Below are 55,767 nucleotides of genomic sequence, written 5' to 3' on the forward strand. Positions count from 1 at the left end.
GCTCCACTCCCGGGGCTTCGCGCAGCTGACCTTGGGTCATTTCGCAGGCTCCACTCCCGGGGCTTCGCGCAGCTGACCTCGGGTCTCCGCAGGCTCCACTCCCGTCAGATCCAGACGCCCTTGCCGACGGAGACGACGCCGCCTGCGGAGACGTTGAAGCGTTCGTTGTCGCGTTCCATGTCGACGCCGATGATTTCGCCGGGCCCGACGACGACGTTCTTGTCCAGGATCGCCCGGCGAACCACTGCGCCCTTGCCGATGCGTACACCTGGCATGAGGACGCTGCCTTCGACGGTGGCACCGTCGTCGATCATCACGTTGGAACTGAGCACCGAATTGCGGACGGTCGCGGCGGAGAGAATGCATCCGGCGCCGACGACGGATTCCTGCGCGAGCCCGCCCTGCACGAACTTGGCGGGTGGGAGGTTCTCGGCGGCGCCGCGGATGGGCCAGCGGCGGTTGTAGAGGTTGAAGATCGGGTGCACGGACACCAGGTCCATGTGTGCGTCGTAGAAGGCGTCGATGGTTCCGACGTCGCGCCAGTATCCGCGGTCGCGTTCGGTGGCGCCGGGTACGACGTTGTCGTTGAAGTCGTAGACCGAGGCGACACCGGCTTCGACGAGTGCGGGAATGATGTCGCCGCCCATGTCGTGGTCGGAGTCGGAGTTCTCCGAGTCCGCTTTGATGGCGTCGATCAGCACTTTCGTCGTGAAGACGTAGTTGCCCATCGATGCGTAGGTGACGTTGGGGTCGTCGGGTGTGCCCGGAGGCTGAGCGGGCTTTTCCAGGAACTGGGTTATCTTGCCGTTCTCGTCGCTGTCGATGCATCCGAACGCGAAGGCCTCGCTGCGCGGCACCCTGATCCCGGCGACGGTGACGCCTGCACCGGAGTCGATGTGCTGCTGGACCATCTGCTCGGGGTCCATGCGGTAGACGTGGTCGGCACCGAAAACGACTATGTACTCGGGGTCTTCGTCGTAGACGAGGTTGAGCGACTGGAAGATGGCGTCGGCGCTGCCGGTGTACCAGCGTGGGCCGAGGCGTTGCTGCGCCGGCACCGGGGTGATGTACTCGCCGGCGAATCCGGACAGCCTCCAGGTCTGGGAGATGTGGCGGTCCAGTGAATGGGACTTGTACTGGGTCAGCACGCACAGCCGGAGGTATCCGGCGTTGACGAGATTGCTCAGAACGAAGTCGATCAGTCGGTAGGCGCCGCCGAACGGTACGGCTGGCTTTGCTCTGTCCGCGGTCATGGGGTAGAGCCGCTTACCCTCACCGCCGGCAAGCACGATCCCTAGAACATGCGGTTGTGTCCTCACAGAGCCAACCTATCCGCACTGGGTGAAGCTTGCTAGCAGTACACGCGTTTCACCGCGGGAATGTAGGTTTACAGATGTGCGCGTGGCGATGATGACTAGGGAATACCCGCCGGAGGTCTACGGAGGCGCCGGGGTGCATGTCACCGAACTCGCGGCGCAGCTGAAAGCGCTGTGCGAGGTCGACATCCACTGCATGGGTGCGCCGCGGGACACCGCGCACGTCCATGATCCCGATCCGGCACTGAAAGGCGCCAATGCGGCGCTGACGACCCTGTCGGCGGAGCTGCGAATGGCGAACGCCGCGGCGGACGCGGACGTGGTGCACTCGCACACCTGGTACACCGGTCTCGCCGGCCACCTGGCCGCGGAGTTGTACGACGTTCCGCACATCCTCACCGCGCATTCGCTCGAGCCTCGCCGTCCGTGGAAGGCCGAGCAGCTGGGCGGCGGCTACCGCATCTCGTCGTGGTCCGAGCGCAATGCCGTCGAGTACGCCGACGCGGTCATCGCCGTCAGCGAGGGCATGGCCAAGGACGTCCTCGATGCCTACCCGCGCCTGGACCCGCAGCGTGTTCATGTGGTGCGCAACGGAATAGACACCGAGAACTGGCACGCCGGACCCGCCGCGGATCCGTCGGATTCCGCGTTGGACGCCATCGGTGTCGACCTGGATCGGCCGATCGTCGCGTTCGTCGGGCGGATCACGCGCCAGAAGGGCGTCGGGCATCTGATCGCGGCCGCGCACCATTTCGATCCGTCGATTCAGCTGGTGCTCTGCGCGGGCGCTCCCGATACTCCGGAGATCGCCGCGGAGACCGAACGTGCGGTTGCCGAGCTGTCCGCTGCGCGCGACGGCGTCCACTGGGTGCGCGAAATGCTTCCCACCGAAAAGATCCGCGAAATACTTTCTGCGTCACAGGTTTTCGTCTGCCCGTCGGTGTACGAGCCACTGGGCATCGTCAACCTCGAGGCCATGGCAGCGGAAACCGCGGTGGTCGCGTCCGACGTCGGCGGCATCCCGGAGGTCGTCGACGACGGTGTCACCGGTCGCCTCGTGCACTACAACGCATACGAACCGCAGGCGTTCGAGCAGGCTCTGGCCCGGACGGTCAACGAGGTCGCGCTGGATCCGACGCTCGCGGCTTCGATGGGCAAGGCCGGTCGTGCCCGTGCCGTCGCAGAATTCTCGTGGGCGGCCATCGCTCAGCAGACGCTGGACGTCTACTCCGCGGCGCTCGCCCGTCGCTCGTAGGTTCCGACGACGACCGACGCGGTCACGGCCACCGGCTCGGACAAGGATTCGATTGCGGCACGCCTGTCCGCTTCGGTGGTGTGCCGAACGGACGGACCCATCCCGACGAGGCTGCCCACCTCGGCGTGGGTGAGCTCCATGCGGTATTCGACGGCTGTCCGGTCCACCTGGTCGAACCCTCCGGACAGGGAATCACCGAGCCGCCTGGCCTTGTCCTCGTCCACGCCGATGAGGCCGAGTTCGCCGATCAGTTCCTGTTGATGCCGGACGGTGGGGGTGACGACGACGAGCCTGCCTCCCGGTGCGAGGACCCGCCTGGATTCTGCGGCGTTGCGCGGCGAGAAGACACAGGTGATCGCGTCGAGCGAGCCGGAACGGACGGGTAGACCGTTCCAGACGTCGGCGACCACGGACCCGATCGCGGGATGAGCCTGCGCCGCACGACGAGCCGCGGCCTTGGACACGTCGATGCCGATTCCGCGTCCACCGGTGCGATCGAGGACGGCCGCCAGATAATGACCGCTGCCGACGCCGATCTCGAGCACGGTGCGAGACGCACCGACCGCGTCGACGAGGGCCGCCGTCACCCGGTCGAAGTGGCCGGCGCTCAGGAACGCGGTGCGGGCCGCGATCATGTCCGGTGAGTCGCCGGTGATCTTGCCTGCGCTGCCCGGTTGGAGACTGACGTATCCCTGACGTGCGACGTCGAACGAATGCCCTCGATCGCACAGAAGAGTGCGGTCCTCCACGTCGAGGTCGGAGCCGCAGTGCGGGCAGACGAGCAGGTCGATCACGTCGGCGAGCACGACACACCCCGCCTACCGCGCACCCCGACCACCACTAAGCCCCACCTGCCGGAATCGGCAAGCGGGGCTGGGCACAGAAACGAAAAACAGTTAACCGGTGACGCCTTTCAGCTCTTCACCGAGGGCGGCTGCCTCGTCAGGGGTGAGCTCGACGACCAGGCGTCCTCCGCCTTCGAGCGGCACCCTCATCACGATCCCTCGTCCCTCTTTGGTTGCTTCGAGGGGACCGTCCCCGGTCCGGGGCTTCATCGCCGCCATCCTCTGCTCCCTCCAGATCTGCGCCACCCAGCTCTGCGCTTCGGCCAAAAAAGTGTTCTCGCCGTGAGCGAGAATGGTTCTTGCGCTCCATTCTTCCCTATCGGGACCGATACCGGGAACTGGAGTCGGTATTCGGGGACTTCACCCAACATCCCGTCAGGTGATCGTCGACCATTCCGGTGGCCTGCATCAATGCGTAAGCCGTGGTCGGACCGAAGAACCGCAGCCCACGACGCTTGAGATCCTTGGCCATCGCGGTGGATTCGGTGGTCACCGCAGGTACGTCCGATATCGAATCGAGACGCTGTCCTCGCGGGGCCGGAGCGAACGACCAGAGCAGCGAATCGAGGTCGGGGTCCAGGTCGAGGATCACCCTCGCGTTGCCGATGGCTGCGTCGATCTTGGCGCGGTTGCGCACGATCGAACTGTCCTGCATCAGCCGCTCGGTGTCCGCGGCGCCGAATGCCGCGACCTTCTCCGGATCGAATCCGGCGAAGGCGCGACGGAAGTTCTCGCGCTTGCGCAGGATCGTGATCCACGCCAATCCGGACTGGAACGCTTCGAGACACAATCGTTCGTACAGGGCGTCTCGGCCGTGGAGTTCACGACCCCATTCGGTGTCGTGATAGGTCCGGTACAGCTCGTCGTCGGTTGCTCGCCACGGGCACCGCAGCTTACCGTCGGGGCCGGGTACGGCCGTCACTTGTCCACGTTCGTCGTATCGTCCAGGCGCGACCGGAGCAGGTCGATCTCCGCGGCGAGTCGTTCCAGGGCCCAGTCGACTTCGCTGGGCTTGTAGCCACGCAACGTCTGCTGGAACTTGAGGTCTTTCACGTCGTCGCCGGTCACGCCCTCGGCAGGTAGGACGGTGGCCGTCGTCCCCTCGGGCAATGGTTCGAGCTCTTCACCGCGACCGAACACGGCACTTGCGACGAAGAAGAGCAGGGCTGCGATGACCGCGATGACGACGACGTACAGCAGAAGCGTCAGCATCGCAGAATCTTCTCACAGCCCTGCTCTCGAACGGTTCTGCGCGTTACACGTGCAAGGTGTTGATGGCGGGTCGATCGGCCAGCGACACCTCGGTGGAGAACGGCACGAAGGAATCTCCGTCGACGCGGAACTGCATCAGTCCGGCCCCCGAGTCCACCATTCCGCAGCGGTTCAACATGGTGCCCACGATCTGACGGCTCATCGCGCCCAGTTCCACCAGCGGGCGGTTGCGGTGTTTGCGGACACCGAGATTGACCTGACCGATCGCGCCGAGTCCCAGTTTGTCGTAGGTGTCGAGCAGCAGCCCGATCTCCACGCCGTAGCCGGGCGCGAACGGCACCGCGGAGAGGAGTTCTCTCGTTCCCGCGTACTCCCCGCCCAGCGGTTGGATCACGCCGGTGAGCTCCGGGCGCATGGCGGCGAGCATCGGCCGGGCAACCAGTTCGGTGACCCTGCCACCGCCGTTGGCGTCCTCGGTGCCGCTGGTGCGCAACGGACGTCGGTAGTAGCCCTTCACCAAATGGATACCGTCGCCCATCAGCAGGGGGCCGAGGAGCTTGGGTACGAACGCCGGGTCCGGGTTGATCAGATCGGAGTCGACGAACGCGATCAGATCACCCGTCGAGGCAGCGATCGCTCGCCACAGCACTTCACCTTTGCCCTTGACCGGGTCGAGTCCGGGAATTGCTTCCTCGCGACTGATCACTCGTGCGCCGGCGGCGGTGGCACGTTCGGCGGTGGCGTCGGTCGACCCGGAGTCCAGGACGATCAGTTCGTCGACGAGACCACCGAGCAACGGGTGGATGGTATCCACTACTGCCGCGACGGTGTCTTCCTCGTCGAGCGCAGGCAGTACGACGGAAACGGTGCGGCCCGCCTTCGCTGCCTCGAGTTCGGCGATGGACCACGACGGGGTGTCCCACGTATTCGTGTCCGCCCATGAATCCAGGACGGTGGTTCGGTCCGCAAGCGTCATGCCAGCCCCCTGACGGTCCGCACCGGAGCCCTGTTTCCCTGTATCGCCGCAACCATGTCTACGACTCTTCTGGTCGACGCAACCTCGTGCACCCGGAACATTCGGGCGCCGCCTGCTGCGGCCAATGCTGTCGCTGCCAATGTTCCCTCCAACCGGTCGGCGAGTTCTACACCTAGAGTCTCCCCGATAAAATCCTTGTTGCTCAGCGCCATGAGCACTGGCCATCCGGTGTTTACAAGAACGTCCACGCGACGCAACAACTCGAGCCCGTGGAAGGTGTTTTTGCCGAAATCATGGGTCGGATCGACGAGAATCGAGTCGCGACGCACACCCGCGGCAACAGCTTTCTCGGCCGCGGCTGTCACTTCCTCGACGACATCGGCAACGACATCGGTATAGCGAACACGGTGTGGTCGGGTACGCGGTGTGGCACCTCCGGTGTGCGAGCAGACAATGCCGACGCCTTCCTCGGCGGCCACCCCGACGAGGCCAGGGTCCGCCCCGGCCCACGTGTCGTTGATGAGATCGGCACCGACACCGCACGCAAGCCTCGCCACGTCGCTACGCCAGGTATCGACACTGATCAGCAGATCCGGGTACTCACCGCGGATCGCCTCGACGAACGGAACGACGCGACGGATCTCCTCGGCAGCGTCGACGAGCACACCCGGGCCCGCCTTGACGCCGCCGATGTCGACCATGTCGGCACCCTCGGCGACGGCGCGATGGACCGACGCCATCGCCGCCTCGTCGGTGAAGTTCGCACCCTTGTCGTAGAAGGAATCAGGAGTGCGGTTGACGATCGCCATGACGAGCGCGCGATCGTCGGCCACCGGCTTGCCGCAGAGAGTGCTCATGCTTTCAATACTGGCACGGGCATTATTTGCTGCTGGGCGCCTTACCTGCCGCGACCTCGTCGACGTAACCGTCGTACGCCTTGTCGTAACCGCCGGACTTGCCGCGCAGCACGTAGAGCTCGCTCTCGCCGTCCTCCTCGTAGCCGAGCTTGCGGAGGGCGACCTTCTGGCTCTTGAACGTGGACGTCTGTTCGAGGCTGTCGACGACGCGCACGAACAACGGCACGGCGTACGTCGGAAGCTTGTCGTACAGATGCGCTGCGACGGCTTTGCCGTCGAACGACTCACCGTCGCGCAACGTCACCGCAGCCATGCCTGCCTTGCCGTCGGCACCGTCGATGTCGACGCCGTAGACGACGGCACCGTCGATGGCGGAATGGCCGCCGAGGGCACCTTCCACCTGCGTGGTCGCGACGTTCTCACCCTTCCAGCGGAACGTGTCGCCGAGGCGGTCGACGAAAGCGACGTGCAGGAAACCCTGCTTACGCACGAGGTCGCCGGTGTCGAACCATGCGTCGCCGTCCTTGAACCCGTCGCGGACGAGCTTCTTCTCGGTGGCCTCGTCGTCGGAGTAGCCGTCGAACGGGGCGCGATCGGTGACCTTGGAGAGCAGCAGACCGACCTCACCGGTCCCGACCTTCCGCAGCTTGCCGTTCTGACCGCGCTTGGCCTTGCCGGACTCCTCGTCGTACTCGACCACCGCGTACGGCAGCGGGCAGATGCCCGCGGTCTTCTTCATGTTCAGCGCATTGATGAAGGCGATGTTGCACTCGCTGGCGCCGTAGAACTCGGCGACGCGTTGGATGCCGAACCGTTCGGTGAACTCCTCCCAGATCTCCGGGCGAAGGCCGTTGCCGACGACGAGCTTGATCGTGTTGTCCCGGTCGGTCGCCTTCTTCGGCTGGGTGAGCAGGTACCGGCACAGCTCACCGATGTAGGTGAACGCCGTGGCCTTGTTGACCTTGATGTCTTCCCAGAAATTGCTGACCGAGAACTGCTTGCCGATCGCCATCGTCGCACCACCGGCGAGCACCGAGGACAGCGTCACCGTCAGAGCATTGTTGTGATAGAGCGGCAGGCAGCAGTAGATGACGTCGTCGCTACGCAGACGCACACCCATGTTGCCCAGACCGGACATCGACTTGAGCCACCGGAAATGGCTCATCAGGCTCGCCTTCGGCATTCCCGTCGTGCCCGAGGTGAAGATGTAGAACGCCTTCTCCTTCGCCAGGATCTCCGCGGTGACCGAAGGATTCTTCGGCGACGCCTTCTGCGACAGCTCGTCCAGTTCCTTCAGCGGCAGCACCGAACCGGCCTGCGGAGCAGCCTCGAGCGAATCGAGTGCCTCCTGCGTGTTCTCGTCGAATACCAGGACCTTCGCATCGAGAATTCCCAGGCTGTGCTCGAGCACGTCACCACGCTGGTTGTAGTTCAGCATTCCAGCCGTCGCACCGAGCTTCACCGCAGCCAACGCCGCGAACAGAGCCTCCGGGCGGTTCTTGCTCAACACCCCGACGACATCCCCGCGCGTCACACCCCGGTCCGCGAAGACGGCAGCGTAACGATTGACGATCGCGTTGGCGTCCGCGTAGGACGTGGACTCCCCTTCGAACCGCACGAACGGCCTGTCACCGTTCTTCGCCGCAGCATACTGGAACACGAGGCCGATCGACGCCTTGTGATGGGGTTTGCGGGTGAACCCGGCGACACCCCGAAGCAGGCTGGGCACCTCCGTCACCATTTTCGGCAACGCGACGGCGACGTCGGTCACCTTGATCTTCTGACGGGCATCGACAGCCATGAACTCCCCTTAGTCCGATGTGACCTTGCTAACCTTACTCCAGAGTAACGTCCGAATTCGAGGTCACTCCGCAGGCTCCGCTCCCGGCCGTTTTCGAGGTCACTCCGCAGGCTCCGCGCATGCATCCAGTGCACCCCGGACGGTGTCGGTTCTGACCAGCGCGTCCAGGGCCCGCTGTTGCACGAATCCCGTCGAGGACAGGCTGTCGATCCACTGCAGGAGTCCGTCGTAGTGACCGACCGGGTCCAGCAGAACGATCGGTTTGGCGTGCATTCCCAGGTAACCCGCTGTCCAGGTCTCGAACAGTTCCTCGAGCGTCCCGATCCCTCCCGGCAACGTGATGAACGCGTCGGCGCGGTCCTCCATGATCTTCTTTCGCTCGCGCATGGTGTCGGTGACGATCAGTTCGTCGGCGTCGACGTCGGCGACTTCACGGTGGACGAGCGCCTTCGGGATCACGCCGACGGTGTTCGCGCCTGCCGCGCGAGCTGCCTCCGCGACGGCGCCCATCATCGACACGTTGCCGCCGCCGGACACCAGCCCCCACCCTCGGCGTCCGATCTCCGTTCCCAGCTCGCGCGCCAAGTCGATGAACGACCGATCGACGGGCCCCGACGCGCAGTACACGCACACATTCCAACTCATGACTGCTCCCCCGTTGTGCTTTCGATGATCCGCACGGCTTCCTCGACGCTGTCCGTGCAGTGGATGAGTTCCAGGTCGGACGGCGAGACCTTGCCTTCGGCGACGAGGGTGTTCTTGATCCACTCGATCAGACCGGACCAGAAGTCGGTGCCCAGCAGGATGATCGGGAACCTGGTGACTTTCCGGGTCTGAACGAGGGTGAGTGCCTCGAACAGTTCGTCGAGGGTGCCGAATCCGCCGGGTAGGCACACGAATGCCTGGGAGTACTTGACGAACATCGTCTTTCGGACGAAGAAGTAGCGGAAGTTTACGCCGAGATCGACCCAGTCGTTGAGTCCCTGCTCGAACGGCAGCTCGATTCCGAGGCCGATGGAGAAGCCGTCGGCGTCGGATGCGCCGCGGTTGGCTCCTTCCATGACGCCGGGCCCGCCACCGGTGATGACGGCGAATCCGGCCTCGGCGAGGCTTTGTCCGAGCTGCCGGCTGCGCTCGTACTCCGGGTGATCCTGCGGGGTGCGGGCGGAGCCGAATACCGTGACGGCCCTTGGCACCTCGGCGAGCGCACCGAACCCTTCGACAAATTCACTCTGGATGCGGAGCACCCGCCACGTGTCGGTGTGGATCCAGTTGCCGGGGCCGCGTTGATCCAGCAGGCGCTGATCCGAAGTGGACGTCTCGGAGTTGCGTCCGCGCCGCAACACCACCGAACCCTTGTGCCTAGCTGCCTTGTCGTCGTCCATGCGGACAGGCTATCCGGCGGCCCTTCACGACTTCGAGAGATAGGCACGAAGGACTGCTGCGACGTCGGTGATCTGTGCTGTCGGCACCCGCTCGTCACGCTTGTGCGCCAGATTCGGGTCGCCCGGCCCGTAGTTCACGGCGGGGATACCGAGAGCGGAGAACCTGGAGACGTCGGTCCACCCGTACTTGGCGCGGAATTGGCCACCTGCGGCCTCGATCAGCGCAGCCGCGGCAGGAGCTCCGAGGCCGGGCAGTGCACCGGGCGACGAGTCGGTGACCTCGACGCCGACATCGAGCCCGGCGAACACGTCGCGAACATGACCGACGGCCTGCTCGACGCTGCGGTCGGGGGCGAATCGGAAGTTGACGTCGAGCTCGGCGGCGTCGGGGACGACGTTTCCCGCGACGCCTCCGGAGATGCGCACCGCTTGCAGTCCTTCGCGGTAGACACAGCCGTCGATGTCGACCTGCCGGGCTTCGTATGCCGTCAGCCGGTCCAGCACTGCACCGAGTTTGTGAACGGCGTTGTCTCCCAGCCATGATCGGGCACTGTGCGCACGGGTGCCACTCGCCGTCAGGCGCACCCGCAGAGTGCCCTGGCAGCCGGCCTCGATGAACCCTCCCGACGGCTCACCCAGAACGGCGACGTCCGCCTGCAACCACTCCGGCAGTTCACGTTCGATGCGGCCGAGCCCGTTCTTGGACGCCGCGATTTCCTCGCAGTCGTAGAAGACCAAGGTCAGGTCGTGGGCAGCGTCGACGGTGGCCGCCAGGTGCAGAAAGACTGCGTCCCCGGATTTCATGTCGACCGTGCCGCAACCGTGGATCACGTCGCCGTCGGCGTGGTCGCGTTCACGACGGCTCGGCACGTTGTCCGCGATCGGAACGGTGTCGAGGTGCCCGGCGAGCATCACGCGAGTGGGCAGGCCGCGGTGTGTCCGCGCGAGTACAGCGTTGCCGTTCCTGACGATCTCGAACCCGGTTGTCTGCTCGCGCAGTGCGGCTTCGACGGCGTCGGCGATCACCGACTCGTCCTCGGAGACGCTGGGGATGTCGACGAGTGCGGCTGTCAGGTCGATCGGGTCGGCGTGCAAGTCCAGGCGGGGAACACTCATCGGACGATTTTAAGCTCTAGCCGAGGTCGCGGCCGCCGGGGATCTCGTACACCGACCCGTCGAAGCCCGCCCGGAACAGCCGTCCGCTGGAGAAGCCCTGCTCGCCCCGTCCGTAGATCACGACGCTCGAGGTGGGGATTCCGCTGCCGAGGACGCAGTACTGCCCGGGCGCATCGATTCGGACGATCTGGCCTCGGGTGTTCAGCGGCACGACCGGACGGCCGGCGGAATCGAGGGTGAGCCCGTCCGGTGCGCTGAGCGAGTCGAGTCCGTTCAGGTCGAGAATGCTCTCCGGTGCGGACGGGTTCGCGATGGGAATTCTGCTGACGCCCGAGTTCACGAACGTTCTGGAGACGTACAGGTACCGACCAGCGTCGTCGAGCACCGCGCCGTTGGCACTGGGTAGCCGCGCCCACGCGGGGTTCACCGTTCCGTCCGGCGCGACCTGGCCGACCAGGCTACCGAAATCGTTTGTCGCGTACACAGTTTCGTCGTCGGCCACGGCAAGACCGTTGGCTGCGCTGAGGCCGGTGGCGAACGTGCTGGTCTCGAGCGTGTCGATATTCAACCGCACGATCCCGGCTGCCTTGACGATGTCGCCGACGATGACGGTCGGGTTGGCTCCGTAGCCGACGAGCAGGGTGCCGTCGGGCATCCAGGCGAGCGCGCCACCGCCGCCGGGGACACGCGCGATCTCGTAGGCGGGAAGCCCAGGTGCGTCGATCCGGAAGACGCCTCCGGTGATGATGTCCGTCGTGTAGAGCCTGCCCGCCGAGTCGACGGCGAGTCCTTCGAGCGCCGCGCCGCCGACCGAACCGACTCGGACCGGTGCCGCAGCGGCCGCGCAGTCCGGTGCCGCGGACGCGGCCGGTGTCCCGACGAGCACCGCGCCGGTGGCGGCAACCGCCGCCACGGTCACTGCTGTCACTGCTGTCCGAATTCGTTTCGCTACGCGCACGTTCGTCCCCCACACGTCGATGGCTCCCCGCTACCTACGTTCATGTCTACACCCCGGCGGTGACATCCATCGGCCGTGTCCACACCCTGCGCACCCACACCGTATTCTCGATACCTGTGAGCGCACAGGGAGCATCTGCAATCGGTCTTGCCAACATCACCACCGGCGGAGTCGTACTCGACACCTGGTACCCGAGCCCTGAGCTCGGGGACTACACCGATTCCGGCACCACCCGACTCGACGGTGCGGACATCCCCGCCGAGCTCGCGGCACTCGTCGGCCCGGACGAGGCTCGCGGCGTCGACGTCGTGGCCGTGCGCACCACCATTGCGTCCGTCGACGATGCACCTGTCGATGCGCACGACGTCTACCTTCGCCTACACCTGCTCTCTCACCGGCTCGTGCAGCCGCACGGTGTCAACCTCGACGGCCAGTTCGGATTCCTCGCCAACGTCGTGTGGACCAACTTCGGCCCGGCTGCGGTGGAGGGCTTCGAGACCGTTCGCGCTCGCCTTCGTGCCCGCGGCCAGGTCACCGTGTACTCGATCGACAAGTTCCCCCGCCTCGTCGACTACGTCGCCCCCTCCGGCGTGCGGATCGCCGACGCCGACCGTGTGCGCCTCGGTGCACACCTGGCCAGCGGTACCACCGTCATGCACGAGGGCTTCGTGAACTTCAACGCCGGGACGCTCGGCAACTCGATGGTCGAGGGTCGTATCTCGGCCGGAGTCGTCGTCGGCGACGGTTCCGACGTCGGCGGCGGCGCGTCCATCATGGGTACGTTGTCCGGCGGCGGAAAGAACGTCATCTCGGTGGGTAAGAGCTGCCTGCTCGGCGCCAACTCCGGTCTGGGTATCTCGCTCGGTGACGACTGCGTGGTGGAGGCCGGTCTCTACATCACCGCGGGCACCAAGGTGTCCGGTCCCGACGGCACCGTGGTCAAGGCTGCGACGCTCAGCGGAAAGAGCAATCTGCTCTTCCGTCGGAACTCCGTGTCCGGTGCGGTGGAGGTCGTTCCGTGGAAGGGCACCGGCGTCGAGTTGAACGCTGCTCTGCACGCGAACGACTGATTTGCCGGTTGTATACTGACCCCCGCGCTTCCGCTTGGGAGCTTCCCGCGGCTTGACGCTCGGCCCGGACGTTGCACCGAATCTGTCGAGAAGGCGCTCCATGAGTGTGACGTTGGTACTCGGGGCGTGCGGCGGGGCCGGGACCACGACGACGTCGGTCGGTCTTGCCAATGCTCTTTCGCTGCACGGGAAGTCCGTGGTGGTCGTCGACGCGACCGTCGGCGGCGGTGATCTCGTCGAACGCGCCGCCGACAACACTGTCACCGCAGCGACCGTCGAATCGGGGTATGTCGGCGTCGAGTTGTCGACCACCAGTACCGGGGCACAAGTGCTGGGTCGGGCGTGGCCGGACTCGATCGACCCCGACTTCGGCCGTCTCGATTGGCATCTGACCTGCACGACCGACGCGGCGATCTACGATTTCGGGCACGGAAGTGTGGAACGCGACAGCGCGAACCCACTGCGGAGCGGGCCGTCGGCAGCTGTGGTGCTCGTGGTCCCTGCGAGGCCCGATGCCGTTCGACGATCGAGGGCTGCGCTCCACACGATCGGGTTGGCTGCCGGTGAGAAAGCACTGCGCCGCACCACTGTTGTGGTCGCGCACTGCACTCCAGGACCGAACACCTCGGCGGTCGACGACGTGCGGCGCGACCTCGACCGAGTCTTCGACGTTCTCGAAGTGCCCTACGATCCGCACCTCTCGTCCGGATCCACTGTCACCGCAGCTGATCTGTCGCCTTCCACGACACAGGCTTACGAGCGCATTCTCACATCGAACATCCGCTCGGTATGGGGCACACTGTCGGCGTGACAATTCCCAAACCTCGATTCCGCCTCCCGATAGTGGGTGACATCCTCAGCATCGATGCGGCAAAACCGACCCAGCGTGAACTGAAGATGGCGTCGGAATTGGGACCGATATTCGAACGGAAGATCCTGTCGCACCGCCTTGTCGTGGTCAGCGGTGCTGATCTGGTCGCCGAGCTGAACGACGAGACACGGTTCGCCAAGTTTCTCGCACTCCCGCATCGCAAGCTGCGCGCACTGGGTGGCGACGGCTTGTTCACCGCGTTCAACTCCGAGCCCAACTGGGGTGCGGCACATCGAGTTCTGATGCCAGGATTCAGCCGGGATGCAATGCAACGTCATCACCACGTCATGCAGGACGTGGCGAACGAGCTCACCTCGCACTGGCGGACACGCTCCGATCAGTCGATCGACGTGGCGGCCGATCTGAACAAGCTGACACTGGAGAACATGGCCCGCGCCGGGTTCGGCTACAGCTTCGACTCGTTCCGACGAGACGACGACGCATTCGTCTCCGCGATAGTCCGCGTGCTCGGTCACGTGAACCGGACGTCGAACGACCTGCCGTTCATGCGGTTGTTCGACAGGAAAGCTCGGGTCCGGAACGAGCGCGACATCGAGTACGTGCACGGCGTGGTCGACGACGTCATTCGGAAAAGGATGCTGGACACAGAGACTCGTCACGACGACCTGCTCGACCTCATGCTGCACACCCCCGATCCCGAGACCGGGGAACTGCTCGACAAGGTGAACATTCGCCACCAGGTTCTGACGTTCCTCGTCGCGGGAAACGAAACCACCGCGGGTACCTTGGCGTTCGCGTTGTACTTCCTCGCGACACATCCCCATGTCGCCGCCCGAGTCCGCCAAGAGGCGGACAACGCATCCGACGTGGTGAGCTACGCGGACGTCTCCAAGTTGCGCTACACCCGCAGCGTCGTCGACGAGACGCTACGTCTCTGGCCGTCGGCTCCCGGTTACTTCCGCAAGGCGCGTCAGGACACGTCGTTGGCGGACGGCAGATATCCGATGAAGGCCGGTGAGTGGGCATTCGTCCTGACACTCGGGTTGCACCGCGACCCGATCTGGGGCCCGGATTCTCACGTCTTCGATCCTGATCGTTTCTCGTCGGCCCGCTCGAAATCTCGCCCGGCCCAGGCGTACAAGCCGTTCGGAACCGGAATGCGCGGCTGCATCGGGCGTCAGTTCGCGCTACACGAATCGGTGCTGACGCTCGCGCACTTGGTGCGGTCCTTCGACTTCGACCTCGAAGACGGCTACGAACTGGACATCCAGGAATCGTTGACGCTGAAGCCGCAGAACATGCGCATGAAGGTTCGGCAGCGCTCGATCACCCCGAGCGCCGGCGATGCCAGGTGCGCGCTCTAGCCGATCGAGTTCAGCGATTCCAGGGTTCGTGTGACTGCCCGTGCCGCCTCGACGCCTTTCTTCTCGAGGTGGTCGGCGAAGAAGTCGGTGTGATCGGCGTGTTCGTGGAAGTGGTGCGGAGTCAGTACCACCGAGAAGACGGGAACGTCGGTGTCCAGTTGGACCCGCATGAGGCCGTCGATGACGGCGGTTTCCACGAATTCGTGTCGGTAGATTCCGCCGTCGACCACCAGGGCTGCGGCGACGATGGCCGCGTAGCGGCCGGTCCGTGCGAGCCGCTGGGCGTGCAGCGGAATTTCGAACGCGCCCGGTACCTCGAAAATCTCGACGTCGGCACCGAATTCGGCGACGAAACCCTCGCGTGCTCGATCGACGAGTTCCTTGTGCCAGGTGGCTTGCACGAATGCGACGGTTCGGGGCTGCTCGGTCATGGTCATAATGCTAGACGCCTCCGTGAGTCGATGACGCCGGTATCGAAACCGGCAAGGTGAAGTCCGCCGTGGAACCGTGCGTGCTCGATCTTCAGGCACTTGTCCATCACCACGGACAGTCCAGCGCGTTCGGCGTCGCGCGCGACCTCGTCGTGTACGAGTCCGAGTTGCAGCCAGATCGTTTTCGCTTGGACGGCAATTGTTTCCGCCAACACGGACGGCAGGTCGTCGTGTTTGCGAAAGACGTCGACGAGGTCCGGTCTCACCGGAAGGTCGGCAAGTGTGGGATACACCGGCGTGCCCTCGATCTCGGTGATCGTGGGGTTGACGAGGTAGATGTCGTACGCGCTCGTCGACGACAGATACTTGTTCACGAAATAGCTTGCACGCGATGGGTTTTTCGATGCGCCGACGATCGCGACCGACGTGGTCTGCTGCAGGATCTGCCTGATGGTCATGACCGCTCCCGTCCCGTTGCCGCCGTGAGCGCCTGGTCGAGGTCCCACTCGATGTCGTCGATGTCCTCGAGCCCGACGCTGATGCGGACGGCCTCGGGCCGGACACCGGCCTCGTGTAGTTGATCGTCGGTCAACTGGCGGTGTGTCGTACTGGCCGGGTGAATGACGAGTGTGCGCACATCGCCGATGTTCGCTACGTGGCTCGCGATTCGGACGTTCTCGACGAATGCTCGGCCGGCGTCCCTGCCGCCGTCGACCCCGAAGGTGAACACTGCACCAGGTCCCGACGGAAGGTATTTCGCGGCACGCTCGTGGTGGGGATGGCTCGGCAGACCCGAGAACGCGACGTAGTCCACTCGCGGATCGGCGTCGAGCCAGGCTGCCACGTCGCGGGCGTTCTGCACGTGTGCCTCCATCCGCTGCGGCAAGGTCTCCACGCCCTGTATCAGGGTGAACGCCGACTGCGCGGCCAGGGACCCACCGATGTCGCGTAGTTGTTCACTGCGAAGTTTCGTCAGGAAGCCGTACTCGCCGAAGTTCCCCCACCAGGACAGGCCTCCGTACGACGCGACAGGTTCGGTCATCTGCGGGAATCGACCCGAGCCCCAGTCGAATCTGCCGGATTCGACGACCACTCCTCCGAGCGTCGACCCGTGACCACCGAGGAATTTGGTCGCCGAGTGGACGACGATGTCGGCGCCGAACTCGATCGGGCGGCACAACACCGGCGTTGCCATGGTGGCGTCCACGACGAGCGGGATTCCGTGCTCGTGGGCGACGACGGCGAGGCCTTCCAGATCGGCAATGTCACCCGACGGGTTGCCGATGACCTCCACGTAGATCAGCTTCGTCCGGTCGGTCACCGCTGCTGCGTAGTCCGCCGGGTCGGTTCCCGGAACGAACGTGGTGTCCACACCGAACCGTCGCAGCGTGACGTCGAGTTGTGTGATGGTGCCGCCGTACAACCCCGCTGCCGCGACGATGTGGTCACCGGTGCCGGCGAGCGCGGCGAACACTGCGAACTCCGCAGCCAGGCCGCTGGCGAATGCGACCGCTCCGATGCCGCCTTCGAGGCTGGCGATGCGCTCCTCGAAGGCGGCGACGGTGGGATTGGCGATCCGGCTGTAGACGTTTCCGTACTTCTGCAGAGCGAAGAGGTCGCCGGCGTCCGCCGAGTCCTCGAACACGTAGCTCGCGGTCGAGTAGATCGGTACCGCCCGCGCGCCGGTCTCGGAATCGGGTCTGGCACCTGCATGTATCGCGCGCGTTCGGAGACCGAACGACCTCTCGCTCATCCGTCAGGCCGTTTCGAGGGTCGTGTGCACCGGCGTCCGGTTGCGTGTGAGATCGAGGACCGGGCAGTGCGCGTCCACCGCTTCCTGCAGTTCCTCGTAGCGCTCACGCGATTCCGGCCCGGTGACCTTGACGATCACTCGGACCTCGCCGAACCCGGCCCGAACCGAGTCGTCGAAGCCGAAGAAGCCCCGAACGTCGAGGTCACCCTCGGCACGCGCGGTGATGTCGTCGACCGCGATACCGAGCTTGTCCGCCCAGACCCGGTAGGTCACGACCTGGCAGGACAGCAGAGACGCGAGGTAGTACTCGACGGGGTTGGCCGCGGTGTTCTCGCCGCCGAGGGCGGGCGGTTCGTCCACCTCGACACTGAACTTGCCGAGCGTGACCGTGCTGGCGACGGCATCGTGCGCGGCTGCGGATGCACGGAAGACGACGAGGGCGTTGTGTGGATCGGCGTCGACTGCGTTCTTGGTTGCGCTGGTGACGGATCCGAGGTGCGACAGAGCTGTGGACATGACTGTCCCCTTCGTGAGGTGTGTTGGGTGCTGACCTGATTGGTTGGATCAGGACGCGCAACAACGCGAAGAGCAGACCAGTCCGAAATCGACGGTGCGACGCCTCACCAGCACATCGGCTGTCACGTGGGTCGCGGTCACGAACGCGACAGTAGCAGCTTCCGGTCGACGGGCATCGCGAGAGTGGTGAGGTCGCCGCTGTCCGCGGAGCGAATCACCACCGGGTACTCCGGACCCGACACGTCGATCATGACGTCGGGGCCGAGCGCTGCCACGACGGCCGGGTACAGGGTGGTCACGGCGAACGCCATGTCCACGTCGGGTCCGGACACGGTTGCATCCATGTCGGACGTGGTGAAATCGATGTACTCGTTCTCGGTGTCGAGCATCGACAGCAACGTCGACTTGGCGACGACCATTCGGGTGGTGACGTCCGGTAGCGCGCCGAGCATTGCGCGGTAGTCCGGAAACTCGGCCGCAAGGATGCGGGCACGGTCGTCGCCCGGCCGGAAGGTCACCGCCGAGGGGGTGCGATCCACCTGCACTCGATGGTGCTGTCTGATGGATTGGACCGCGGACCGCAGATCGTCCCCGTCGACCACTGCGGTCCATTCGGTCTCGGTTGCAACCGCTTTCGCGACCAGCGACCGGGACACCAGCCTGAATCGATCGGTCGCGGTCATGGTCAGCGTGTCGTCCCGCCATTCCAGGTACACCCCGGCGAGGACGGGATGCTCGGGGTGATGCGACGTCGCGGTGAGGGTCTGATCGAGTGCGGCGGCGAGAACCGGGCCGTTGACAGTGAACATTGGCTTCCTGCTTTCGGTGTCGAGTGTTGCGTGTACGGCGGTGGCGGAACGGGCCGCCAGCCGCGCCTGATCGGTCAGGGTGCCAACGTGCCGATCGATCGGTGAGGCGTCGCCGGCGAGGACCGACTCGATCATGTCCAACGGCATGTCGATCTGCCGCAGGCTCCGGATCACCTCGGCCTGCTCGAGCTGCCCCGGCGCGTAGTAGCGGTAGCCGGTGGTCTCGTCGATCCTGGCGGGCTCCAGGAGAGACGAGTCCGCGTAGAAGCGCAGGGCACCGGGGGTCAACCCTGTTGCGCGGGCGAATGCGCCGATTGTCATCAATTCCGATGTGGTCACGAGCCCATCCTGGGGTCTCCGGTCGGTCGAAGGTCAAGCGTGGTTCTTCACCGTCGGCTCGAACGGACCTGCCGGTACATTCGAAGGATGAGCATCGAGGTCCCCACCGCCCCGCAACGCGGTCGCCGACGCGTCGGCCGCTGGTTCGTGGCGTTCGTCGCGGTCGTCGTGGTGGTGGCGGGCGCCGTGCTGTGGTTGGCCCCGAGCCGGTACCTGCCGTGGGACACGACGCCGTTTCCCGACGTCGACACGTCCGCGCTCACTGCCGAGCAGGCGGCCGTCGTCGACCTCACTCGGGCGGAGCACGAACGGCAACGCCCCGGCACCTTCTACTCCGAGGGCGTCGAGGAGGCCTGGTGCGCGAACTTCGTCAGCTGGATCATGCGTGAAGCGGGCCGCCCGCTGAGCAACCCGCATTCCGGCAGTTGGCGCATCCCCGGGGTGTACACGTTGACCGAGTACTACCAGCAGCAGGGCACGTTCGAGCCCAAGGGTTACGTTCCCTCCGTCGGCGACGTCGTGCTGTACGACAACAGCAGCTGGGTCGGCCAGCACACCAACATCGTCGTGGCGGTCGACGGAGACACCGCAACGACGGTGGGAGGCAACGAACTCGGAAAGATTCGCGTGCACTCCGTCGACGTTCTGTCCGATTCCGCGATAGTCGGTTTCGGCCGGCTTTCCTAGCTGAGCTGCTTCTTCTGCACTTTCCCCATCGCGTTCCGCGGTAGCGAATCCACGACACGAATTTCCCTGGGCCGCTTGTGGTTCGACAATTCGGACGCCACCAGGTCGATCAACACCGTCGGCTCCACACCCGTCCCGACGACGAATGCAACGATTCTCTGCCCCAGGTCTTCGTCCGGAAGCCCCACCACGGCCACCTCGTCGACCGTCGCGTGACCGAGCAGTACCGTCTCGATCTCCCCTGCCCCGACGCGATAACCGCCGGACTTGATCAGATCCGTCGACGCGCGGCCGACGATTCGGTGGAAGCCGTCGGGCTCGATCACCGCGACATCCCCGGTGTCGAACCAGCCGTCGGCAGTGAAGGACTCGGCCGTTGCCTCGGGGTTGTTCAGGTAGCCGTCGAACACCATCGGTCCGCGGACCTGGAGCGCACCGATGGAGTCACCGTCGTGCGGCAGCACCGCGCCGTCCTCGCCCACCAACCGGGTATCGACGCCGGCAACGGGAAGACCCACCGATCCCGGCCTGCGTTCTCCGTCGGCACGCGTCGACAGTGTGATCAGCGTTTCGCTCATGCCGTACCGCTCGACCGGTGCCTGACCGGTCAACTCGCGCAGTTTCTCGAACACGGGTACCGGCAACGGCGCGCTCCCCGATACCAGCAGACGAGCACCGGACAGTGCGCGAGCGGAGTCGGCGTCCGCGGCGACCCTCGACCAGACAGTCGGAACTCCGAAGTAGAGCGAGCCGCCCGCGGCGGCGTACAGCTCCGGCGTCGGCTTGCCGGTGTGGATCACGGGGCTTCCCACCCGGAGCGGTCCCAGCAGACCGAGAATCAGTCCGTGTACGTGGAACAGCGGAAGGCCGTGCACCAGTGTGTCTTTCCACGTCCACTGCCAGGCCTCGGCGAGGGCGTCGATTCCCGCTGCGATGGCCTCACGCGAGAGGAGCACGCCTTTCGGTGGGCCGGTGGTACCCGAGGTGTAGAGAACGAACGCCGTCGACGACGGGTGCGGGTCCGGGTAGCTGTGCCACGACCGAGCGTGTTGACGCACGGGCAGCACCTGTAACCCGGCGGTGTCGTCGGGAGCGGCTCCGAGCCACGCCTGGGCACCGGAGTCTCGAAGAATGTGAGCCCGTTCCGCCGGCCCCGCGTCCGGGGGCACGGGAACGATCGTCACGCCTGCGATCAGACACCCGACCACTGCCAGCACCGTCTTCACCGACGGCGTCGCCAGCACGGCAAGCCGGTCCGCCTGGGCGACACGCTCCGCCACCGACGTCGCCGCCCCGAGAATGTCTCCTCGTGACAGCGAGACTCCGTCGATGGTGACGGCGTCGGGAATATCGTCTCCGCGCGCAACGGCGAGTGGGTTCAGTGAACGAAGCAGCACATGGTTACCGTACATACATGGACGCCGATGGAATCGACTCCGGCGACTACGCCGAGTATTTGACGGTCCCGGCCGGCAGCTTGCAACCCGGGGTGTACCTCATCGGCACCGACGCCGAACAGGACGTCGATACCGACGAGGAGTCGGACGAACTGGCGGACGACATCGCCGACGACGACGATCTCGACTTCGACCATGTCACCGACAGTGCGCCGCGGCTTGTGTATTCGGTGCAGTCCGACGATTTCTGGACACGCGTCGAACTTGCCGACCTTCGGGCCGGGCAACTCTACGAGGAGCAGTTCGCCCGCAACCCGTCCACGAACACCGAACCGAAGAGGTTCACGACGGTCGAGGCGTTCGGCAGCACCGAGCTGGTGTACATCCTGCGTATCAGGCGCGGCGGCTGGGATGTCGGTTAGCGGCCAGAACCGCGGTCAACTCCTCGGCGTACGCCAGCTTCTTCCGCAGGTTCGCGCACGCTGCCTCGGCCCTGGCATGGCATTCGTCGACGAAAGCGCCTGCCTCCTGGGCGTCGTCGCCGCCCGACTCGATGGTGTCCAGCGAGGCCAGTAGTCTGCTCATCTCGTCGAGCGTGAATTCGAGTGGTTTCATGCGCCGGATCACCAGCAGTCGCTCGACGTCCGTGTCGGTGTACAACCTGAACCCGCCGGCACTGCGCTCCGACGGCGGCACCAAGCCCACCTCGTCGTAGTGGCGGAGCGTTCTGATGGACAAGCCGGTACGTTCGGCGACTTCACCGATCTGCATGTGCGCAGCCATGATTCAGCCTTCTCCGCCGAGGCGTCCGGTCAGTCGATCATGCCTTTCCTTGCTTGCCCCGGCCAGTCCGACGATGGAGACGTGCGTGCCGTACTTGGCGTATTTCGTCGTCACGGCATCGAGGGTAGCAACGGTCGACGCATCCCAGATGTGCGCGTCGGACAGGTCGATGACGACGTTGGCCGGGTCTGTCGCGTAGTCGAACTGGTGGATCAGGTCGTTGCTCGACGCGAAGAACAGTTCGCCGCGTACGCCGTAGACCCGAGTGTCGTCGTCGGGATGCGCGATCTCGACGACCTCCGTGACGTGCGCGACGCGACGTGCGAACAGGATCATCGCGACGACGACACCGACGATGACGCCGTAGGCCAGATTGTCGGTGGCGACCGTGACCGCCACCGTCGCCACCATCACGGCGGTTTCGCTGAGCGGCATGCGGCGCAGGGTTTTCGGCGCGATCGAGTGCCAGTCGAACGTCGCGAAGCAGACCATGATCATGACGGCTCCGAGAACGGCCATCGGTATGCGCGCGACGACGTCGCCGAAGACCACCACGAGGACGAGCAGGAACGCTCCCGCGAGGAACGTCGAAATCCTCGTCCGGGCTCCGGAGATCTTCACGTTGATCATCGTCTGGCCGATCAATGCGCACCCGCCCATGCCTCCGAACGTGCCGGTCACGATGTTCGCGACACCGAGCCCGGCGCCTTCCCTCGTCTTGTTCGACGGTGTGTCGGTCACGTCGTCGACGAGTTTCGCGGTCAACAGGGATTCGAGCAGTCCCACGAGCGCCATGGCGAAAGCGAAGGGCGCGATGATCTTCAGCGTCTCGAGGTTCATCGGAAGGTCCGGGAAGAACAGCGACGGCAGCGACGACGGCAACTCCCCTTCGTCGCCGACGTTCGGGACCTGAACTCCGAACACGATGGTGACGACGGTCAGAGCCGCGACGGCAACCAGCGGCGCCGGAATCGCGGTGGTGAGTCGGGGCAGAACCACCATGATGACGATCGCGGCCGCGGCGATCGGAAACACCAGCCACGACACGTCGACGAAGTATCGGATCTGGGCGATGAAGATCAGGATCGCCAGCGCGTTGACGAATCCGACCATGACGCTGCGGGGAATGAACCTCATCAGCTTCACTGCCCCGAACGCGGTGAGGACGATCTGCATCAGTCCACCGAGCAAGACCGTCGCGACCAGATAGTCGAGACCGTACTTCGGGACGATCGGGGCGATGACCAGTGCGACGGAACCCGTCGCGGCGGAGATCATTGCGGTTCTGCCGCCGACGATCGCGATGGTGACGGCCATCGTGAAGGCGGAGAACAGACCGACTCGTGGATCGACACCGGCGATGATCGAGAACGAAATCGCCTCGGGAATCAACGCCAAGGCAACGACGAGTCCGGCGAGAATCTCGGTTTTGAGGATCTTGGGTGAACGCAGCGCGCTCAGTACGTCGGTCGGCACGTAGCGCTACTCTACCCTCACGTGAGGGTAGAGTTCGACGTCAGGAGAGCAACCGCTCCGCTGCCGCGTGGATTCTCTCGTCGGTGGCCGTCAGCGCAATGCGCACATGCTGGGTCCCGTCCGGGCCGTAGAACTCCCCCGGCGCAGCAAGGATGCCCCGTGCGGCGAGCCAGTCGACCGTGTCACGGCAGTACTCGCCGCGCGTCGCCCACAGGTACAGACCGGCCTCGGAGTGGTCGACGGTGAATCCGGCCTTCTCGACGGCAGACTTCAGTTCGGTACGGCGTGCACGGTATCGCTCACGCTGCTCGTTCTCGTGCGCGTCGTCGTTCAAGGCCGCGGTCATGGCCGCCTGCACCGGAAGAGGCACCATCATGCCTGCGTGCTTACGCACTTCGAGCAGATCCTTCACCAGCACCGGGTCACCGGTCACGAACCCGGCACGGTAGCTGGCCAGGTTCGACGTCTTGGACAACGAATGCACCGCCAGCAAGTTGGTGTGGTCTCCGTCGGACACACGCGGGTCGAGGACGGACACGGCGTCCGCCTCCCACGTCAGACCGAGGTAGCACTCGTCGGACACGACGACGGCACCCCGCTCCCGCGCCCACGCGACCACCTTCCGCAGGTGATCGACCGGCAGCACTTTGCCGGTGGGGTTGGACGGCGAGTTCACGAAGACCAGGGACGCGTTCTCGGGCCCGAGACGGTTGAGCCCGTCGGCCCGGGTGACGCGCGCGCCGGCGAGCAGAGCGCCGACCTCGTACGTCGGGTAGGCGAGTTCCGGGATCACCACGAGATCGTCGGCGCCGAGGCCGAGCAGCTTCGGCAACCAGGCGATCATTTCCTTGGTACCGATGGCCGGGAGCACCGCGGACGGGTCGATACCGGTGACTCCGTAGCGGCGAGCCAACGACTCGGCTGCTGCGCTCCGCAGCGCATCCGTTCCCAGGGTCGTCGGGTAGCCGGGCTGGTCCGAGACCGAGTTCAAAGCGTCACGGATGATCGGAGCGACGGGGTCGACCGGAGTGCCCACCGACAGATTGACGATGCCGTCCGGGTGCGCCGACGCCTTGTCCTTGGCCGCGGTCAGCGAATCCCACGGAAAATCCGGGAGTCCAGCGGCAACGGAGATGCGCGCCAACGTCAGTTCTCGGCCATGGGGGGAAGTGCCTTGACGAACGGCGAGTCGTGGTCGACCCGGCCGAGCTTGGCCGCGCCGCCGGGCGAACCGAGTTCGTCGAAGAAGTCGACGTTGGCGCTGATGTAGCCGTTCCACTGATCCGGAACGTCGTCCTCGTAGAAGATGGCTTCGACCGGGCAGACCGGCTCACAGGCACCGCAGTCGACGCACTCGTCGGGGTGGATGTACAGCATTCGGTTGCCCTCGTAGATGCAGTCCACCGGGCATTCTTCGATGCATGCCTTGTCCATCACATCCACGCACGGTTCCGCAATCGTGTAGGGCACTGCTGCTCTCCCTCCCTTTCCGCAAAGTCGGCGCCACGATCCGATCGAACCTGGCGCCCTGAAGATCCTAGTATCGCGCCGGAGAATTCCGACAACCAGCGCAGGGTGTCCTCACTTACGCACAGTCACTTTCGAGCCTACGTGGCTCGCGTCGTTCCGGTGCGCACGGATCCACTGCCTCCCCTGTTCCGCAGCCCGGGACAGGGCACCACGTTCTCCCAGGTATCCGGCGACGCCCCCGACGACCGGGATGGCGGAGAGCACCCGGAGCACACCCCGGCTACGTGGGCGTTTCGCCAGCTCGCCCGACACATCGCGCAGCACGTTCGCCACGTCCCACATTCCGCGCAACAACGCGAAAGGACCGCGACCTCTCGGTGTGGCAGGACGCTCGGGTTCGGGGGCGGAGAGATCGATCTCACGTTCGCACAGCACCGACGCGAGCATCCGGACGTGATCCGCTCGGTCGGTGACGCCGCTCTCGCGCGCCACCGCGACCAGGACCATCGCCTGGTTGGCGAAACCGAGCAGGTCCTGCAGCGGAAGCCGGTTGACGAGAACGCCGAACACTCCGGGGAACGCGACCGCGACGGTGTTCAACGCGCCGATGCGCGCCACCCACCACTGCGATCGCGCGTCCTCGTCGAGAGCCTCCCACCCCTTGGTCCCCGGAAAGTCGGTCGCATCGAGCGCCGACGCCAGTGTGTCCAGAACCTTGTCGAGCGCCGTGTCGGTGTCCGTCGATGTCCTGAACGTTCTGCCTTTGAGTCCCACCGGGTCCCGTTGGGCCAGCAGGTCGAGTACGGGGTCGATGATGGCGACGGCGCGCCCCAGAGCCGCCGCTACGGTGCGATCCTCCATGTCAGACCAGCTCCACGGCAGGGACACGGTCGACGAGTTCGTAGGTCGTCGTGCGCTCGCGTGCCTGGCGCCCGATGCCGTTAGCGATCTCGTGCAACTCGGCGACGGTCTTCTCCGACCCGTTCTGGCTGCCCGCCATCCGCGAGATGGTCTCCTCCATCAGCGTTCCGCCGAGGTCGTTCGCTCCGCCGTTCAGCATCACCTGAGTTCCCGTGATACCGAGCTTGACCCAGGACGTCTGGATGGAGTCGATCCGTCCGTGCAGCATGATGCGCGCCAACGCATGAACAGCGCGGTTGTCCCGATTTGTCGGGCCGGGACGCGACGCACCCGCCAAGTACAACGGCGAGGACTGGTGCACGAACGGCAGCGGCACGAATTCCGTGAATCCCCCGGTCTTGTCTTGAATCTTCTTGAGCACGTTCATGTGTCCGACCCAGTGCGACGGGTTGTCCACGTGCCCGTACATCATCGTCGAGCTCGAGCGCAGTCCCACTTCGTGGGCGGTGGTGACGACCTCGATCCACTCGGCTGCAGGCAACTTGCCCTTGGTCAACACCCAGCGGACCTCGTCGTCGAGAATCTCGGCGGCGGTGCCGGGGATGGTGTCCAGGCCTGCCGCCCGGAGTTCCGTCAGCCACTCACGGATCGATTGACCGCCGCGCGAGGCCCCGTTGACGATTTCCATCGGAGAGAACGCGTGCACATGCATCGACGGCACCCGCTCCTTCACCGCACGCACCAGATCCGCGTAGCCGGTGACCGGCAACTCCGGATCGATGCCGCCCTGCATGCACACCTCGCTCGCCCCCGCGACGTGCGCCTCCCATGCACGATCGGCGACTTCGGACGTCGACAGCGTGAAGGCGTCGGCGTCGCCCTTACGTTGCGCGAACGCGCAGAATCGGCAACCGGTGTAGCAGATGTTGGTGAAGTTGATGTTCCGGTTGACGACGTAGGTGACGGTGTCTCCGTTGACCTGCTTGCGCAGATCGTCGGCCAACGCCGCAACGGCATCCATGCCAGGGCCCTCGGCCGTCGCCAACGCGAGATACTGCTCGTCCGACAGCCCTGCCGGGTCTTTCTCCGCCGCATTCAACGCCGACACCAGGTCTCGGTCGACCCGCTCGAGGCCCGCCAGGTCACGAACCTGCTCACGGATCGACTCCCAGTCACCGAACGCGTTCGCGAGATCGCTTCGAGTGTCGGTGTTTCGGCCTTCGGTGTCGATCTCGGTGTTCAGGTCGACACGTCCCGACGATTCCCACTCCTCGTCCGGCTCCTGCCACGGCTGCCCTTCCGGGATGACGCCTTCGCGCGCCATCCCGGTCTCGGGGTCGGCCAGCGCCTTGACGTGCGCGGAGATCCTCGGATCGATCCAGGGCGCGCCGGCGAGGATGTACTGCGGCTGCGCCGCGGTCCGCTCGACGAGGGTGTATCCCGCGGCCTGGCTCAGCTCGGCGAGGGTGTCCAGATTCGGCCACGGCCGCTCGGGATTGACGTGGTCCGGCGTCAACGGTGACACACCGCCCCAGTCGTCGACGCCCGCGCCCAGCAACGCAGCCGTCTCCGCTGCCTCGACGAGGTTGGGCGGAGCCTGAATTCGCATGGCCGGCCCCAGCAGGATCCGGGTCACCGCGATGGTCGCGAGGAACTCTTCCATGCCGGCATTCGGCGCCTGGCGCATCGCGGTGTCCGGCTTGGCGAGGAAGTTCTGCACGATGATTTCCTGCACATGCCCGAACGCCTTGTGCACCTTACGGATTGCCATGATCGACTCCGCGCGGTCACGGATGGTCTCGCCGATACCCACGAGGATTCCCGTGGTGAACGGAATGTTCAACCGGCCCGCGTCGGTCAGCGTGCGCAAGCGCACCTCGGGATCCTTGTCAGGGCTGCCGTAATGCGCCTGCCCCTTCTCCTCGAACAACCGACGGGACGTGGTCTCGAGCATCATGCCCATCGACGGCGCGACAGGCTTGAGACGCGAGAGTTCCTGCCACGACATCACACCCGGATTCAGGTGCGGCAGAAGACCGGTCTCCTCGAGCACCTTGATCGCCATGGCACGCACGTAATCCAACGTCGAGTCGTAGCCACGCGAATCGAGCCATTCCTTCGCCTCCGGCCACCGCTCCTCGGGACGATCACCGAGCGTGAACAACGCCTCCTTGCAGCCCAATGCCGCACCCTGCCGAGCGACCTCGACGATCTCGTCGGGATCCATGAACAGCCCGTGGCCTTCTGCCTTCAGCTTTCCCGGGACCGTCACGAACGTGCAGTAATGGCACTTGTCCCGGCACAACCGCGTGATCGGCACGAACACCTTGCGCGAATAACTGACGGTGGCTTCCCGCCCGGCCGCAAGAAGACCGGCGTCGCGAACCCGAGACGCCGACGCCATCAGGTCCACCAAGTCGTCACCGCGAGCATGCAGCAGCACAGTGGCTTCGTCGACGTTCAGGCTGACACCGTCACGCGCGCGCCGGAGCACCCGACGCATAGCGGACGGTGCAGGAGCTTTCTCGGCTGCGGAAGCTTTCTCTGTTGCGGACGGCACGGAAACGGGATCGGGCAACATGGTCACCAGTCGATCATGCTCCTCCGACACACGGACGTGCCACCGGGACCGCTTCGCGGGTGAATCGTCACGACAACGACCGGATCACCCTGCAGGGGTTTCCCGCTGCAAACGTGCTCGGCGCAACATCCCTCGTCACCGCACTCCCCGCGCACGTTCCGTTCCACCGCGCAGGTTGCAACCCGCGCTCCCGCTACAACCCGCGCGGCCAGGGTGTGCGGATAGGGTCTGTAGGCATGATCACGATGACCGACCCGGCGTGGCGTCCGAGTCCCCGTGCCAAGCAGTTGTGGGCGATCAATGCGACGTTGATCTGGATTCCGGTGTTCGTCGCACAGGTCGTGTGGGCGGTGGTCGTTGATACGTGGACGACGTGGCCGCACGTCACGGTGTTCGGGGTGTCGGTTGTGCTCGCGGTACTGGACATCGTGGTGACGCCGATCTGGCGGTATCGAGTGCACCGCTGGGAGATCAGCGACACCGCGGTCTACACCCGCACGGGGTGGTTCAACCAGGAGCGACGTGTCGCCCCGATCAGCCGGGTGCAGACAGTGGACACCGAGCGTGGTCCGATCGATCGCCTGCTCGGGTTGTCCACGGTGACGGTGACGACGGCGTCCTCCGCGGGTGCTGTCAAGATCACGGCCCTCGACAAGGAGGTTGCAGACAAGACCGTCGCACAGCTGACCGACATCGCGGGACGGACGTTGGGCGACGCCACATGAGCAACGAACTTCTCGCCGAGGAAGAGCAGCAACCGTGGTTGCGGCTCGACAAGCGGATGCTGCTGGTGCATCCGGTCAACGAGGCAGTGAAGGTTCTGCCGGTCCTGCTGGTGTCGTTCATCGTCGGTAGTCAGAGCGGCAATCATCTGTGGGGCTTGATCATCGTCGCGGTGGTCGTCGTGTTCGCGATTCTGCGCTGGTTCACCACGAGTTACCGAATCGGCCCGGTGCACGTGCAGCTGCGTACCGGCGTTTTTCAGAAGAAGCTCCTGTCGGTGCCGCGCAGCCGCATTCGGTCCGTGGACATCGAGGCCGGTGTGCTCCACCGCGTGCTCGGTCTGTCGATCCTGCGCATCGGCACGGGTCAGCAGGCGGGCAAGGGTGAGAAGTTCGAGCTGAACGCACTCGACTCGAAGGTCGTACCTGCCCTGCGCGAAGAGCTGCTCGAGCGAGTCACGAGACGACCGGACTCTCCGAACGAAGCGCCACCGGCAGAGAACGAGATCGCGCACTGGCGGACGTCGTGGGTGCGCTATGCACCGTTCTCGTTCACCGGCGTCGTCACCATCGCCGCAGCGATCGGTGTCCTGTTCCAGTACGGATTCGCGGAAACGATCACCGAGTCCTCGGTCGTCACCGACAGCATCGACTCCGCCGAGCGATTCGGGATCGCAGTGGTGATCGTGGTCGGACTCCTCGTCCTGCTGGCGATAGCGAGCGTGTTCGCCTGCGTCCGCTACCTGATCGCGTACGGCAACCTGACGGTCACCGACGACGGCACTCGACTGCACGTCGCACACGGACTGCTGAGGACCCGGTCGACGACACTGGACCGTAAACGTCTGCGCGGGACGTCACTGTCCGAGCCGCTGCTGCTGCGGGTCGCGAAAGGCGCGAAGCTCGACGCCATCATGACCGGTGTCAGTGCGGAGAAGAAGGAGTCGTCACTGCTGCTCCCCCAGGCTCCCGCTGTCGAAGCCAGACGAATGATGACCGTCGTCCTCGGTGACGCGGGACTTCACGGGGACGCCAGAAAACCTTTGGTGGTGCACGGCCCGGCTGCACAGCGTCGGCGTTACACACGGGCGGTGCTACCTGTCGCCGTCGTCGCAGCAGGCGTCGGCGTCGCGGAGTACGCAGGTGCACCGATCCCCATCCTCGTCTGGGCCGCACTGGCCGTTCTGTTCGTCGGCGCACTCCTGGTTGCCTGGGACCGCTGTCGGGGTCTCGGCCACGCCGTTCTACCGGGTTGGCTGATCACGCAGCACGGTTCGCTGGATCGCAAGCGCCACAGCCTCGAGGCTGCAGGAATCATCGGGTGGACCGTGCGCCAGAGCTTCTTCCAGCGCCGCGCCGGGGTCGCGACCATCGTCGCCGCGACTCCCGCAGGTGTCGGGCACTACGAAATCCTCGACGTACCCGTCGACCAGGCGTGGTCACTCGTCGAGGCGGTGACTCCGGGAGCCGGTGACAAGTGGGCTCGATGACCCCACGAGACATTCCTCAGCTCGACGCGGCGGTATCGCAGTGCAGGGCCTGCCGACGCCTGGTGAACTGGCGTGAAAAGGTGGCCGTCGAGAAGCGGGCGGCGTTCCGCGACGAAACCTACTGGGGCAGAGCGGTCCCTGGATTCGGGCCGGCGGATGCACGCGTTCTGATAGTCGGGCTCGCGCCCGCAGCTCACGGAGCCAATCGCACCGGGCGCATGTTCACCGGCGACCGAAGCGGAGATTTTCTCTATGCGGCGCTGCACGCCGTCGGGCTGGCCAACCAGCCCACGTCGACCCATATCGGTGACGGCCTCGAGCTACGAGGTGTACGGATCACGGCTCCCGTGCACTGTGCTCCCCCGGACAACAAGCCGACGGTCACCGAGCGTGACCGGTGCCAGAAGTGGCTCGATATCGAACTGCGCCTGCTGAAGCCGACACTGCGATCGATCGTCGTCCTCGGCGGCTTCGGCTGGCAATCACTGTTGCCGATGCTCGAACGAAACGGGTGGGAAGTCCCGCGACCGCGGCCGAAGTTCGGGCACGGCGTGCACGTCCAACTCGACGGCGTCCGCTTGTTCGGCAGCTACCACGTCAGCCAGCAGAACACGTTCACCGGGAGGCTGACCCCGACGATGATCGAGAATGTGCTCCGGGATGCGGGTGAGCATGCGGGGCTGCTGTGAGGCGTTGCAGCCTCCAGCTGAACAGCAGGACACCCGGTGGAACGAGTCCGCCGAGAAGCAGTACCGCCGTGCGCCAGTCCGCCAGGAGCAGGACGTCTCCGCCGGGGCCACCGAACATGCACAGCAGGACGGCCACGAACCACGCGATCAGCGGCGACGCGACGGCAACCGGTTCCTCGGCGACCTTGCGGGCCGCGAACAGCAACGCAACGTTCGCAGCCCCGGCAAGGAGCGCACTCACCGGGAACGGCACCGAGCCGAGGTAGGTGGGAAGAAACAGGATCGACAGAACGCCGCACAGAAAACCGTCGAAGATCAGTACTGCGAGAGTTGCCCTCGACACGAGGACGACAGCATTGGATGCGGCCTTCGAGATCATGCGTCCAATACTGACGTATCGAGATCGATCAGGAGACCGGCGGGTATCCCAACGAGGTCAGTAGGTTGCTCAGCGCCGACGCGATATCGGTCAGTCCCTGCTGGTAGAGCATTTCCTGCCGCGGAAAGTCCGGCATGAGCGAGTTGACGAACGCGACTATGGCGTCCTGCACGATCCAGTTGTACATGTGTGACCCACCCCAGATGCAATCAAATTAGTGATTCACGCCATATCCTAGTACGCCGGCGAACAGATCCGTTTCCCTACCCGACGAATCGAGGTCCGCCGGCTCGCCGCGGACCAGCACGTACTGCTCGTCGGCGAGGATGGGTTGCACGATGTTGTTGGACAGCGCGTACTCGACACCCGACGGCGCCACGGTCACCTGAGTGGCGTGGGCACGCAGGGCATCACGCTTGAGGTCGAAGACCTCACGCACATCGATCGACGTCGTCACGACACTCTCCGGAACCGAGGGGAGTTCACCGTCCTCCGGCATCCTCCAACCGTCGGGCACCTCGCCGATCGCGTCGATACCGTCGTGCAGCTGCTTCTCGCCGGTGACGGTCCAGTAGAACTTCCTCGGCGTGCAGGGCGCACCCGCGTCCGGATAGTGGTCCGTTCCCGCCAGGTCGAACGCTTCCGTCACCAGAGAATGCACCTGCTGGTGATCCGGGTGACCGTAGCCGCCCTCCGGGTCGTAGCCGACGATCACGTCCGGCTGCACACTGCGTACCACCGACAGCATCGCTTCGAGCGCCTCGTCTCGATTCGCGTTGACGAACGCCCGCGGATTGGCCGCCGCCGCCGTTCCGGCCATTCCCGAGTCGCGGTACTTCCCTGCTCCACCGAGGAATCTCGGAGGCTGTGCACCGAGAACTGCCAGCGCCCTGTCCAATTCGAGGATGCGGTATCCACCGAGCTGGTTCGCTTCGTCGACCACGAGGTGTGCCCACGTGTCTCCGATGACCTCGCCCTCCTCGCCGAGCGAGCACGTCAGGACCGTCACTTCCACGCCTGCTCGCGCGTAACGCGCGATGGTGCCTCCGGTGGTGATGGTCTCGTCGTCCGGATGTGCGTGAACGAGTAGCAGTTTCACTTGGTCGGTGTCCTCACCCATTTCGATGCGTCGCCGAAGATCCCCGTTTCGATGGGACCGGTCAACGACGCACCTTCCACGCCGGTGCCCGCTGCGACGACGGAAGAATCCTGCATGATCGGGAGCACCGCGGCCAACTCCCAGAGCTTCGGCTCGGCTTCGGCGACGAGGCGGTCGACCGGTAGTTCCCCTCGAAGCGCGCGGTCCACCGAGCCTTCGAGCTCCGGCACACACAGCCCGGACAGATTGCTCGGTGACGGCAGAGGCGCGTCGTCGCCCTCGGTCTCCACTTGCGCGGGCGCGTCGGTCTGCGTTGCCGGGCAACCGAATCGAGACGCCATGACGGTTGCCGGATCCACTCCGGCCGCGGACCACCCGACGATCGCGTCGACCTCGCTGTCGGTCAGAGCGGTGCTGTACAACTCCTCCGCGGGCAGCGCAGTGACCGTTGCCTTGATTCCTGCGCCGGACAGCTGGTCCGCCGCGGTGTTCGCGACGGCGATCGACACCGTGTCGTTCTCCACGGCACCGATCACGAAATCGAGAGGCACACCGGCTTTTCCGAGAGACCCGTCGGCCAAGGGAACGTACCCGGCCTGTTCCAGCAGCGTCACCGCGGCCTCGCGAGAGATCGGAGCCGGCGCGGTGGCGTCGTAGCGCGTGTCCGACGGAGAGGTCAGATGCGCACGGGCAGGATGATCGGCAGATCCGGATCCTGCTGCGACGGTGGACAACAGCGAGGAGTCGAGCAGACCCAGCATCCCTCGCCGCACGACCGGGTCGGCCAGCACGGGCGTGCGCCCGTTCAGCGTCAGATCCAGAACGCGGGGTTGGAACCGAATGCCGGTGCGAATACCGGGGATTGCCGACAGTTGCGCTTCCGTAGCCGTTCCTGCTCGGACCTGCGCAGCCTGTGCGTCGCCCGAACGCAGCGAATCCGCGAGCTGAGCTGGAGTTCCGCCCCGGCGAAGCAGAATCTGGAACGGCAGGGCGGGCTCACCCCAATAGCGGTCGTTGCGCTCGAGCAGGATTTCGTCGCGCCCACGGTCGATGGACTTGATGTTGAACTGACTGCCGGAGACGGGAACGTTGTCGCTGAGGCCGGTCTCGAAGCCGCCGGGCGAGTCCTTGAGCAGATGACTCGGCAGCAGGTCGGTGAACAGTCGCTGCCAGTTCGGGTACGGCTGAGACAGGGTGACGTCGACGGTCTTGCCTCCACCGGACGAGGCGACGTCCTCGATCAGCGCGTATCCAGCGGGATCGACGACGCCTGGCTGCGAGATCATCTGCTGCCACAGGTATCTGAAGTCCTCGGCGGCGATCGGCGCACTGTCGGACCACTGTGCGTCGTTGCGCAGCTGGTATCTGACCGTGAACGGGTTCTGCGACGTCACCTCGGCCGACACGAGGACAGTCGAATCCAGAGCCCAGACGGTGCTCGCCGGATCGTTCGGATCGGCGATCGGACGAAAGGGGCTCGGTAGGACGAGGGAACTGACAGCAGAATTGGCCGGCGACTGATCCGAGAGCAGGTGGGGATTGAAACCGATCCCCACGTCGTCGATGGCCACGACCACCCGATCGCCGGTTTCGGTCGGCGCCGGAGTGGTCGTCGTGGTCTCGGGAGTGGGTTCGCTCTCGACGGGAGGCGGCGGATTGGCCGTGCAGGCTGCCAACGCCAGTGCAATGGCTGCGACTGCAATGCCACTCTTCGTCCGCCGCACTATGGCCGCTCCTTCGTCGTCACAGCACCTGTCCACTCCTCGAGCTCCACTCCTGTCACGAGCGTGGTGGCCCTCTGCAGGGTCACCACGCTCGAACCTGAGACATCAGCCCAGAATTTACCGAAACAGGCTGATTACAGAGCAGCCTTGTCGCGGGACTTGCTACGCGAACGCTCGCGAGCGCGCTCGTTGGAGTCGAGGTGCACCTTGCGGACGCGAACGACCTCGGGGGTCACCTCGACGCACTCGTCGCCTGCACAGAACTCCATGGCCATTTCCAGGTCCAGCTTCTTCGGCTTGGCCAGGGTCTCCATGACGTCGGCGGAGGACTGACGCATGTTGGTCAGCTTCTTCTCGCGGGTCACGTTGATGTCGAGGTCTTCCTGACGCGGGTTGATACCCACGACCATGCCCTCGTAGGTGTCCGCGCCGGGCTCGACGAAGAACGTTCCGCGGTCGGCCAGCTGAATCATGGCGAACGGGGTGACGCTTCCGCTGCGGTCCGAGACGAGCGAGCCGGTGTGGCGTGCACGGATCTCGCCTGCCCACGGTGCGTAGCCGTGGAAGACGGCGTTGGCGATACCGGTGCCGCGGGTGTCGGTGAGGAAGTCGGTGCGGAAACCGATCAGGCCTCGCGACGGGACGATGAACTCCATCCGAACCCAGCCTGCGCCGTGGTTCGTCATCTGCACCATCTTGCCCTTGCGTGCCGCGAGGAGCTGGGTGACGCTGCCGAGGAATTCCTCGGGGGTGTCGATGGTGAGCTCCTCGAAGGGCTCGTGGATCTTGCCGTCGACCTGGCGGGTGACCACCTGGGGCTTGCCGACGGTCAGTTCGAAGCCTTCGCGGCGCATCTGCTCGACGAGGATGGCGAGGGCGAGCTCACCACGACCCTGCACCTCCCAGGCGTCGGGACGACCGATGTCGAGGACCTTGAGCGAGACGTTGCCGACGAGCTCGGAATCCAGACGGCTCTTGACCATGCGAGCGGTGAGCTTGTGGCCGCTGACGCGTCCCACGAGCGGGCTCGTGTTGGTGCCGATGGTGACCGAGATGGCCGGCTGGTCGACAGTGATGCGGGGCAGGGCGACCGGGTTTTCCAGGTCGGCCAGGGTGTCACCGATCATGATGTCCGGGAAACCGGCCACAGCGACGATGTCGCCCGCGACACCCTTCTCGCCGGGGACGCGCTCGACACCGATGGTGTTGAGCAGCTCGGTGACCTTGGTCTTCTGGACGACGGGCTCGCCGTCGACTTCACGCATCCAGCTGACGGTCTGGCCCTTGCTGAGCGTGCCGTTGTGGATACGGACGAGCGCGAGGCGGCCGAGGAAGGCCGACGCGTCGAGGTTGGTGACGTGCGCCTGGAGCGGCGCGTCGACGTTGCCCTTGGGCGCGGGAACGTAGTTGAGGAGGACGTCGAACAGTTCGTCGAGGTTCTCGGCGTCCGGTGCGCTGCCGTTCTCGGGCTGCACCTTCGATGCCTTGCCCTCACGGCCGGAGGCGTACAGAACGGGAAGGTCGAGGGCGAGCTCGGCTGCCTCGGACGCTTCGTCGTCGAGGTCCGACGCCAGATCCAGCAGCAGGTCGTGGCTCTCGGAGACGACCTCTTCGATGCGCGCGTCGGGACGGTCGGTCTTGTTCACGACCAGGATGACGGGCAGCGACGCGGCGAGCGCCTTGCGGAGCACGAAGCGCGTCTGCGGCAATGGGCCTTCGGACGCGTCGACGAGCAGGACGACGCCGTCGACCATCGAGAGGCCGCGTTCGACCTCTCCACCGAAGTCGGCGTGGCCGGGGGTGTCGATGACGTTGATGACGGTGATGGTGCCGTCCGGGTTGTGGCGGTGAACGGCGGTGTTCTTCGCCAGGATGGTGATGCCTTTTTCCTTCTCGAGGTCACCGGAGTCCATGACTCGGTCCACGAGTTCGGCGCGTTCCTCGAACGCTCCCGACTGCCGCAGCATGGCGTCGACCAGCGTGGTCTTGCCGTGGTCGACGTGTGCAACGATGGCTACGTTGCGGAAGGTTGTGGTGCTGTCGATGTTGTCTGCACTGCTTGGGGCGCTCACGCGAAAAATTCTCCTGGGTCGAATGCGGGCTCTTGTTCGCTAGCGGGCTTATGTCGCTAGAGAAGCGCGCTGCACCGCGAGGTTCTCGCGACCGATCGAGTTTACCCGCTCGCACAGGGTGACCTGCACCACGCAGTACTGTTGGGTAGGAATTCACCTTCGAGTCGAGCAAAGCGGAGCCACCAAAATGGGCAAGGTCAAGGCCAAGGACATCTCGGGTCTGAAGCCCAAGAAGAAGTGTTGCCGCAAGAAAACACGGTGCTTGAAGTGCCCCGTCGTCATCATGCGTATGAAGAAACTCGAAGATGCTGGCGCCACCGGCAAGGACTTGAAGAAGGGCCTCAAGAAGGCCCGGGCTGCCTGAGAAAGGCACTCAATTCGGGGACCCAGGCGCGATCGGCGTCGACGAGGTCCATTGTGGACAGCGCCGACGCATCCACCCAGCGAAGCGCGGAGTGATCGAGCGGTACCGGGTTACCGGAGATCAACTCGACGCGGTAGGCGCGGAGCACACGGCCTTCGGCCAGACCGACATCACCGGTCAACGCATCGCCTACGGCGGTCTCGACGCCCAGTTCCTCACGCAGCTCGCGCGCCAACGCCGCCTCGGGGGTTTCGCCCGGCTCCACTTTCCCGCCGGGAAGCTCCCACAGGCCGGCGAGTTCGGCGGGCCGCGAGCGCTGCGCGAGCAGCAACAATCCGTCGGAGACGATCGCTCCTGCCACCACGAGACGCTTCTTCGTGCCACCATCGTCAGTCATGGACGACCTACTCTCCGATTCCGATGTCGACGACGCCCTTCGCGCCCTCCCCCAGTGGCGACGGGTGGACTCGTCGATCGTCCGCACCGTCGAACTTCCGACCTTCCCGTCCGCGATCGAGTTCGTCTCCAGTGTGGCGGCTGCCGCGGAGGCCGCCGACCATCACCCGGACATCGACATTCGATGGCGCAAGCTGACGTTCGCTCTGTCGACGCATTCGGCGGGCGGGCTCACGCAGAAGGATGTGGATCTGGCGCATCGGATCGACGCCTTGCTGCCCGAAGACTGAGCAACTGCTCGCGCAGGCGATCTCGACCGAGGTAGACGACCCAGCCGTAGACAAGCACGATTCCGACGATGTCGACGGCACCGAACCAGGCGAGCACTCCGGGCCGGGAGACCAGCCAGATCGATTCCTGAAAGAAGCTGAGTATCCACGGCACTCCGACGAGCGTCGTGAGCAGCCAGTATCCGGCGACGATGCGGGTTCCGATTCGTCGGCGGTCGGGGCCGTGCAGCAACCACACGAGCATCGGCATGACCCAGACCCAGTGATGGGACCAGGAGATGGGCGAGACGGCGAGCCCGAGCAGTTGGACGATGATCAGCGTGCCGAGGAGGTCACCGGGGGGCAGCGCCCGCCACGCAGCGACCGCGAGGGCAGCGATCACCAGTACGCCGGCGATCCAGGCGACGGACGATTCGACGTCGTATCCCGCGATGCGGCTCATCGCCCCTCGGAGCGACTGGTTCCACACCGATCCGACGGGACCGATGCGGTCGGCGTCGCCCAGCAGAGTCGTGAAGTACGTGCCCGCCTGGTGTCCGAGGACCGCGTAACTGACGGCGACAGTCGCCCCGAACGCGACGGCCGAGAATGCAGCGGCCTTCCATCGTCGGGTTGCGAGGAAGAACAGTCCGGTGATCGCGGGCGTCAGCTTGATGCCGGCGACGAAACCGACGATGCCGCCTGCGACCCACCATCTGGAGCTGCGTACCGCGAGCACGGCCCCCAGGGCGAGGAAGACGTTGACCTGCCCGTAGTCGAGCGTGGTGCGTACCGGTTCGGTCCACAGAGCCAGCGCGGTCCACGCCATGGCGGGTCGCACGGTTGCCGCGTCGTCGCCGAGGATCATCTCGAGTGCGAGCTTGATCAGCAGGCACAGTGCGGCCATCGTCGCGAGCTGCCAGCACACGCCGACGAACGTGAAGGGCAGGTAGTGCAGCGGGAAGAACACGAGTGCCGCGAACGGCGGATACGTGAACGGAAGCGGAAAGTCCGGAGTCTCTTCGGAATACGTGAAGTCGTAGAGGTCGTCCCGCAGCAGCGCCGCGGATCCGTCGACGTAGACGTGCAGGTCGACGAGGTTCATGCCGTTCTCGGTTGCGAACGCCCAGACGAGACGCGCGATCACCGACACAGCCAGCAGGAGAGGTGCGAGCCGGAGGAGCGACAGACGGGGCGGGGGGTTCACTGAAGTAACTGCTCCCGTTCGATTCGACCGCGATTGACGCCTGAGCCTATAGGCCGCCGGATCCGGTTCCGAAACAGCCGTTCACAACAATTCCGCGGCCTCGTGTTGGGTTGTCACAAATAACAGTTTCATCACCAGTAACACTATTCACTTCTGTAACAGGCTAATCTACGGTGGCAGTCTGGCATCGGCATCGGCTGTACAACGATGGGCCGTATACATAGAGTGACCCCTCGAGCCAGCAACAGTTCCACGGCCCGCTTTCGATGAGGATGGGGAAATCAAGTGCTTCGTAACGGGGTAACGCGCAGGACCGTCACCGCAGTGGCTGTGACAATCGCTGCCGCGCTGGCAGTGCCGGCCACCGCATCGGCCGAACCTGCACTGCAGGCCCCCACCGCTCCCGAGTCCCCGACTCCCGGGACGCAGGTACCTCCCTTCTTCCTCCCTACTCCGGATCAGCCGCTTCCCGATTACGCACAGATCGAAGCTCTCGCCTCGTTCGCGCCGGCCATTCTCGGCGCTGCAGCCGGTCCGACGGATGTCGCCGCCGCACCTCAGGCGGATCTTCTCGCCCAGGCGCGCGCGCTCCTCGAGAACTCGGCTCTGCCGGATCAGGTCAAGTCCACCCTCGAGCGGGTCATCACGTTCCTCGACGGTTCCGGCGGCGGTGGCCCGGAGCTTCCTCCCGCGGACGGTCCGGTCATCGCGCAGTTCCTGTACCCCACCATCGGTAAGGGATGCATCTCCGACAGCGCGGACTCGGTCGGCACAGCACTCGCAGTACCCGGCCCGGCAACGCTGCCCCCTCCCGGTCCGCCCGCCGGCCAGGCAGGTTTCGTCTTCACCGCGCTCGGCACCGCGCCCATCGCGCAGGTCCAGGAAGCTCCGCTGACGGTCACGTGGCTCAACCTCGACAACCGTCGAACAGGCACCACGGAACTCACCGGGGCATCGAACATCAACCCGGACGGACCGGCCACCGTCTCGGCTATCGCCGACACCGGCCCCGGCCGCGTGCTCGCCGTCGTCTCGGGTTCCATCACGACGCAGTCCAAGGAAGATCCGGCCGCTCCGGCACGCACGTGCGGATTCCTGCCGACCATCGGGACCGTGTTCGTTCCCTGATCGACCGAGCCTGGTCGTTCCCTGGCCGGCATTGCCCACTAAGGTTTGCTGGTGAGCAAACCTGTTGCATTCGTAGCGATCACCTACGCGTTCACGATCGCGATGATGGGCACGACGATGCCCACCCCGGTGTACTCGCTGTACCAGGCCGAGTTCGGGTTCTCGGTGTTCGTCGTGACCGTGATCTTCGCGGCGTACGCGCTCGGCGTCCTCGCCGCCCTCCTGGCGTTCGGACGTTGGTCCGATTCGCTGGGTAGGCGCCCGCTCCTGCTTGCAGGCATTGCGCTCGGCATCGCCAGCGCACTGGTGTTCGTCTTCGCCGGGTCCCTCGCTGCCCTTCTCGTCGGACGTGTCCTGTCCGGCCTGTCCGCGGGCATCTTCGTCGGCACGGCCACGGTCACCCTGGTGGAACTGGCTCCCGATCCACGTCCGAGGCCTGCAGGTTCGAGCGCCTCGACGTGGAAGTCCCGGGCTCCCGCGATAGCCACGGCAGCGAACATCGGCGGACTCGGGCTCGGACCGCTCGTGGCGGGACTGCTGGTCGAGTACCTCCCCGAGCCGACGCAGCTGACGTTCGTCGTGAACCTCGTCCTGCTGGCGGTCGCAGGCGTCGCCGTGTTCCTGACTCCGGAGCCGGTGACCGTGCTGCCCGGAGCGCGTCCGCACATGCAGAGGTTGTCCGTGCCCGGCCCGGTCCGGGCCACGTTCGTCCGGGCATCGATCGGTGGGTTCGCCGGCTTCGCCGTTCTCGGGCTGTTCACGGGCGTCTCCCCCGGCTTCGTCACGCAGATTCTGGGAGTGCAGAACCACGCCGTCGTCGGCGCCGTCGTCTTCGTGACGTTCGCGTCCTCGGCGGCCGCGCAGATCGCCCTGCGCGGTCTCGACACCACCGTCGCACTACGCGGTGGGTGCGTCACGCTGATCGTCGGCGTCGGCGCTCTGTGCCTGGCTCTGGCCACCGCATCCCTGCCCGTACTGTTGGTCGCCGCGGTGGTGTGCGGCATCGGTCAGGGCATCACGTTCAGCAAGGGATTGGCGTCGGTGACCGAGGAACTACCCCCGGACCGCCGCGCCGAGGTGACGTCGACGCTGTTCGTCGTCCTCTACATCGCCATTTCTGTCCCCGTCATCGGCGCAGGTGCTGCAGCGACGGCGTGGGGTCTGGTCACCGCAGGTGTCGTGTTCTCTGCGGCGGTCGCAGCATTGGCCGTCGTGTCGTTGATTCTGCTGTTCGGAAGAACGACAGCGAATCAGGAGCCGAGCGAATCCGAGAGTAGCTGATAAAAATACGCCGCGATCGAATAAATGACATCGATGAGATTCATTGCGGAATTCTTTCCGGTTCAGGCCAACGACCACTGGCCGTAATCGGGCTTCAGAATTACATTCAGGTCGATGCCGATTCCGTCGATTTTCGCTTTGTCGATCTGAACCTGATGCAAATGCGCAGCCGGGTGGCGGAATCCTTTCGGAGTGCCCCAGTTGTGCTGCCAGTACCACTGACCGAGCCCGGCGATGGACGCCAGTTCGATCGTGGGCGAATTGGCGTAGATGCCGGTGTTCTCCGGGCCGACGATCGATTCCCAGCCCAGGATGTACGGCGCGATCAGGGTCGCGAACTGCACCGCGGTGGGGTTGTCGTCGATGGAGACGTAGATCGGGCGATTCTCCGGTCCCCCTGCTGCTCGGTGCAGTTCGAGGCCGCGCTTCGCATGCTTGACGCCGGCCGCGAATCCGCCCTTCCAGTCCGAGGTTTCGCCCTTGCCGAACTGGTAGTTGGACACCACTTCGAGGCCTGCCTCGGTGAGGGCGTCCGCCTCGTCACGCTTCATGGGCTTGCCGAGCATCCATTCGGCTCCCGGCCTACGGTCCGACACGTATCTGATCGCGCCCAGGTGCCCGGCAGCGCGGATGGACTCCGGCGACGGAACCCCGCCCGAGTAATCGATCAACGTCCCCAGCCCGTCGGCGCGTGCCGCCTGGGTGGACACTGCGGCCAGACCGACGGCGGCCGCCGATCCCACAGCGGCGTACTTGAACAAGTCTCGACGCGATACGTGCACGTAAGTCCCCAGATCGATAGTTTCGCTCGGCGTGTCGCCGACGCGCACGCCGGCCGCCCTGATAACTTTTTCGGTTTCGGTATTTCACCACAATCACTCCAGCATCGCTAGTCACACCCTCCCCTCTCTTCACCACCTACTGTGGAGAGCAGGCAATTCATCTACGAATGAAGGAGTAAGTGAATGGGCGTCACCCTGGCCAAGGGCGGAAACGTATCGCTGTCGAAGGAAGCCCCGAACCTGACTGCCGTGACCATCGGATTGGGCTGGGATGTGCGCAGCACGACGGGCGGGGATTTCGACCTCGACGCCAGCGCCATCGGACTCGGCGCGGACAAGAAGTCCGCGGGCGATCAGTTCTTCGTCTTCTACAACAATCTCCGTTCCCCCGACGGCGCCATCGAGCACACCGGCGACAACCGCACCGGTGAAGGTGAGGGCGACGACGAGTCGATCGACATCGACCTCGTCGCACTGTCCCCGCAGATCGATTCCATCGTCTTTCCGGTATCCATCCACGACGCCGACGCGTTGGGGCAGAGTTTCGGCCAGGTCATCAATGCATTCATTCGTGTCGTGGACCGGGCCGACGGTCGTGAACTCGCGCGATTCGACCTGACCGAAGACGCCTCCACCGAGACCGCGATGGTGTTCGGCGAGCTCTACCGCCGCGGCCAGGAATGGAAGTTCCGAGCTATCGGCCAGGGTTATGCCTCCGGCCTCGCCGGCATTGTGCGTGACTACGGAATCAACGCAAGCTGACGCACCGAACTCCGCGTAGGCGGACGTTGCAATTGCATAACCGTGAACTCCTGGGCTTGAGAACTTCGTAAGAATTGTGGTCCTATCACCCCATTCGTAACTTTGACCTCATGAGTCCCAGGAGTCACATATGTCTCGTCGCCTCAGCCGTTTAGCGGGAACCGTCGCATTGTCGTGCGCGGCTCTACTCGCGGTTCCCGCGACCGCGGCGGCCGATCCCGGCCCCGCGTCGCCTGCACCCGCAGCTCTCGATGCCGTGTCCCAGGCTGCTGCCGACGCCATCGCGGCGACTCGCACGGAGGTCGCCGAACCGACCGGCGCCAATCCGCTCGCTGCACTCGACACGGTGAACGGCATTCTGACTGAAGTCGGCATCACGCCGTTCTTCTACCCGACGGCTGCAATCAACTGCGCCGCCGCGCCCGGCGCACCGCTCGGCATCGTGCCCGGTGTGGCAGGCGGGGCCGCAGGCCCGTGGCCCAACCTGACCATCCCCTCGCCCGTCCCGCTGCCGGCACTCAATGCGGCCGAGGCCGGAGAGACACTGTTCGCATTCGTTCCGGCAGGCATCGTCGACGATTCCGGCGACAAGAGCGGCATGCAGGTGGCGTGGTTCAACGTCAACACCCTGAAGGGCGGCTTCGCGGACTTCGGCGGCGCGACATCGACTCTGGTGCAGTCGATTCTGGACAACCTCGACGTCAACCCGGCCGTCAAGGAATTGGTTCGCGGACCACTGACCGACGCACTCGCCGTGCTGCCCGCTGCAGGCGCGCGGGCCGTCCCGGTCGAGACCGGCGCCGGCACCGTACTCGCCGCGGTCTTCGGCACCGTGAACCACAAGGCAGTCGACGGTAGCGACAAGAGCTGCTTCTTCTTCCCGACGGTCGGGCTGGTGAACGTAGCCTGACGTCTCTCACGTCGTCCACGCACCGGTCACCTGCCGCAGCTGGTCTCGGCAGGTGACCGTTCGTCTGCATCCCACCGATGCCCAGACGTACTGGATGTCCGCGAAGATTCCCAACGATCAATTTCTGTTGTACTGCTTCGACACCGACTCGCCTGCGGAGTCCGTCCGCGAAGAACTGCTGCGCCGCGCGGAACAGATCAGCGACCTCGGTATGCGGATCGTCGATTTCCCACTCTCGCTTCGCTATCCGAGTCTTCTTCGGGCACCCGACACAACGGACCTCGTACACATCCGGGAGACGGGCCGCACGTGGAGGGACTGCCTCGACACCGTTGCCGAGGCATTCACCGATCAGCTCGACCCCCACCGATCCGTCTGGCGTCTGCACCTTGTCGGTGGCGTCACCGGCGCTCCGCGGTGCGACGGCCCGGCACTCGTTGCGATACTGCAGATCTCACATGCGCTCGGCGACGGCCGTGTCGCGTCGAGCCTGGCCCGAAGACTCTTCGGAGACGACCGGTCCGCGCCGGCCCCCATCGCCGACCGGACCCGAATCGGCCCGCGCGAATTCTTCCGAAGAGCTACTCGCGCATACGATCTCGAACGACAACTGGCAGCCGACACCGCCGCGGGAACCGTCCCCGCTTCTGCGCCGGGTAGGCCCAGGATCCGAGTCAACGTCGCACCGGCGGGCCGCACGTCCGTGCGATGCCTCGTTCGTGATCGCAGCGACTTCACCGCCCCGGGCATCAGCGTCACGGTCGGTGCCGCAACCGCGATATCACTCGCCCTGGAACGCTACCTCGCACACCACGGAGACCCGGTACCTCCCGAGCTCGGTGCCGAGGCGACACTAGGCAAGCACGGTGAACGCCGGGCGCGCAACCACTTCGGCAATGCCGGAGTGGACCTACGCCCCGACATCACCGATCTCGCCGCCCGAGCGCACGCCATCTCCGAGTCACTGCAGGCTCGTCGTCGCCGCGCAGCCCATCCCGCAGCCGAGGCTCAGTCGCTCGCATCCGAAGCCGTTCCAGCTGTACTGCTGCACTGGGGTGTCCGCCAGTTCGACGCCACCGCCGTTCCGGACACGGTCACCGGAAACACGGTCCTGTCGAGCGTCGCGCGTGGTGCCGCGGACCTCGAGGTCGGTGGCGGACCGGTTCGTTTCACCGCCGGCTTCCCCGCGCTGTCTCCGATCATGGGCCTCACGCACGGAGTCCACGGCATCGGCGACGCCGTGACCGTCAGCGTGACATCGGCGGCGTCGGCGATGCCGGATCCCGACGTCTACTGCTCGTTCCTGGACCGCGCGATCGACGAGGTCTCGACCGCGCTTCGCCGGAGCTGCGCCCGGTAGCGGTCGTCTTCCCAGAGATTTCACAGAATGCCGCGTCATAGTCGAGGACATGACCCAGCTGACCGTTCTCGCCGTAGGTGGAACCGGAGAGTCCCGACCGGACGACCACCGTACTTTCGTCACGGGACTGCTCGGCCACGTCACCGGCGCGCTGGACGATCGGTTCGCCTGCCGATGGGTGGGATACCCGGCGTCGTACGGTCCCGTCGCGGTCGGTGGGCTGAGCTATCGGCACAGCACCGCACTGGGAGTCCGCCGACTCATCGCTGCCGTCGAAGCGACCCCAGGCCCGGTCGCACTGATCGGCTACTCGCAGGGCTGCTCGGTCATCCGCGAAGTTCTGGGACAGATGGCTTCCGGGGCGATCCACCTGCCCACGGTGACGGCAGCGGGGCTGATCTCCGATCCTCAGCAACCCGCGGGTGCCGTCGACGGTTGTACCGGTCGCGGAGTCGCGGGCGTCGGCCCGAACGTACCGGCCGAGGTCGAGACGATGTGGATCGGGCACCCACACGACATGATCTGCAACGCCAGCGAGGACAGCTACATCCGCGACATCGCCGATCTCACGAGGTGGATGTCGTTCCGCACGACCCGGTTGTGGCTTCGACAGGTGTGGCATCTCATCCGCACCAACGGTTTTCAGAACGCGTCGAAGACCAGCTTCTCGCCGCGGCAATGGAGAAAGGATGCCCGACGCGTACGCGTCGCCCTGCGGGAACTTTCGGGGTACCTTCCGAAGACCCTGGCGTGGCGTCGTTGGTCGGTGGCCAATCCGTCGGGCGACCGCCACATCGCGTACGCGACCGAACCGCTCGACGCCGCAGATGTCGACGGAAGCGGCCTCACCGGCTGCCAGCTACTCGCGCAGTGGCTGCAGGTGCACGCCGATCATCGGTCACCCCGCAGTCACGAACTGGTCGCCTGACCTTCCGCCCGTGCTTTGAGCTGAGCCAGACCCTTGTCGAAGTCCTTCCCCACGACCTTGTCCATCGGGAAGATCTTCCCGAGAAGAGTGAAGAAGAGGTTGTTCTCGCCGGTCATGGACCAGGTGATCTCGGATCCGTTCGCGCCCGGGTCGATGGTGAACGTGGTGACGTTCTTCGCCTTGAAGGGTTTGGTGAACACCAGGTCGAGGACGACGATCTGCCCCGGCTTCGAATCCGTGATCGTCATCGATCCCGCTCCTGCCTTGCGGTTGCCGGACCAGGCGTAGGAGGCGCCGACGCCACTGCTCGGACCCGTGTAGGTCCGTGACAGATCAGGATCGGCGCCTTCCCACGGTGACCAGGTACGCCACTCACGGAAGTCGTTGATCAACGGGTGGATCTTGTCCGGCGACGCGTTGACCACCGTAGTGCGTTGTACCAGGAAGGAACTCATGCGCGAATAGTAGTCACCCTCTGCGGCACAGGCAGAACAGATGGCCGACAGGATCCCGGAACACGGCGAAGCCGGGGTGGTTCTCGTTGCCCTCGACCTTCGTCGCGCCGATTTCGAGAACGTAGTCCTCGGCTTCCTTCATGTCGTCGACGACGAAATCCAGGTGGATCTTGATGCCGTCGGACGGCCAGTCGATCGGTGTGAACTCGGGGGCTCGTTGGAACGCGAGGCGAAGTTCCCCCGGTCCCTGAATCACGACCCAGTCGCCGTCGTCACTCGTGGGCTTCCATCCGAGAACCTTCGCGTAGAACCCGGCGAGTGCAGCCGGGTCCGGGCAGTCCAGAACGGTGTAGTCGACCTCGATCTTGGGTGCAGTCATGCGTGCACGCTAATACGAGGGAATGCCTACTGTCCCAGGGACGGTGCGAAGGTGGTGAACCACGCGTCCTTCAGGTGCTCTTCCCAGAAGTTCCACCAGTGCGTTCCGACTCCGGTGATGCGCACCTCCGGGTTGTTGCCGGTTGCGCGGAGAGCTCCGACGTAGGCGCGACTGGACAGACCCGACGCAGTCTCGAGTGGAACCATCTGTGCGAACTTGACCGGGTCGAAGCTGGCGCTGACCGGGTTGACGGTCGGGTCGGTCAACGGCGAACCGGTACCGGCCGAGACGAACACCTTGGTGTTGCGGAGCTTGCCGACGTTGAGCAGCGGATCATTGGCGAGCCACGACGCCGACGGCCATGCGCCCCACATGTTGCGCGCGTTGCCGCCCATCTCGCCGACCGACACCTGGATGCCCTGCGCGTAGCCGGGGCTGCTGGCCGTCGGGTAGCCGCTGAACGATGCAACGGCCTTGTAGAAGTCGGGGTGGTTCGCGGCCAGGTTCAGCGCGGAGGTGCCGCTCATGGACAGACCGGCGACTGCATTGTTGACGCCGTCACTGCCGAACTGCGCGGACATGACCGGCGGCAGCTCCTGCGTCAGGAAGGTCTCCCATTTCACGACGCCCAGCTTGGGGTCGGGGCGCTCCCAGTCGGTGTAGAACGTTCCGCCGCCACCGAACGGGATGACCACGTTGACGTGCTTGTCGGCGAAGAACTGCTCCACGTCGGTCTCGATGAGCCAGCCGTTGTTGTCGTCCGGCGCGCGCAGGCCGTCGAGCAGGTAGATCGTCGGAGCAGGACCCTCACCTGCAGCCTTCAGGACCTTGACGGGGATGTCCTTGTTCATTGCATCCGAGTGGACGTAGACCAGAGCGGAATCGGCCTGCGCAACACCCGTCCCCACGAAGGTGGCGCCGAATGCAGCGACCAGCACGGTGACGAGACCCAACAGCAGGCGGGAGCGCAGCCCCCGGAGCACGCCGACCGAGCTACGAGCACGAGAAAACATCAACGAGTCCCTAACGTCCGAATCCGACGACCTTCGGGAGGCAGGGTAACAGGGATATAACGCCTGCGCCTCTTCGCCGATTCTCAGACGATCCACCACGCGGCGTACGGCGGGACCCACAGCGTTCCGCCGGGATCGTGCAGTCCGTGCTCTGCCAGATCGTGGCCGGACAGCACTTCGCGGACATCGACCGACCCCAGGTCCGCCAACCGGGCACGGGCGAGTGGTCGGTGATCGGCAGTCACGTTGAAGACACCGACGAGAGTCCCGCTCGGGTGTCGACGCTGTACGACGAGGAGGCCGTCGTCGATGTCCGCGTCGGTGAGGACCCGCGTCGGAGCCTCGGAATGAAGCATCGGCAGGCCGGCTCGGACACGTGCGATGTGAGCTACACCGTCGAAAACGCGTTGGGCGTCGGAGCCCTGTTCGTGGCGGCGGGCTCGGTCGGCGTCGGTCATCCGCGGCCGGTGAACCCAGCGGTTGTCGGCGGAGTGTCCGTCCTCCGACGCCCACTCGGGGTCGCCCGGTGACCCGATCTCGTCGCCGCTCCACACGACGGGAATGCCTCCCCATGCGGCGACGACGGCGTGCGCGAGGAAAATGCGCGCGAACCCGCCCGCGGGATCCTTCCTCGACGGGCCGAGACCGGTGAGGGCCGCGGCCGTGCCGCTGATCCGCCGATCACCGGTCTCCCTGTTGTGTTGGAAGACAAGCCCTTCCGCCCACGATCCGTCGAACTCGCCGGAGTACCAGTCCGCGAGGAACTGCCGATGCCCGACGCCGGTGACACCCCGGGCGGAGGCGTCGGAATCATCGATGGCCCAGCCGATGTCGTCGTGACAGCGGACATAGGTCACCCAGGTACCGCCGGGCGGTGTCGGCGGCAACCCAGCGAGCGCGTGCCGGGCCAGATCGGTGGAGCCGGACGCCAACATCGACCACACGTGCACCATCAGGCTGTTGTGATAGGCGATGTCCGACACGCGTCCCGCATGGCGCCCCTCGCCCAGATAGGGCATGAGTTCGCGGGGCCCGACGATGGCCTCGGCCTTGAACAACGTCGCAGGAGCGGTCAACCGGCAGGTCGCCCGCAGCGCCTGCGTGACGGCGTGCACCTCCGGCTGGTTCTGACAGTTGGTCCCGAGCCTCTTCCACAGAAATGCGATGGCGTCGAGGCGCAGCACCTCGATTCCCAGGTTCGCCAGATGCACCACTACTTCGGCGAATTCGAGCAGCACGGCGGGATTCGCCCAGTTCAGGTCCCACTGCCACTCGTTGAACGTCGTCCACACCCATTCGCCGTCGACCTCGGTGAAGCTACCGGGCGCGAAGTCCGGGAACACCTCGGGCAGGGTGCGCTCGAACCTGTCGGGAGTGTCGCGATCGGGATAGATCAGGAAGTAGTCACGATACTTCGCGTCACCTGCGCGCGCGGCGACCGCCCAGTCGTGTTCGCGAGCAACGTGATTGAGAACCAGGTCGACGACGGGGCTGATTCCGCGGCTACGCAACGTGGCGGCCAATTGCGCCAGATCCTCGTTGGTACCGAGATCCTCACGCACCGAGGAGAAGTCCATGACGGCATATCCGCCGTCGTTGTCACCGGGACGAGGCTTCAGCAACGGCATCATGTGCAGATACGTGACCCCCAGGTCGGTCAGATGATCGAGCCTGTCCCCCAAGCCCTTCAACGTCTTCGCGTACCTGTCGACGTAGCAGGCGTACCCGAACATGTTCGGCCGCTGGAACCAGTCCGGCTGCAACAACCTGCGTTCGTCGAGCCGGTGCAACTCGTCGGACCGCGCGGCGAACCCCCGGGCCGCGACGGTGACGAGAGCCGACGCCACGTCGTCCGGTGCGGAATACAGCGCGGTCACCGCGTCGAGCAGATCCGGCCCCCACTGCTGCAGACGCAGCTCGAACGTCTGACGTCTGTGCGCAGGTAGATCCGCGAGCAGATCGCGTGCCTCCTCGGAGAGAACCATGCTTGCATGATGACACGGTGGGGTACGAAGGACGCATGGTCTCCGTGACGCGCATCCTCGACACCGTCCTCGATCGAACCGTCGTACCCGGTTACTCCCGCATCGGGTCGACGGTGCGCAGCAGGTTCTGGGCGTCGGACCCGGCACCGTTTCCCGAACCGATCGACGTCGTCGTCACCGGCGGCAGCTCCGGGCTCGGGGCCGCCACAGCGACGTCCCTCGCGAAACTCGGCGCCCGGGTACACCTCGTCGGGCGATCGGCCGAAAGACTCGAGAAGTCCGCCGGGATCATCAAGACAGCTGCATCGGAAGCGTCGATCGTCGTCCGAGAATGCGATGTCAGCGATCTCGATTCCGTCGCACGGCTGGTGACGGACCTGACGTCGGAGCTGACCGGGCTGCATGCCATCGTCCACTGTGCGGGCGTCATGCCCGAGGAGCGCACGTCGACAGCACAGAACCACGAGGCCGCATTCGCGACCCACGTCCTCGGCCCCGTCGCCCTGACCGTCGGCGCCAGGGAACTGTTCGACGCCGGATCCCGAGTCGTCTTCGTCTCCAGCGGCGGCATGTATCCGGTGCCGTTGCACACGCGCGACTTCGAGTTCGCCTCCGGAAAGTACTCCGGCATGACGGCGTACGCCCGCACCAAACGTATGCAGGTGGTCGTCGCCGAGCAGCTGGCTCAGCGAATGACCGAAGAACACGATCCGGTGGTGCACAGCATGCACCCCGGCTGGGCCGCGACACCGGGAGTGACCGATTCGATTCCGATGTTCGGCACGGTCATGAAACCCATCCTCCGCACACCCGACGAAGGCGCGGACACCATCGTCTGGCTCGCCGCCGGCGACGAAGCGCTCACCAGCACCGGAAAGTTCTGGCACGACCGAGCCATTCGGCCGACCCACTACCCGTCGTGGCGCAAGGACTCCCCCGACGCCAGGGATGCCCTGTGGTCGACGGTGGTGGAGGCAACCGGAATCGAGTTGTAGACGGAGCTGTACGGGCGAGCATCTCGACACGTCATCGGCGTGCGCCGCTTCTGATCGGCCTCGTCACCTGTTTCACGACGCACGACGGTATGCCTGCCGCGTCTCCGGCCGCACGTCGCTTGTAGACGCTCGGCGACATTCCCACCAGCTCGGTGAAGCGCGTGCTGAACGTGCCGAGCGAGGAACACCCCACTTCGAAGCACACGTCGGTGACCGAGAGATCTCCTCGTCGCAGCAGCGCCATTGCACGTTCGATCCGGCGAGTCATTAAGTACGAGTAAGGAGATTCGCCGTAGGCACGCTTGAACTGCCGACTCAGGTAGCCGGCCGACACGTGCACACCGCGCGCCAACGCCTCGACGTCCAGCGGCTGAGCGTAGTCGCGATCCATCCGGTCGCGCACGCGTCGCAGCCGCGCGAGATCCTTCAAGTTCTGCGATTCGTCCACGCACGGATCGTGCCATGTCGGCCCCGCGAGGCACACTGTTCGGATGAAGATCACCGATGCACAACGCCGCGCCCGGTTGGTGTCACGGCAGTTCGCGGCGGCATCGACGCCGGAGGCCGTCGTCGAGTCCGTGTTGGCCCTGCACGCCACCGATCCGGCGACGGTCTACCTGTCCGTTCTCGCGCGTGCCCGGTCGCTGGGCATCGACGACGTCCGCGCCGCGATGTACGAGCGTCGGACATTGGTCCGCTCGATGGCGATGCGCCGCACGCTGTTCGTTCTCGCACACGACGACCTACCGCTCGTCCATGCCGCAGCGAGTCTCGGCGTCGCACGAACGATGCGCAAACGGCTGCTCACCCAAGTCGAGAAGGGACCGACCGATCCGGTGGTCGAGAACCCCGCGGCATGGATCGCGCAGGTCGAACAGGAGACCGAGACACGCCTGAAGGCCGTCGGCACAGCAACGGGAGCCGAGTTGTCCGCCGCGGTTCCACTGCTCAAGACCGCGTTTCTGCCCACGACCGACAAATCGTACGACGTCAGGCGCTACGTCACCTCCGAAGTCCTGGTGATGATGGCAGCCGAAGGAAAAATGGTGAGGGTCGAACCTCGCGGCGCCTGGACGTCACGGCGGCACGCATGGGCTCCGATCGATCACTGGTGGCCAGGCGGCATCCCCGCCGTCGACGAGACCGACAGTCGCCGAGAACTCGTGCGCAGGTGGCTCGAAGTGTTCGGTCCGGCCACCATGGACGACATCCAATGGTGGACCGGATGGAACAAGACCCAGACACGTGCGGCGGCGGCAGCCATCGACACGGTCGCCGTCGAACTGACCGCAGGCGAAGGCATCATGCTGCCGGATACAGACCTGTCCGGCTGCGCGCGCGGCGTCGTGCTGCTCCCCGCCCTCGACCCGACGCCGATGGGCTGGAAGCACCGCGACTGGTACCTCGGTGACTACAAGCCACCGTTGTTCGACACCTTCGGCAACATCGGTCCGACCATCTGGCTCGACGGCCGAATCGTCGGCGGATGGGCAGTCACTCCGGCAGGCGAAGTCGCGACCGAACTGTTCGAGGACATCGGATCCAACACCGCCGACGTCACCGCCGAAGCCGAGCGGATCACAACACTCCTCGACGGCACCGCCGTCGTACCGTCCTTCCCGACGCCGTTGGAAAAACGACTGCGCGGTAGGTAAGCGACTCGATGCGAAAGTGCACCCAGTACAGTTTTAAACCATGCCGATCAGTCTCGTTTCCGTCATCGTGCCGGTCTACAACGGCTTGCCGCACTTGGACGTGCAGCTCAGGGCCCTGGAGGCTCAGGATTACAAGGGCGCGTTCGAGGTGATCGTGAGCGACAACGGCTCGACCGATGGTACGCGTGAGTACGTCGCCTGCCTGTCTTCATCCCTCACAGTCCGTTGCGTCGACGCGTCCCGGATCCGGGGTGTGTCGCATGCACGAAACGTCGGCATGGACGCCGCCCGAGGCGAGTTCATTGCCATCGTCGACCACGACGATTCGGTCCATCCCGGTTGGCTGACCGCCCTGACCCGCGAAGCGGAGAACTTCGACGCAGTAGGGGGCCCGATCGAGCTGTATTCACTGAATTCCCCCGAGGTCGCGTCCTGGCCAGGCGCCCCCACTCCGGAACAACGCCTCGACACCTTCCACCTTCCGTGGGCTCAGGGCAACAACTTCGGTATGTGGCGCACCGTCGTGCAACAGGTCGGTTACTACGACGAAGAATTGACCAGCGGCGGCGACGACGTCGACTATTCGTGGCGGATTCAAGAGGCCGGATTGACGCTGGGGCACGCACCGGAAGCCGTCGTCGCGTACCGCCTGAGGACTACGCTCGGTGGATGTTTCGCACAGGGACGCAAATACGGTGGGGCAGCCTGCGTGGTTGCCGTCAAGCATCGGTCGCGTGGCTGCCCGCAGTTGTCCCCGTTCGTACAGGTTCCGGCACATCTGGCCAGCCTTGCGTTCATGTTGGTCGCTCGAAATCCGTGGTTGCGCAGACGATCCCACTCAGTGCCGCGCGAGATCTGGGCTCAGCACCTCGGCCTTCAGTACGGCGCGATGGTGATGCGTCTGCGCCTGCTCAATCCGCGTGTTCGAACCGAAATCGAGGGACAATGGCAGGAATCGTGAGCGCCTCATGACCCAGCGTGCACTCGCATCCATTCGAGACGAGACATTGGCGGTCTTGCGCAATCACGTCGCTCCCGGCGAGGGTATTGCTCTCTTGGACTTCCCCATTCACGACAACGCAGGCGACTCGCTCATCTATGCGGGCGAGATCGATTACCTGTCGCAACTGAATGTTCGAGTCGATTTCATCTCGGATCTCGTCACTCATGACGACAGTCTGTTTCGACAGCGAGTGGGCAGCCGAACGATCTTGTTGCACGGCGGTGGCAACTTCGGCGACCGATGGCCTGCGCATCAACGGTTTCGTGAGGGGATCGTAGAGCGCTTCCCGCACAACACGATCGTGTGCCTTCCGCAAGGAATCGACTACGCCGATCCCGCGGCACTGAGGCGGACGGCGGACCTGTACTCGAAGCATTCCGATCTGACGCTCTTGCTCCGTGAACGAAAATCCTACGATCTCGCCATAGCCGCATTCCCCGACAATCGGGTCGAATACTGCCCCGACCTGGCCTTCGGCGCGCAGATCGACAGCAGTCCAGGCGGCTCGGCGGTGGATGTCGTGAAGCTGCTGCGCGTCGATTCCGAGGGCATCGACCACGGCGCCCTCGACCTCGGCGCGTCTTCAGTCCAAGCAGATTGGGGTCTACGCGGACCGGATCGCGCGCTGTGGAACGCGATCACGCTGCCCACCAGAATTGCGTACAACGTGCCACGAACCACCCGGATTCTCTGTCCGGCTCTCGCCCGGTCCTACCCCTTCGCCGCGCAGCTCAATCTTCGTGTTGCTCAACGCATTCTGAATCAAGGTTCCGTCGTCCTGACGGACAGACTTCACGCGGCCGTATTGGCCGCGATGATGGGAAAGCGAGTGGTTGCACTCGACAACGCGAACAAGAAGGTGTCCGGCATCTACAGCGCATACCTACATCGGTTCGACACAGTGCGACTGGCGTCGACAGCGGCAGAGGCTGTCGAAATGGTCGAAGACGCGGTGACGCGAAGCCGATGATGGGCTAACCCCGATCGCTCCAGAACCCACATTGGTGCGCGTCGTAGTAGTTGCCCACGACGGTGTCCGGGTTGCCGAATTCCAACACCGGACCGCTGGCGTCCGTTGTCTTCGGCCAGCCCTCCCCCGGGTCGCCGGATCGTGCGAACTCGGACCAAGCCTCGATCATCTTCTCCGACAGGTCTTTCTGGCCGGGACCGGTGAGAAGGTCACTGCCGTTCAGGTCGAACGTGTACGGCAGATCGGTCGCATGTGCAGCGCCCTGAGCCAATCCCGTGGCCGATACACCGCTCACATCCGGGGCTGTCTCGTCGGCGAATTCGTAGGACCACACGTCGGCGTTCGTAGAAAGCAACGCGGACGTGTTCAGCATCGGGCACGACCAGGCCGCATCGGTGACCAGGGTGGACCATGCCAGCGCTGCACTGTCGAATTCGGTTCTCGGGTAGCGCTGTTCCACCTCGCCCGCACGCGTGCCGAATGCCTGCTGGATGAGCGACCTGTAGGTCTCGTCGGTGACGGACGTCGGATCTGCCAGCAATGCACCCCCGACGAACGATCGGTGCTCGTCCGCGTTACCACCCATGATCACTGGGATCGGCATCGTGCGTCCGTCTCGAACTGCGTCTGCCGGATTTGTCGGTTGTAGGTCCGTACCGTAGGCCAGACCATTGCCGAACGACGACGATTGCTCGACAACCTTCTCGACGGGCAACTCCCGCAGGCAACGCAGCCGATCGTCGGTGCAGCCCAGAGCGTCTGCGATTGCACTGCCCGTTGCTTCGCTTTCGGCAAGCGGAGCGTACGGCGTCAACTCGGGCAGCCCCGGGTAGAGAGTTCCGGCGGGCCAGTCGATCAGGCACGACCCCGATTGGATGATCGCTTTGTCGACGAGCCCCTCCGCAGCAGGGGATCCCAGCGCTGCACAGGCAGACATTCCTCCGGCCGACTCCCCCATCACGGTCACGTTGTCGGGATCGCCACCGAACGCCTCGGCATTGTCGTTCGCCCACTTCAGCGCAAGGAGCTGATCGGCGAGCCCGAAGTTACCGGAGCCCTCCAGGCCGGGAAGACCGAGATAGCCGAGCATTCCGAGCCGATAGTTGACCGTCACTACGATCACGTTGCCCTGTTCGGCGAAACGCGTGGCGTCGTAGTCCGAGCCCGCGCCGCTGGTGAAACCGCCCCCGTGCCACCACACGACGACCGGGAGCTGACCGTCACCCGCGTCCGAAGGAACCGTCACGTTCAGAAACAGGCAGTCCTCGTCGGTCTGCACATCCGGACCTGTCCCCTGCGGGCACCGCGCGCCGAACGACGTGGCGTCGACGGTGTCCTCGGTGTCCGGAGCAGCTTCCGGCAACGCCCACCGCAGATCACCGACTGGTGGCTGCGCATATCGAACTCCGAGAAACTGCCGCGTGCCACCGACCTCGCTACCGCGCAGCAGGCCCGTCGTGGTGTCCACGGACAGAGGGTCCCGTGGTTCGGGCTGGTTGTCCGTCGCAGTAGCGCATCCGCCTACCAACAGCACACACGCCACTGCCGCCAAGGTCTTCTTCATCGATCGCCTCGTCCGTGATCACCGACCGCCGTACGTTCCGTTCTCCGAAAGGATATTCGAAGCGGGTTAGGCGTTGTCTAGACGTTGAAGCGGAAT

The 55,767-nt window shown here is 65.1% G+C and carries 60 protein-coding genes (1 of these 60 only partly in view); 21 read left to right on the forward strand and 39 right to left on the reverse strand.

Features of this window, described 5'->3' with window-relative positions; translation table 11 throughout:
- Nucleotides 1-104: 104 nt before the first annotated feature.
- The gene (gene glgC / locus H292_RS0120585) at nt 105-1,319 is read right to left on the reverse strand and encodes a glucose-1-phosphate adenylyltransferase (RefSeq protein ID WP_026347836.1); all 1,215 of its coding nucleotides are present in this window, start codon (nt 1,317-1,319) and stop codon (nt 105-107) included.
- A gap of 76 nt (nt 1,320-1,395) precedes the next feature.
- Here glgC and glgA point away from each other — a divergent pair, with 76 nt between their 5' ends.
- Nucleotides 1,396-2,571, forward strand: a complete 1,176-nt coding sequence (gene glgA, locus H292_RS0120590) for a glycogen synthase (RefSeq protein WP_026347837.1) — start codon at nt 1,396-1,398, stop codon at nt 2,569-2,571.
- Here glgA and H292_RS27280 read toward each other — a convergent pair.
- From H292_RS27280 to H292_RS0120655, 11 genes are all read right to left on the reverse strand, one after another.
- Nucleotides 2,541-3,377, reverse strand: coding sequence for a putative RNA methyltransferase (locus tag H292_RS27280; RefSeq protein WP_020112596.1), 837 nt, complete (start codon nt 3,375-3,377; stop codon nt 2,541-2,543). The two genes, glgA and H292_RS27280, sit on opposite strands and share 31 nt — an antisense overlap.
- Before the next feature lie 90 nt (nt 3,378-3,467).
- Nucleotides 3,468-3,635, reverse strand: a complete 168-nt coding sequence (locus tag H292_RS0120610) for a DUF3117 domain-containing protein (protein WP_068369835.1) — start codon at nt 3,633-3,635, stop codon at nt 3,468-3,470.
- A gap of 97 nt (nt 3,636-3,732) precedes the next feature.
- Complete coding sequence (locus tag H292_RS0120615) at nt 3,733-4,338, reverse strand: DNA-3-methyladenine glycosylase I (RefSeq protein ID WP_020112597.1); 606 nt, start codon at nt 4,336-4,338, stop codon at nt 3,733-3,735.
- Entirely contained in the window at nt 4,335-4,628 is a 294-nt protein-coding gene (locus tag H292_RS0120620) for a DivIVA domain-containing protein (protein ID WP_019665392.1), read from the reverse strand. Before H292_RS0120620 ends, H292_RS0120615 begins: the two co-directional genes overlap by 4 nt.
- A gap of 43 nt (nt 4,629-4,671) precedes the next feature.
- A complete protein-coding gene (locus tag H292_RS0120625; protein ID WP_019665393.1) occupies nt 4,672-5,604 on the reverse strand; it encodes a glucosyl-3-phosphoglycerate synthase in 933 nt (310 codons plus the stop codon).
- On the reverse strand, nt 5,601-6,461 hold the full coding sequence (folP, locus tag H292_RS0120630; RefSeq protein ID WP_019665394.1) for a dihydropteroate synthase: 861 nt from the start codon (nt 6,459-6,461) through the stop codon (nt 5,601-5,603). Before folP ends, H292_RS0120625 begins: the two co-directional genes overlap by 4 nt.
- Before the next feature lie 22 nt (nt 6,462-6,483).
- Complete coding sequence (locus H292_RS0120635; protein WP_020112598.1) at nt 6,484-8,262, reverse strand: long-chain-acyl-CoA synthetase; 1,779 nt, start codon at nt 8,260-8,262, stop codon at nt 6,484-6,486.
- 99 nt (nt 8,263-8,361) lie between these two features.
- Nucleotides 8,362-8,907 (reverse strand): TIGR00730 family Rossman fold protein, encoded by a 546-nt coding sequence (locus H292_RS0120640; protein WP_019665396.1) that lies wholly within the window; start codon nt 8,905-8,907, stop codon nt 8,362-8,364.
- Nucleotides 8,904-9,647 carry a TIGR00730 family Rossman fold protein gene (locus H292_RS0120645; RefSeq protein ID WP_019665397.1) on the reverse strand — a complete coding sequence of 248 codons (744 nt, stop codon included), beginning with the start codon at nt 9,645-9,647 and terminating at the stop codon, nt 8,904-8,906. The genes H292_RS0120640 and H292_RS0120645 overlap by 4 nt, the downstream gene beginning before the upstream one ends.
- Nucleotides 9,648-9,671: 24 nt before the next feature.
- Entirely contained in the window at nt 9,672-10,763 is a 1,092-nt protein-coding gene (gene dapE, locus H292_RS0120650) for a succinyl-diaminopimelate desuccinylase (protein ID WP_020112599.1), read from the reverse strand.
- 16 nt (nt 10,764-10,779) lie between these two features.
- Nucleotides 10,780-11,682 (reverse strand): SMP-30/gluconolactonase/LRE family protein, encoded by a 903-nt coding sequence (locus H292_RS0120655; protein ID WP_143547008.1) that lies wholly within the window; start codon nt 11,680-11,682, stop codon nt 10,780-10,782.
- Nucleotides 11,683-11,837: 155 nt separating this feature from the next.
- Between H292_RS0120655 and dapD the strand changes: the two genes are divergently transcribed.
- The 3 genes from dapD to H292_RS0120670 all read left to right on the forward strand — a co-directional run bounded on the left by dapD (nt 11,838) and on the right by H292_RS0120670 (nt 14,987).
- Nucleotides 11,838-12,791, forward strand: a complete 954-nt coding sequence (gene dapD / locus H292_RS0120660) for a 2,3,4,5-tetrahydropyridine-2,6-dicarboxylate N-succinyltransferase (RefSeq protein ID WP_019665400.1) — start codon at nt 11,838-11,840, stop codon at nt 12,789-12,791.
- A 100-nt stretch (nt 12,792-12,891) separates the two neighbouring features.
- Nucleotides 12,892-13,602, forward strand: coding sequence for a MinD/ParA family ATP-binding protein (locus H292_RS0120665; protein ID WP_020112601.1), 711 nt, complete (start codon nt 12,892-12,894; stop codon nt 13,600-13,602).
- Nucleotides 13,581-14,987: a cytochrome P450 gene (locus H292_RS0120670; protein WP_020112602.1), complete on the forward strand. Its 1,407-nt coding sequence runs from the start codon at nt 13,581-13,583 to the stop codon at nt 14,985-14,987. The genes H292_RS0120665 and H292_RS0120670 overlap by 22 nt, the downstream gene beginning before the upstream one ends.
- On the opposite strand, the gene H292_RS0120675 is transcribed toward H292_RS0120670, so the two are convergent.
- From H292_RS0120675 to H292_RS0120695, 5 genes are all read right to left on the reverse strand, one after another.
- Complete coding sequence (locus tag H292_RS0120675; RefSeq protein WP_020112603.1) at nt 14,984-15,424, reverse strand: 6,7-dimethyl-8-ribityllumazine synthase; 441 nt, start codon at nt 15,422-15,424, stop codon at nt 14,984-14,986. The genes H292_RS0120670 and H292_RS0120675 overlap by 4 nt on opposite strands.
- Nucleotides 15,421-15,876, reverse strand: coding sequence for a CoA-binding protein (locus tag H292_RS0120680; RefSeq protein ID WP_027498955.1), 456 nt, complete (start codon nt 15,874-15,876; stop codon nt 15,421-15,423). The genes H292_RS0120675 and H292_RS0120680 overlap by 4 nt, the downstream gene beginning before the upstream one ends.
- Nucleotides 15,873-17,171, reverse strand: coding sequence for an O-acetylhomoserine aminocarboxypropyltransferase/cysteine synthase family protein (locus H292_RS0120685; RefSeq protein ID WP_020112605.1), 1,299 nt, complete (start codon nt 17,169-17,171; stop codon nt 15,873-15,875). The genes H292_RS0120680 and H292_RS0120685 overlap by 4 nt, the downstream gene beginning before the upstream one ends.
- Before the next feature lie 3 nt (nt 17,172-17,174).
- Nucleotides 17,175-17,687 carry an OsmC family protein gene (locus H292_RS0120690; protein ID WP_019665406.1) on the reverse strand — a complete coding sequence of 171 codons (513 nt, stop codon included), beginning with the start codon at nt 17,685-17,687 and terminating at the stop codon, nt 17,175-17,177.
- 137 nt (nt 17,688-17,824) lie between these two features.
- The gene (locus tag H292_RS0120695; protein WP_020112606.1) at nt 17,825-18,835 is read right to left on the reverse strand and encodes a DNA polymerase III subunit beta family protein; all 1,011 of its coding nucleotides are present in this window, start codon (nt 18,833-18,835) and stop codon (nt 17,825-17,827) included.
- A gap of 87 nt (nt 18,836-18,922) precedes the next feature.
- On the opposite strand from H292_RS0120695, the gene H292_RS0120705 reads away from it, so the two are divergent.
- Complete coding sequence (locus tag H292_RS0120705; protein WP_020112607.1) at nt 18,923-19,522, forward strand: CHAP domain-containing protein; 600 nt, start codon at nt 18,923-18,925, stop codon at nt 19,520-19,522.
- Here the strand turns inward: H292_RS0120705 and H292_RS0120710 are convergent.
- Entirely contained in the window at nt 19,519-20,934 is a 1,416-nt protein-coding gene (locus tag H292_RS0120710; protein ID WP_019665410.1) for an acyl-CoA synthetase, read from the reverse strand. The two genes, H292_RS0120705 and H292_RS0120710, sit on opposite strands and share 4 nt — an antisense overlap.
- Before the next feature lie 2 nt (nt 20,935-20,936).
- Between H292_RS0120710 and H292_RS0120715 the strand changes: the two genes are divergently transcribed.
- Nucleotides 20,937-21,341, forward strand: a complete 405-nt coding sequence (locus H292_RS0120715; protein ID WP_019665411.1) for a hypothetical protein — start codon at nt 20,937-20,939, stop codon at nt 21,339-21,341.
- Here H292_RS0120715 and H292_RS0120720 read toward each other — a convergent pair.
- The 6 genes from H292_RS0120720 to H292_RS0120745 form a co-directional block, all read right to left on the reverse strand.
- Entirely contained in the window at nt 21,313-21,702 is a 390-nt protein-coding gene (locus H292_RS0120720; RefSeq protein ID WP_019665412.1) for a MerR family transcriptional regulator, read from the reverse strand. The two genes, H292_RS0120715 and H292_RS0120720, sit on opposite strands and share 29 nt — an antisense overlap.
- Before the next feature lie 3 nt (nt 21,703-21,705).
- Nucleotides 21,706-23,178 (reverse strand): SulP family inorganic anion transporter, encoded by a 1,473-nt coding sequence (locus H292_RS0120725; protein ID WP_020112608.1) that lies wholly within the window; start codon nt 23,176-23,178, stop codon nt 21,706-21,708.
- A 40-nt stretch (nt 23,179-23,218) separates the two neighbouring features.
- On the reverse strand, nt 23,219-24,322 hold the full coding sequence (gene dapC / locus H292_RS0120730) for a succinyldiaminopimelate transaminase (protein ID WP_019665414.1): 1,104 nt from the start codon (nt 24,320-24,322) through the stop codon (nt 23,219-23,221).
- Between the two features lie 2 nt (nt 24,323-24,324).
- Entirely contained in the window at nt 24,325-24,648 is a 324-nt protein-coding gene (gene fdxA, locus H292_RS0120735; protein ID WP_019665415.1) for a ferredoxin, read from the reverse strand.
- Nucleotides 24,649-24,759: 111 nt separating this feature from the next.
- A complete protein-coding gene (locus H292_RS0120740; RefSeq protein ID WP_020112609.1) occupies nt 24,760-25,509 on the reverse strand; it encodes a hypothetical protein in 750 nt (249 codons plus the stop codon).
- Nucleotide 25,510: 1 nt separating this feature from the next.
- Nucleotides 25,511-28,090: a bifunctional FO biosynthesis protein CofGH gene (locus tag H292_RS0120745; RefSeq protein WP_051104911.1), complete on the reverse strand. Its 2,580-nt coding sequence runs from the start codon at nt 28,088-28,090 to the stop codon at nt 25,511-25,513.
- Nucleotides 28,091-28,326: 236 nt separating this feature from the next.
- On the opposite strand from H292_RS0120745, the gene H292_RS0120750 reads away from it, so the two are divergent.
- Genes H292_RS0120750 through H292_RS0120760 form a run of 3 tightly spaced genes read left to right on the forward strand, consistent with a single transcriptional unit; the run spans nt 28,327 to nt 30,991 of the window.
- The gene (locus H292_RS0120750) at nt 28,327-28,815 is read left to right on the forward strand and encodes a PH domain-containing protein (protein ID WP_019665418.1); all 489 of its coding nucleotides are present in this window, start codon (nt 28,327-28,329) and stop codon (nt 28,813-28,815) included.
- Nucleotides 28,812-30,302, forward strand: a complete 1,491-nt coding sequence (locus tag H292_RS0120755) for a PH domain-containing protein (RefSeq protein WP_020112611.1) — start codon at nt 28,812-28,814, stop codon at nt 30,300-30,302. Before H292_RS0120750 ends, H292_RS0120755 begins: the two co-directional genes overlap by 4 nt.
- On the forward strand, nt 30,299-30,991 hold the full coding sequence (locus H292_RS0120760; RefSeq protein ID WP_170947449.1) for a uracil-DNA glycosylase: 693 nt from the start codon (nt 30,299-30,301) through the stop codon (nt 30,989-30,991). The genes H292_RS0120755 and H292_RS0120760 overlap by 4 nt, the downstream gene beginning before the upstream one ends.
- Here the strand turns inward: H292_RS0120760 and H292_RS0120765 are convergent.
- The 5 genes from H292_RS0120765 to typA form a co-directional block, all read right to left on the reverse strand.
- Nucleotides 30,918-31,370, reverse strand: coding sequence for a hypothetical protein (locus H292_RS0120765; protein ID WP_019665421.1), 453 nt, complete (start codon nt 31,368-31,370; stop codon nt 30,918-30,920). The genes H292_RS0120760 and H292_RS0120765 overlap by 74 nt on opposite strands.
- A 28-nt stretch (nt 31,371-31,398) precedes the next feature.
- Nucleotides 31,399-31,557 (reverse strand): hypothetical protein, encoded by a 159-nt coding sequence (locus H292_RS28470; RefSeq protein ID WP_019665422.1) that lies wholly within the window; start codon nt 31,555-31,557, stop codon nt 31,399-31,401.
- 27 nt (nt 31,558-31,584) lie between these two features.
- Nucleotides 31,585-32,490: an N-acetyl-1-D-myo-inositol-2-amino-2-deoxy-alpha-D-glucopyranoside deacetylase gene (mshB, locus tag H292_RS0120775; RefSeq protein WP_020112612.1), complete on the reverse strand. Its 906-nt coding sequence runs from the start codon at nt 32,488-32,490 to the stop codon at nt 31,585-31,587.
- On the reverse strand, nt 32,466-34,193 hold the full coding sequence (locus H292_RS0120780; protein ID WP_019665424.1) for an ABC transporter family substrate-binding protein: 1,728 nt from the start codon (nt 34,191-34,193) through the stop codon (nt 32,466-32,468). The genes mshB and H292_RS0120780 overlap by 25 nt, the downstream gene beginning before the upstream one ends.
- Before the next feature lie 134 nt (nt 34,194-34,327).
- Nucleotides 34,328-36,265, reverse strand: coding sequence for a translational GTPase TypA (gene typA, locus H292_RS0120790; protein WP_020112613.1), 1,938 nt, complete (start codon nt 36,263-36,265; stop codon nt 34,328-34,330).
- A gap of 187 nt (nt 36,266-36,452) precedes the next feature.
- On the opposite strand from typA, the gene H292_RS28475 reads away from it, so the two are divergent.
- Nucleotides 36,453-36,629, forward strand: coding sequence for a hypothetical protein (locus tag H292_RS28475; protein ID WP_019665427.1), 177 nt, complete (start codon nt 36,453-36,455; stop codon nt 36,627-36,629).
- Here H292_RS28475 and H292_RS0120800 read toward each other — a convergent pair.
- Nucleotides 36,607-37,026, reverse strand: a complete 420-nt coding sequence (locus H292_RS0120800; RefSeq protein WP_020112614.1) for a (deoxy)nucleoside triphosphate pyrophosphohydrolase — start codon at nt 37,024-37,026, stop codon at nt 36,607-36,609. The genes H292_RS28475 and H292_RS0120800 overlap by 23 nt on opposite strands.
- On the opposite strand from H292_RS0120800, the gene H292_RS0120805 reads away from it, so the two are divergent.
- Nucleotides 37,025-37,315 carry a 4a-hydroxytetrahydrobiopterin dehydratase gene (locus tag H292_RS0120805; protein WP_019665429.1) on the forward strand — a complete coding sequence of 97 codons (291 nt, stop codon included), beginning with the start codon at nt 37,025-37,027 and terminating at the stop codon, nt 37,313-37,315. The genes H292_RS0120800 and H292_RS0120805 overlap by 2 nt on opposite strands.
- On the opposite strand, the gene H292_RS0120810 is transcribed toward H292_RS0120805, so the two are convergent.
- On the reverse strand, nt 37,257-38,501 hold the full coding sequence (locus H292_RS0120810; RefSeq protein WP_020112615.1) for a mannosyltransferase: 1,245 nt from the start codon (nt 38,499-38,501) through the stop codon (nt 37,257-37,259). The genes H292_RS0120805 and H292_RS0120810 overlap by 59 nt on opposite strands.
- 285 nt (nt 38,502-38,786) lie before the next feature.
- Between H292_RS0120810 and H292_RS0120815 the strand changes: the two genes are divergently transcribed.
- Both H292_RS0120815 and H292_RS0120820 read left to right on the forward strand, forming a co-directional pair.
- Nucleotides 38,787-39,629 carry an Rv1157c family protein gene (locus tag H292_RS0120815; protein WP_027498957.1) on the forward strand — a complete coding sequence of 281 codons (843 nt, stop codon included), beginning with the start codon at nt 38,787-38,789 and terminating at the stop codon, nt 39,627-39,629.
- A gap of 51 nt (nt 39,630-39,680) precedes the next feature.
- On the forward strand, nt 39,681-40,910 hold the full coding sequence (locus H292_RS0120820; protein ID WP_020112617.1) for an MFS transporter: 1,230 nt from the start codon (nt 39,681-39,683) through the stop codon (nt 40,908-40,910).
- Nucleotides 40,911-40,972: 62 nt separating this feature from the next.
- On the opposite strand, the gene H292_RS0120825 is transcribed toward H292_RS0120820, so the two are convergent.
- The gene (locus H292_RS0120825) at nt 40,973-41,740 is read right to left on the reverse strand and encodes a DUF1906 domain-containing protein (protein ID WP_019665433.1); all 768 of its coding nucleotides are present in this window, start codon (nt 41,738-41,740) and stop codon (nt 40,973-40,975) included.
- Between the two features lie 135 nt (nt 41,741-41,875).
- On the opposite strand from H292_RS0120825, the gene H292_RS0120830 reads away from it, so the two are divergent.
- The 4 genes from H292_RS0120830 (at nt 41,876) to H292_RS0120845 (ending at nt 45,652) form a co-directional block, all read left to right on the forward strand.
- Nucleotides 41,876-42,454, forward strand: a complete 579-nt coding sequence (locus H292_RS0120830; RefSeq protein ID WP_019665434.1) for a TerD family protein — start codon at nt 41,876-41,878, stop codon at nt 42,452-42,454.
- Between the two features lie 130 nt (nt 42,455-42,584).
- Complete coding sequence (locus tag H292_RS0120835) at nt 42,585-43,364, forward strand: hypothetical protein (RefSeq protein WP_019665435.1); 780 nt, start codon at nt 42,585-42,587, stop codon at nt 43,362-43,364.
- 52 nt (nt 43,365-43,416) lie between these two features.
- On the forward strand, nt 43,417-44,724 hold the full coding sequence (locus tag H292_RS0120840) for a wax ester/triacylglycerol synthase domain-containing protein (RefSeq protein WP_020112618.1): 1,308 nt from the start codon (nt 43,417-43,419) through the stop codon (nt 44,722-44,724).
- A 49-nt stretch (nt 44,725-44,773) separates the two neighbouring features.
- Nucleotides 44,774-45,652 carry a PE-PPE domain-containing protein gene (locus tag H292_RS0120845; protein WP_020112619.1) on the forward strand — a complete coding sequence of 293 codons (879 nt, stop codon included), beginning with the start codon at nt 44,774-44,776 and terminating at the stop codon, nt 45,650-45,652.
- Here the strand turns inward: H292_RS0120845 and H292_RS0120850 are convergent.
- The 4 genes from H292_RS0120850 to H292_RS0120865 form a co-directional block, all read right to left on the reverse strand.
- Nucleotides 45,634-46,107: an SRPBCC family protein gene (locus tag H292_RS0120850; RefSeq protein WP_027498958.1), complete on the reverse strand. Its 474-nt coding sequence runs from the start codon at nt 46,105-46,107 to the stop codon at nt 45,634-45,636. The two genes, H292_RS0120845 and H292_RS0120850, sit on opposite strands and share 19 nt — an antisense overlap.
- Before the next feature lie 13 nt (nt 46,108-46,120).
- Nucleotides 46,121-46,486, reverse strand: a complete 366-nt coding sequence (locus tag H292_RS0120855; protein WP_020112621.1) for a VOC family protein — start codon at nt 46,484-46,486, stop codon at nt 46,121-46,123.
- Nucleotides 46,487-46,512: 26 nt separating this feature from the next.
- The gene (locus tag H292_RS0120860) at nt 46,513-47,499 is read right to left on the reverse strand and encodes an alpha/beta hydrolase (protein ID WP_019665440.1); all 987 of its coding nucleotides are present in this window, start codon (nt 47,497-47,499) and stop codon (nt 46,513-46,515) included.
- Nucleotides 47,500-47,582: 83 nt separating this feature from the next.
- Nucleotides 47,583-49,484: an alpha-amylase family protein gene (locus tag H292_RS0120865; protein WP_020112622.1), complete on the reverse strand. Its 1,902-nt coding sequence runs from the start codon at nt 49,482-49,484 to the stop codon at nt 47,583-47,585.
- Nucleotides 49,485-49,519: 35 nt separating this feature from the next.
- Between H292_RS0120865 and H292_RS0120870 the strand changes: the two genes are divergently transcribed.
- Nucleotides 49,520-50,479: an SDR family NAD(P)-dependent oxidoreductase gene (locus tag H292_RS0120870; RefSeq protein ID WP_020112623.1), complete on the forward strand. Its 960-nt coding sequence runs from the start codon at nt 49,520-49,522 to the stop codon at nt 50,477-50,479.
- Between the two features lie 31 nt (nt 50,480-50,510).
- Here H292_RS0120870 and H292_RS0120875 read toward each other — a convergent pair whose 3' ends face one another.
- Complete coding sequence (locus tag H292_RS0120875; protein ID WP_230620848.1) at nt 50,511-50,870, reverse strand: helix-turn-helix transcriptional regulator; 360 nt, start codon at nt 50,868-50,870, stop codon at nt 50,511-50,513.
- A 100-nt stretch (nt 50,871-50,970) separates the two neighbouring features.
- Between H292_RS0120875 and H292_RS0120880 the strand changes: the two genes are divergently transcribed.
- From H292_RS0120880 to H292_RS0120890, 3 genes are read left to right on the forward strand one after another with little or no spacing between them, the layout of a single operon-like run.
- Nucleotides 50,971-52,134, forward strand: coding sequence for a winged helix DNA-binding domain-containing protein (locus H292_RS0120880; protein ID WP_020112624.1), 1,164 nt, complete (start codon nt 50,971-50,973; stop codon nt 52,132-52,134).
- A 40-nt stretch (nt 52,135-52,174) separates the two neighbouring features.
- The gene (locus tag H292_RS0120885; RefSeq protein ID WP_020112625.1) at nt 52,175-53,095 is read left to right on the forward strand and encodes a glycosyltransferase; all 921 of its coding nucleotides are present in this window, start codon (nt 52,175-52,177) and stop codon (nt 53,093-53,095) included.
- A 7-nt stretch (nt 53,096-53,102) separates the two neighbouring features.
- Nucleotides 53,103-54,107 carry a polysaccharide pyruvyl transferase family protein gene (locus H292_RS0120890; protein WP_020112626.1) on the forward strand — a complete coding sequence of 335 codons (1,005 nt, stop codon included), beginning with the start codon at nt 53,103-53,105 and terminating at the stop codon, nt 54,105-54,107.
- Between the two features lie 4 nt (nt 54,108-54,111).
- Here H292_RS0120890 and H292_RS0120895 read toward each other — a convergent pair whose 3' ends face one another.
- Both H292_RS0120895 and ychF read right to left on the reverse strand, forming a co-directional pair.
- Entirely contained in the window at nt 54,112-55,671 is a 1,560-nt protein-coding gene (locus tag H292_RS0120895) for a carboxylesterase/lipase family protein (protein ID WP_020112627.1), read from the reverse strand.
- A 77-nt stretch (nt 55,672-55,748) separates the two neighbouring features.
- Nucleotides 55,749-55,767 carry the final stretch of a redox-regulated ATPase YchF gene (gene ychF, locus H292_RS0120900; RefSeq protein WP_019665448.1) on the reverse strand. 1,061 nt of this gene lie beyond the right edge of the window, so only the last 19 of its 1,080 coding nucleotides appear in the window; the start codon falls outside the window, past its right edge — the gene reads right to left on this strand; the stop codon is at nt 55,749-55,751.

The organism is Rhodococcus sp. 114MFTsu3.1 (assembly GCF_000383555.1).
Classification (GTDB): Bacteria; Actinomycetota; Actinomycetes; order Mycobacteriales; family Mycobacteriaceae; genus Rhodococcoides; species Rhodococcoides fascians_E.

Excerpts from the sequence above, each read along its gene's own strand:
- H292_RS0120665 (WP_020112601.1), top strand. The coding sequence starts at position 12,892 with ATGAGTGTGACGTTGGTACTCGGGGCGTGCGGCGGGGCCGGGACCACG.
- H292_RS0120710 (WP_019665410.1), bottom strand. The coding sequence starts at position 20,934 with ATGTACGGTAACCATGTGCTGCTTCGTTCACTGAACCCACTCGCCGTT.
- H292_RS0120800 (WP_020112614.1), bottom strand. The coding sequence starts at position 37,026 with ATGACTGACGATGGTGGCACGAAGAAGCGTCTCGTGGTGGCAGGAGCG.
- H292_RS0120805 (WP_019665429.1), top strand. The coding sequence starts at position 37,025 with ATGGACGACCTACTCTCCGATTCCGATGTCGACGACGCCCTTCGCGCC.
- H292_RS0120855 (WP_020112621.1), bottom strand. The coding sequence starts at position 46,486 with ATGACTGCACCCAAGATCGAGGTCGACTACACCGTTCTGGACTGCCCG.
- H292_RS0120835 (WP_019665435.1), top strand. The coding sequence starts at position 42,585 with ATGTCTCGTCGCCTCAGCCGTTTAGCGGGAACCGTCGCATTGTCGTGC.
- H292_RS0120830 (WP_019665434.1), top strand. The coding sequence starts at position 41,876 with ATGGGCGTCACCCTGGCCAAGGGCGGAAACGTATCGCTGTCGAAGGAA.
- H292_RS0120620 (WP_019665392.1), bottom strand. The coding sequence starts at position 4,628 with ATGCTGACGCTTCTGCTGTACGTCGTCGTCATCGCGGTCATCGCAGCC.
- H292_RS0120845 (WP_020112619.1), top strand. The coding sequence starts at position 44,774 with ATGACCCAGCTGACCGTTCTCGCCGTAGGTGGAACCGGAGAGTCCCGA.
- H292_RS0120625 (WP_019665393.1), bottom strand. The coding sequence starts at position 5,604 with ATGACGCTTGCGGACCGAACCACCGTCCTGGATTCATGGGCGGACACG.
- H292_RS0120690 (WP_019665406.1), bottom strand. The coding sequence starts at position 17,687 with ATGTCCACAGCTCTGTCGCACCTCGGATCCGTCACCAGCGCAACCAAG.
- H292_RS0120680 (WP_027498955.1), bottom strand. The coding sequence starts at position 15,876 with ATGACCATCAGGCAGATCCTGCAGCAGACCACGTCGGTCGCGATCGTC.
- folP (WP_019665394.1), bottom strand. The coding sequence starts at position 6,461 with ATGAGCACTCTCTGCGGCAAGCCGGTGGCCGACGATCGCGCGCTCGTC.
- H292_RS0120750 (WP_019665418.1), top strand. The coding sequence starts at position 28,327 with ATGATCACGATGACCGACCCGGCGTGGCGTCCGAGTCCCCGTGCCAAG.
- H292_RS0120865 (WP_020112622.1), bottom strand. The coding sequence starts at position 49,484 with ATGGTTCTCTCCGAGGAGGCACGCGATCTGCTCGCGGATCTACCTGCG.
- H292_RS0120870 (WP_020112623.1), top strand. The coding sequence starts at position 49,520 with ATGGTCTCCGTGACGCGCATCCTCGACACCGTCCTCGATCGAACCGTC.
- H292_RS0120860 (WP_019665440.1), bottom strand. The coding sequence starts at position 47,499 with ATGTTTTCTCGTGCTCGTAGCTCGGTCGGCGTGCTCCGGGGGCTGCGC.
- H292_RS0120885 (WP_020112625.1), top strand. The coding sequence starts at position 52,175 with ATGCCGATCAGTCTCGTTTCCGTCATCGTGCCGGTCTACAACGGCTTG.
- H292_RS0120875 (WP_230620848.1), bottom strand. The coding sequence starts at position 50,870 with ATGGATCGCGACTACGCTCAGCCGCTGGACGTCGAGGCGTTGGCGCGC.
- dapE (WP_020112599.1), bottom strand. The coding sequence starts at position 10,763 with ATGAGTGTTCCCCGCCTGGACTTGCACGCCGACCCGATCGACCTGACA.
- H292_RS0120765 (WP_019665421.1), bottom strand. The coding sequence starts at position 31,370 with ATGATCTCGAAGGCCGCATCCAATGCTGTCGTCCTCGTGTCGAGGGCA.
- H292_RS0120880 (WP_020112624.1), top strand. The coding sequence starts at position 50,971 with ATGAAGATCACCGATGCACAACGCCGCGCCCGGTTGGTGTCACGGCAG.
- H292_RS0120645 (WP_019665397.1), bottom strand. The coding sequence starts at position 9,647 with ATGGACGACGACAAGGCAGCTAGGCACAAGGGTTCGGTGGTGTTGCGG.
- H292_RS0120705 (WP_020112607.1), top strand. The coding sequence starts at position 18,923 with ATGAGCATCGAGGTCCCCACCGCCCCGCAACGCGGTCGCCGACGCGTC.
- H292_RS0120740 (WP_020112609.1), bottom strand. The coding sequence starts at position 25,509 with ATGGAGGATCGCACCGTAGCGGCGGCTCTGGGGCGCGCCGTCGCCATC.
- H292_RS0120635 (WP_020112598.1), bottom strand. The coding sequence starts at position 8,262 with ATGGCTGTCGATGCCCGTCAGAAGATCAAGGTGACCGACGTCGCCGTC.
- H292_RS0120745 (WP_051104911.1), bottom strand. The coding sequence starts at position 28,090 with ATGTTGCCCGATCCCGTTTCCGTGCCGTCCGCAACAGAGAAAGCTTCC.
- H292_RS28475 (WP_019665427.1), top strand. The coding sequence starts at position 36,453 with ATGGGCAAGGTCAAGGCCAAGGACATCTCGGGTCTGAAGCCCAAGAAG.
- H292_RS0120890 (WP_020112626.1), top strand. The coding sequence starts at position 53,103 with ATGACCCAGCGTGCACTCGCATCCATTCGAGACGAGACATTGGCGGTC.
- H292_RS0120720 (WP_019665412.1), bottom strand. The coding sequence starts at position 21,702 with ATGGCTGCGCACATGCAGATCGGTGAAGTCGCCGAACGTACCGGCTTG.
- H292_RS0120755 (WP_020112611.1), top strand. The coding sequence starts at position 28,812 with ATGAGCAACGAACTTCTCGCCGAGGAAGAGCAGCAACCGTGGTTGCGG.
- H292_RS0120850 (WP_027498958.1), bottom strand. The coding sequence starts at position 46,107 with ATGAGTTCCTTCCTGGTACAACGCACTACGGTGGTCAACGCGTCGCCG.
- H292_RS0120640 (WP_019665396.1), bottom strand. The coding sequence starts at position 8,907 with ATGAGTTGGAATGTGTGCGTGTACTGCGCGTCGGGGCCCGTCGATCGG.
- H292_RS28470 (WP_019665422.1), bottom strand. The coding sequence starts at position 31,557 with ATGTACAACTGGATCGTGCAGGACGCCATAGTCGCGTTCGTCAACTCG.
- H292_RS0120895 (WP_020112627.1), bottom strand. The coding sequence starts at position 55,671 with ATGAAGAAGACCTTGGCGGCAGTGGCGTGTGTGCTGTTGGTAGGCGGA.
- H292_RS0120675 (WP_020112603.1), bottom strand. The coding sequence starts at position 15,424 with ATGACCATGACCGAGCAGCCCCGAACCGTCGCATTCGTGCAAGCCACC.
- H292_RS0120610 (WP_068369835.1), bottom strand. The coding sequence starts at position 3,635 with ATGGCGGCGATGAAGCCCCGGACCGGGGACGGTCCCCTCGAAGCAACC.
- mshB (WP_020112612.1), bottom strand. The coding sequence starts at position 32,490 with ATGGGTGAGGACACCGACCAAGTGAAACTGCTACTCGTTCACGCACAT.
- H292_RS0120760 (WP_170947449.1), top strand. The coding sequence starts at position 30,299 with ATGACCCCACGAGACATTCCTCAGCTCGACGCGGCGGTATCGCAGTGC.
- H292_RS0120685 (WP_020112605.1), bottom strand. The coding sequence starts at position 17,171 with ATGAGCGAGAGGTCGTTCGGTCTCCGAACGCGCGCGATACATGCAGGT.
- H292_RS0120715 (WP_019665411.1), top strand. The coding sequence starts at position 20,937 with ATGGACGCCGATGGAATCGACTCCGGCGACTACGCCGAGTATTTGACG.
- H292_RS0120670 (WP_020112602.1), top strand. The coding sequence starts at position 13,581 with ATGGGGCACACTGTCGGCGTGACAATTCCCAAACCTCGATTCCGCCTC.